Origin of the sequence: Actinopolyspora lacussalsi, assembly GCA_030803735.1 — a bacterium.
GTDB classification, from domain to species: domain Bacteria; phylum Actinomycetota; class Actinomycetes; order Mycobacteriales; family Pseudonocardiaceae; genus Actinopolyspora; species Actinopolyspora lacussalsi.
This window is the reverse complement of sequence record JAURUC010000001.1, coordinates 2,187,501-2,244,312: the sequence shown is the minus strand read 5'-3', so window position 1 is coordinate 2,244,312 and position 56,812 is coordinate 2,187,501. Positions and strand designations below refer to the sequence as shown.

Here is a 56,812-nt window from a genome sequence, read left to right as displayed (position 1 = left end):
CGAGGTCCGCAAGCTCGACGAGAAGTGATATTCGACCTAACGACACCCCGTGCGGGTGTGTCACGGTAATCCCGCTCGACGGGGAGCCCCGGCCGGTCGGCCCACCGACCGGTCCGGGGCTCTTGTTGTTCGGAACCGGTTTCCGAACCCCGTAGGGTGGATCCCGGAGTCGAATATCGAGGGAGTGCCGTCAGTCGTGACCACGTCAAATCCCACCACCGTGCTGATGACCGTGACAGGCCGCGACAAGCCCGGGGTGACCTCGGTGTTGTTCGCCGCGCTGACCAGGCACGGAGTGGATGTGCTCGATGTCGAGCAGGTCGTGATCCGCGGGCGACTGGTTCTCGGTGTGCTCGTGGCGACCGAATACGATCCCGAGCAGTTGCAGGAATCCGTCGAACAGGCCATGGCCACTGTCGGCATGGTCGTCGAGGTCGAGATCGACGCCGAGGACGGCGAGGCCGACAAGCTCGGCTCCACCCACGTCGTCACCGTGCTCGGCCAGCCGGTCTCGGCGCGCAGCTTCTCCGAGGTGGCTCGCAAGCTCGCCGAGGTCGATGTCAACATCGATTCCATCCAGCGGGTGGCGGACTATCCGGTGACCGGGCTGCAGCTGCACGTCACCGCGGCCGAGACCGGCGAGCGAACCGACGAGATGCTCACCTCCGAGATGACCGACCTCTCCGCGGGGATCGGTGTCGACGTCGCTGTGGAGCGTACCGGGCTGGCCCGGCGCGCCAAGCGACTCGTGGTCTTCGACGTCGACTCCACGCTGGTGCAGGGTGAGGTCATCGAGATGCTCGCCGCGAAGGCGGGCCGCGAGGAGGAGGTCCGCAAGGTCACCGAGCAGGCCATGCGCGGCGAAGTGGACTTCTCCGAGTCGCTGCGTCGCAGGGTGGCTGTGCTGGAGGGGCTGCCCGCGTCGGTACTCGACGAGGTCGGCCGGGAACTGCAGCTGACCCCCGGCGCCCGCACCACCGTGCGTACCCTGCGGCGGCTCGGCTACCACACCGGTGTGGTCTCCGGCGGTTTCACCAGGATCATCGACCACCTGGTCGACGATCTGGGGCTGGACTTCAGTGCTGCCAACGACCTGGAAGTGGTGGACGGTAAACTCACCGGACGTGTCGTCGGCGAGATCGTCGACCGGGGCGGCAAGGCCAGCGCGCTGAAGCGGTTCGCGGAGTCCTACGACGTTCCGCTGTCGCAGTGCGTGGCGGTCGGTGACGGCGCCAACGACATGGACATGCTCGCCACGGCGGGGCTGGGTGTCGCGTTCAACGCCAAGCCCGCGCTGCGTGAGGTCGCCGACACCGCGCTGTCGCACCCGTTCCTCGATGCCGTGCTGTTCGTGCTCGGTGTCACCAGGGCCGAGGTCGAGGCCGCCGATGCCGAGGACGGATTCGTCGCGCGGGTTCCGTTGGAAACGTGAGGTGTACGACTCGATGCTGTCCAGCCGGGCGTGGCCCGTACGTCTGCCGCGGATTCTGCTCGGCGCGCTGGCGGTGATCGCCGTCGGCAGACAGTTCGTCGCGGACCTGGCGTTGCCGGACTTCTCGCCGGTGAACTTCTTCAGCTACTTCACCATCCTGAGCAACATCGCGGCGGGAGCACTGCTGATTCGTCTCGGGGCGGCTCCCGGCCGTGACGGCCGCGCCGTTCTCGAGTGGTTGCGCGGGGGCATGACCGTCTACATGGCCACGACGGGAACCGTCTTCGCGTTGCTGCTCGACGGCGGCGACTCGCTGCCCTGGGTGAACACCGTTATGCACCACGTCATGCCGGTGGTGATGTTCGTGGACTGGCTGTTGGTCCGGCCCCGCGCCCGGATCCGCTACACGAGCGCGTTCGCCTGGCTGGCCTTTCCGCTGGTCTACGTCGTCTACTCGTTGGTGCGCGGTGCGGTGACGGGGTGGTTCCCCTATCCCTTCCTGCGTCCCGGCACGACGGGAGGCGTCGATGGGGTCGCGCTGTACCTGGTGGTCATGACGATCTGCATCGCCCTGGCCGCGATGCTGGTCGCCTGGCTGGGCAACATCCGGGTGCGGGAGCCGGAACCGGTCGAACTGCCGGAGGGACAATCGGTTCCGTGAGTGAGTACGCCGCGGTGCTTCGGCCGCTGACCGACCGCTACGCCTCCTGGCTGTCGATGCCCGCTCGTGCCACGGCCGACACCTCCGAGGAGGATCCCGACAACGTCGTGCTGATGCCGGTGGTGCTGCGCATCGAGCGCGACACGCCGCCGGGCCGCACCGCGCTGCTCGAGGCCTCGGCCGCGGCCGCCGTGGCGGTGTGCCTCGATCAGCGCAGCGAGCAGGGCGGGCCGTGGCACGAGGCCGTCTCCGGCTGGGTCGACGGGCGCATCCGCAAGGTCACCCGCCGAGCCCGCGGTTCCCACTGGCGAGCCGTGTCGGAACTACCCGGTATCACGGTCGATGTCGCGGGGGCCGAGGCGCGTGCGTTGCTGCCCGCCCGAGTGGCCGACATGCCGCGGGAACTGACCCGGTTGCAGATCTCCGGAAGCGACCTTCCCGCGGACGAACCGGGACCCGCCGGGGACGGGAGCCCGGTGCTGTGGTTGAACCCGCACGTCGACATGACGGCGGGGAAGGCGGCCGCCCAGGTCGGCCACGCCACCATGATCCTGGCCGCGTTGCTGCACGGGGACGCGGGCCGTCCCGACGCCGTCGGCGAGCACGCCGCGAGCGAACTGCGCCGCTGGCACGAAGCCGGTTTCCCCTGTGCCGTCCGCACCCCGGACACCGACACCTGGCTGCGACTGCTGCCCGGCGACGAGCCCGCCGCCGCCTGGCGGGATCGCGGGGTGGCCGCCGTGCGGGACGCCGGATTCACCGAGATCGACCCCGGCACCGTGACCGTGCTGGCCCAGTGGCCACGCTGACACCCCTCCCGGAACACACGCGCGGACCGGGGCCGTTCGGCTAGTGGAAACTACCGAGTGGGTCGGGACCGGTCGCTCCGTGAGGCGTAGGCGCGTCCCGCGCACCCGTCCCCCTCGGAACGGTCGTCGGGCGGATGGACCTCCTGCTCCTCCGCCTCCCGCACTCCGGGCTCGTCCCCGACCCCACGAGCGGCCAGGGCCTCCCCGAGCTCGTCGGCGTGCCGCAGCGTGCGGATCAGGAAGGGAACGGCGAACGCCGCGACCGAACGGTTCGCGCCGCGCGCCCGCTGGGCCTCACGGGTCTGCCGCGCGATCACCGACAGCGCTCCCACGGCCTGGATGGTCAGCCCCACCAGCAGTCCCAACATCTCCGGGCGCACCCCAACCCGGCGCAGCGGGGACGCCGCTCGCTCGATCGCCGCCACCAGGTCGTCGACCCTCGTGGTGAGCGTGAACAGATTGGCCGCCCCGATGGCCACCAGCAATCGCAGACACACCACCACCGCGCTCTCCACCCCCAGCAGCCACCACTGCAACGCGAAGACGACGCCCAGCAGCACCAGTACCGTGCGCATGGTGCGCAGCACCAGAGCGGGGCGGATCCGTGCCACGGCGTACCCGGCGCAGACCACCCCGGTGAAACCGGCGAGCTGCCACGGGCGGTCGAACACCACGACCAGGGCCGCGAACACCAGCAACCCGAGGAACTTCCATCCCGCGGGCACTCGGTGCAGCGGGCTTCGGCCGGGCTGGTAGAGCCCGATCACATGGCTCATGCCACCAGCTCCCGGTAGTACCGCAGCGCCGTTCGGGGCTCGTCGTCGGCGACCACACGTCCTCCGTCGAGCACCACCACCCGGTCGAAATCGTCGAGAAGTTCCAGGTCATGGGTCACCAGTACGATCTGCTGTTCGAGACCGCGCAGCCGTTCGACGAACCGGCGCTTGTTGCGCAGGTCCAGCAACGTGGTGGGCTCGTCGCAGACCAGCACGTCGGGTTCCAGCACCAGCATCGCGCACAGCGCGAGCAGCTGTTTCTGCCCACCGGAGAGCTGCTGGGCCGGATGGTCGGCATAACCCGCCAGGCCGTGCTCGGCCAGCGCCTCGGCCGCCCTGCGCTCCCGCTCCGCCTTGGAGAGCCCCTTCCCACGCAGCGAGAAGGCGACGTCCTCACCCGCCGTGGGCATGACTATCTGCGAATCCGGGTTGGTGAACACGAACCCCACCCGGCCGCGTACACGGTTGCCCGCCTTCGCGGGATCCGACCCGTCCACCAGAACCCGCCCACTGCTCGGCAGCACCAGCCCGTTGATCGTCCGGGCGAGGGTGGACTTGCCCGACCCGTTGGCCCCGATGAAGGCCACCCTGCGCTCGTCCAGCCGCAACCGGACGTCGTCGAGCACCGTGTGCTCGCCGTAGGAATGACCGACCCCGTCGAACTCGATCAACCGATCCTCCGCATCCCCGGATCGCCCCGCGACCCGCTACTCAACGAACCAGTTCCCACATCGTGGCGATCCCCAGACCGCCACCGGAGGACAGCGCGGCCATGCCCGACGATTCTCCGTGGTGCAGCATCCGGTGGAACAGCCGCACCACCAGCACCGCACCGGAGGCCGCCCAGGGGTGGCCGAGCGCGATCGCACCGCCCTCCGGACTCACCAGCCGCTCGTCCAGCCCCACGGCGTCCAGGCACGCCAGCACCTGCCCCGCGAACGCCTCGGTGAACTCCACCACCTCCGGAATGCGCCGCTGCCGCCGCAGCACGGCGTCCATAGCGGGAACCGCCGCTGTGCCCAGCCGGTTCGGGTCGGTGCCCACTACCTCCGCGTCCAGCAGCCGCAACCCCGGCAGCCCGCGCTCACGCCGCAGGCGCTCGCTGGTCACCGCCACCATCGCGGCTCCGTCGGCGATGCCGCAGGAGTTCGCGGCCGTGGCCGTGCCGCCGCTGGTGAAGGCCGATGGGAAGCGGGCGAGTCGTCGGACGTCGAACCCGGTACGCGGTCGCTCGTCGTGCCGAACGCCGGTTACACCGACCAGCTCGGCGTCGAACCGCCCGGCCTCCCGCGCCGCCGAGGCACGCCGATGGCTGCGCACGGCGAACTCGTCCTGCCGCTGCCGCGTGACACCCGCCTCGGCCGCGACCAGATCGGCCGCGGGCCCCATATCGGGATCGCCGACGTCCGGCGGCGCGAACGGCGCCCGGGTGTAGAACCGGGGAGGATCGGTGGCGTCGCGCGCTCGCCAGGCACGCCAGGGTGCGGTCGAGGCGCTCTCCGCGCCGCCCGCCAGGTAGTGCTCTCCGACGCCGGCCGAAACCAGCCGGGCGGCGGTCACGATCGTGCTCAACCCGGAGGCGCACTGCCGGTCCACCGTCATCCCGGGGGTCTCCGGACCGAGCCCGGCGCGCAGCGCGGCCACGCGTGCCGGGTTGCCGCCGGGACCGCGGGTGTTTCCCAGCAGGACCTCGTCGACCCGCTCGAACCCGGCGTCGTCGAACACCGCCGAGGTGATCGCTCCCGCCAGCCGGTCGAGTTCGACGTCGCGCAGCGAGCCACCAGCGGTACCGATCGGACTGCGGCGCGCGGCGACCACAACCGGGGCCAGCGGATCGGGGCCAGCAGCGCTCATCGCGGCACCTCGGGGCGTAGCTCCCCGGACGCCAACCACTCACGCACCGTGCCGCGCGCGGGTTTCCCGGTGTGGGTGCGCGGCAGCTCGTCCACCGAGAGCCAGCGTCGGGGCCGCTGTGCGCTGCCGAGCGATTCCCGCGCCAGTCGACGCAGCTCGGCGAAGTCCACAGCGTCCGCCGACTCGGGTTCGAGCACGGCGGTGACCAGCGAACCGAAGCGGGGATGCGGAGTGGGGGCCACCACCACGTCGAACACCCCGGGCGCGGTGCGCAACACGTTCTCCACCTCCTCCGCGGTGACGAGCCTGCCGCCGGTTTCGATCGTCGTCGATCCCCTGCCCAGCACCCGGAAACCGTCCCGGTGCGATCCCGTCGCGAGATCCCCCACGGTGTGGAAACCCGGTTCGACGGCGCGCAGCACGCCCGACTCCAGGCAGCCGCTGAAGCTCAACGGGGAGCGAACCCACAGCGTGCCGGGATCGGTGCCGTCGCCGGTCGTATCGGTCGAATCGCCGATCCGCACCTCGACGTGCTCGACCGGGTGCAGCAACCCGTCCGCGCCGCGCAGCGCCACCACGGAGTGCTCGGCCGAGCCGTAGTACTCCACGAGTTCGCAGTCGGGCAGCAGCTCGCCCAGCCGTCGCCGGAGCCCCTCGTCGGGTTTCGCCCCGCCGCACACGAACCTCCGCACCCGGCACGCGGCGAGCAGCCGCGGCTCGCGTTCCAGCACCGCCAGCAGCGCGGCCAGCATCGAGGGCACCAGGTGCACGGCGGTGGCCCTGGTGCAGGCCTCGGCGGTCTCCTCGACGGACCAGCGCCGTGACAGTTCCACCTCACAGCCGAGGTGCATCGCGTGCAGTGCGCCGAACAGGAACAGCGAGGAACTCGGCGGGCCGGGGAGCAGCACCGTGTCCCCTCCGGTGATCCCGACGTCGAAAGCCTCGAAGCTGTACCACCAGGAACGCCGGGTGCGTGCCAGCACTCGCGCACGGCCGGTGCTGCCCGAGGTGGTGGGCAGGTAGAACAGGCTCGCGTCGTCGCCGTGCGGCAGGACCGTCCCGGTCGGCTCGGGGAGGGGGCCGCCCGCGACCACGTCCGGTGCTGCCTCGCGCAGCACACCGGCCCGTTCGGTGCCACTCCACCCCGGATCGGCCAGCAGCGTGGCCGATCCCAGCAGATCGGCGCCCAGCAGCCGGGCCAGCCCGACCGTCGGGTCCCGATCGGCTTCGACGAGCACGCGGCTGTTCGGCCCGGCGCCCGCCGCCGCCAGCTCGGTCGCGGCCGCGTGGGCGTCGCGGACCAGTTCCGTGCCCGTGAGCTGTCCTTCCGGGGAGCGAACGGTGCGCGGGGTGCCACCCGCGAGGATCGGTGGCAGGGCCGGGCCGGGGTTCGACTCCGAGCTGTCGGAACCGTGCCGCGGCGGTGGTGGTGTCGGGGGCAGTGGCGGTCTCGGGGACGTCATCGGGCCGCGCGTCCCCGGCGCGGTGTGGCGTTCGGGAAGGCGCGGTGCACGGCGACGGCCACCAGCGACACCAGCACGACCTTGGCGAGATCACCCGGGATGTAGCCGAGCATGGCGATGCCGGCCGCACGGAAGTCACCCATGACAGCGGCCATGACCGGCAGCCCGACCAGGTAATCCACGGTGATGCCCGCCAGATTGGCCAGCAGCAGCACCGGCAGCGTGGGTCTGCGGACGAGGAACACGATCAGTCCCACCACGAGCGCCGAGAGGATCCAGCCGAACAGGAAGCCCGCGCTCGGGCCGACGAAGGGCGCGATCCCGCCGCGCCCGCCGGACAGCAGCGGCAGCCCGAGTGCCACCAGCCCCAGGAACAGCGCCACCGAGGCCGCGCCGCGGCGAGCGCCCAGCAGGCTGCCGCACAGCAGCGGCCCCGTGTTCTGCAGCACGATCGGCACCGCCGAGCCCGCGAGGTAGATGCCGGGGAAGGTGCCCAGCACGGCGGTGAACGCGGCGAACACCACGATCCGGGCCAGATCGGCCGCGGGCCGGCCGCGTTGTTCGGAGACGGGGTTCGGGGAGGCGGACCGCGAGGGGGCGGAGTCGGACACGCTGCTCTCCTGTGCGAACGCTCGGGAAACGGCTCACTCGAACCGGGGCAGCCGGCCCCGCTCGTTCCGGTGAGGCTTCCGCCGATCGGCTGACGGAAGCGGGCGCAAACCTAACCGGCACCGGTCCGATTACAGAAAAGATCGCCTCGCGTTGTGGGGTTCCCACAACGGGGCGGTGTGGATTCCGCGCGAAATCGACGGTCGCCGTTGTGACGCGGAACACAAGTGTTCCTGCCGTGTCGGTCCCGTCTGGTTTACGAAGTCCCACAGGGGAAATCCGGGGGGTGTCCCGAAAAGTGCCCGGCTACCCGGCTGTGGGGCGCGCCCCGGCCGTGGGTAGGTGGGACGTGATCCGAAAGGTGGCGCCGTGCTTTCGATGTTGCGCAGATACGGAATGGACTCGGACAAGATGTTCGGTGCGGGGATGGCCTCGATACTCCTCGCGATCACCTCCTGGGGGGCCTCACGCGGGCTGCGAGGGGAGAACCTGGCGCGAGCGGACAGGTGGGGAATCTTCATCGGGGAGTGGGCCCCCACGTTCTTCGCGCTCGGTGCGGCCATGCGGCTGGAGGAGTACACGCACCCGGAGGTGCCCGAGCAGTCCGAACGCCAGCACGAACGCGACAGGAGCTTTTCCGAGGTCGGCAGGTGAACGAGCCCGGTGGCGGAGTTCGGACGCCGGACTCCGCCACGGGAGAGCGCGGGTACGGGCTCGTCGCCCAACGAGCCCCTGATCAGCCCGCGGCCTCGTCCAGGCGCCGAAGTGCCCCGCGCACCACCTCGGGGCTCTCGGTGTCCCAGAACGGCGGCAGCGAGGCGCGCAGGAACCCGCCGTAGCGTGCCGTGCTCAACCGGGGATCCAGTATCGCGATGACCCCGCGGTCGGCCGCCGAGCGCAGCAGTCTGCCCGCACCCTGCGCGAGCAGCAGCGCGGCGTGCGTTCCCGCCACCGTGATGAAACCGTTGCCCCCGCGCGCCGAGATCGCCTGCTGCCGAGCCGAGGCGAGCGGATCGTCCGGCCGGGGGAACGGAATGCGGTCCATCACCACCAGCTGCAACGACTGGCCGGGAACGTCCACGCCCTGCCACAGCGACAACGTGCCGAACAGGCTGGTCGCCGGATCCGCGGCGAACGAGCCGACGAGCTGCGAGGTGCTGTCCTCCCCTTGGCACAGCACCGGAGTGGACAGTCGTTCCCGCAGCTGTTCACTGGCCTGCCGAGCGGCGCGCATCGACGAGAACAGTCCCAGGGTGCGCCCACCGGCCGCGGTCACCAGCTCCGTGAGCTCGTCCAGATAGGCATCCGGGAGCCCGTCACGCCCGGGTTTCGGCAGGTGCCGTGCCACGTAGAGGATGCCGCTGCGCGGGTAGTCGAACGGTGAGCCCACGTCGAGCCCCACCCAACTCGGTTCCGAGTCGTCCGAGGGCGGCTCCTGCGCGGTCGCGGTGTCGGTCGCCGGTTTCGCCTCCCGCTGCGGCGGCAGACCCCACTGCGAGGCCAACGTGTCGAACGAACCCCCCAGCGCCAGCGTGGCCGAGGTCAGCACCGTGGTGCGCTGCCCGAACAGCCGCTCCCGCAGCAGCCCGCCCACACCCAGCGGTGCCACCTGCAACGAGGGTGGCCGGTTGTTCTCCGCGCTGATCCAGATCACGTCGCGTCGATCCTGCTCCGGCTCCTCGAACCCGTCCAACAGCCGGATCGTCGTGTCCTGGATCTCCTGGGTCGGTGCCAGCGCCAGCTTGCGTGCGCTGCCCGATTCCACGTCCTCGCGCTGTTCGGGCCCCAGCGCGTTCACGCAGGCCGACGCCGCGTCGCGGATCCCGGACAGCGCGGCGGACAGTTGGCGGGACGGTTCGCCCACCCGACCGGGCTCGAGCTCGCCCAGTACGAATTCGAGTCCCTCACCGGCCTCGTTGAGCCGATCCGCGATCTCCTCCTCCACGGCGCGACCGCACTTGCGGGCCGCCTGCTTGATCGCGTTGCCCGACAGCTCGCCACCCGCCGCGGTGGTCACCCGGTCGACCAGCTCGTGCGCCTCGTCCACGACCACCATGTCGTGCTCCGGCAGCACCGGGCGGTCGTCGAGCGCGTCGATGGCCAGCAGCGCGTGGTTGGTGACCACGATGTCGGCGCGTCCGGCCTCGTCGCGCGCCTGCTCGGCGAAGCAGTCCGAGCCCACCGGGCAGCGGTGCGCGCCGAGACATTCGTTGCCGGTGACCGAGACCTGCCGCCAGGCCCGTTCCGAGACGCCGGGCACGAGTTCGTCGCGATCCCCGGTCTCGGTGTCCGAGGCCCAGTCGTGCACCCGTCGTACCTCGCGCTCCAACGAGGACGCGGCGAAGGCGTCGAAGAGTGCCCCCTCGTCCGGCTCGTCGGGGGCGTTGCCGTGTATCCGGTTCAGGCACAGGTAGTTGCGCCTGCCCTTGAGGATCGCGAACGTGGGCCTTCGCCCCAGTGAGTCCGCGAGCGCGTCCGCCAGCCGGGGCAGGTCACGATCCACCAGCTGACGCTGCAGCGCGATCGTCGCGGTGGAGACCACCACGGTGGTGTGCGCGGTGACGGCGTGCCGGATGGCGGGAACCAGATAGGCGAGCGACTTTCCCGTGCCGGTGCCCGCCTGTACCGCGAGGTGCTCGCCGGACTCGATCGCGTTGCCGACCGCCTCGGCCATCGCGGTCTGGCCGTCCCGCTCGCTGCCGCCGACGGCCGCCACCGCGACGGAGAGCAATGTGGACAGATCGGCGGGTTCGGCGTCGGTCCGGATCCCGGCAGCAGCCGTCCCCGCGCCTTTCGCCGTTCCACCGCTTTTCCCCGTGCCGGAGCCTTTTCCGGCCTGTCGCTCCGCACCGCTCGAGGTCGGTCCGGTCCCGTCCGCGCCCGAACCGCTCGTGAGGTCTCGCCGCGGTGCTTCATCGGCCGATCCCGCGGTGCGGGTGTCGGAAGTCGGTTCCGAGCTCCTCGTCAACTCCGGGGGCAACTCCTCGGTGCCGTCGGGCTCGAAAACGTCGGGAACGGACCAGTTCGGAACGGATGCTGGCACGTTCACCGACGTTACCGCAGCGCGTCACGGGCATCGCAGCCCTCCGCCCGCGCTGGACCTTCGTTCGGTGTCCGTCCACGGGGCGCTACCGACGATCGCCGTTCGGCCGGGGCCCGAGTCGTGCCCGAGTTCCGCCCCGGGACCCGGGCACTACCCGCCGCGAACCACGGGCTCCCCCGTCAGCTCGACCCCGGCCTCGCGAAGCTGCCGCAGTGCCTCGTGCACGGTCCCCGCCGCGACCCCGGCCGTCAGGTCCAACATCACCCGGGTGTCGAACCCGGCGCCGACCGAGTCCAGCGCGGTGGCACGCACGCAGTGGTCGGTGGCCAGCCCGACCACGTCGACCTCCCGCACGTCCCGCGCGGCCAGCCAGTCCGCCAGGCCGTTGCCCTCGAAACCGGAGTAGCCGTGGCTGTACTGCCCCTTCGAGAACACCGCGCCGATCGGAGCCACGTCCAGTTCGGGGTGGAACGCGGCCCCCGGAGTCGCCGCCACGCAGTGCACCGGCCAGGAGGTCACGAAGTCGGGCTCGTCCGAAAAGTGCTCGCCCGGGTCGATGTGGTAGTCCCGAGTCGCCACCACGTGATCGTGGTCCGACTCCGCCAGCAGCCGGGAGATCGCGGCCGCCGTTTCCGCGCCGCCCTCGACCGCCAGCGCGCCGCCCTCGCAGAAGTCGTTCTGCACGTCGACGACGATCAACGCCTTGGCCATTTCCCGTACCTCCAACACCACGTCACATCAACAGCCCTGTCGCACCGCTCGTTCGGGGGCGCTCACCCCGGACGGGTCAGAAATTCTCGAACACCGTGGGAATCGCGGGTTCGCCCGCCGAGAGCTTGAGTCCTTCCCAGGGCAGGCTCACCAGCGCGTGCCGCAGTCGTTGCCTATTGTCCTCCAGCCCCGGGAGGTTCTCGACCCGCTCACCCCCGCGGACCAACGGCAGCTGCACGAAGCGGTCGTGCGGCCCGGCCTCCGGGGGCTCGATGCCGGGGCCGTTGCGGTGCACCACCTCCTCCAGCGCCGTACCGGTGGGCTTGTGCCTGCGCAGCGCGTTCTTGCTCCCGCCGCGCGACTCCTTGTGCGAGCTGCGCTTGACCACCGGGCGACCGTCCACCTCGGCCAGTTTGTAGACCATCCCGCAGGTGGGATGGCCGGAACCGGTCACCAGCGAGGTGCCGACCCCGTAGACGTCCACCGGTTCGGCACGCAACGAGGCGATGGCGAACTCGTCGAGGTCGCCGGACACCACGATCCGTGTTCCGGTGGCCCCCAGCGAATCGAGCTGCTCCCTGGCCTGCCTGGCCAGCGCCCCCACGTCCCCGGAGTCGATGCGTACCGCGCCGAGGTCCGTCCCTGCCACCTCCACCGCGGTGTCGATCCCCTCGGTGATGTCGTAGGTGTCCACCAGCAGGGTGGTGTCCGCCCCCAGTGCGGCGACCTGTGACTCGAACGCGGCGCGCTCGCTGTCGTGCAGCATCGTGAACGAGTGCGCCGAGGTGCCCGCCGTCGGAATCCCGTACCTGGCTCCGGCCAGCAGGTTCGACGTCGCGGTGAACCCGGCCAGGTAAGCGGCCCGCGCCGAGGCGACCGCCGACTCCTCGTGCGTGCGCCGGGACCCCATCTCGATGATGCGTCTGCCGTTGGCGGCCGAGGCCATGCGCGTGGCCGCCGCCACGACCGCACTGTCGTGGTTGAGGATCGACAGGACCACGGTCTCCAACAGCACCGCCTCGGCGAAGGTCCCGCGGACCGTCAACAGCGGTGATCCGGGGAAGTAGAGCTCACCCTCCGGATAGCCGTCGATGTCACCGGTGAACCGGAAGTTCGCCAGCCATTCCAGGGTGCGCCGGTCACAGACCCGGTCGCGTTCCAGGGCCTCCAGCACTCCTTCGTCGAACCGGAAGTTCTCCACCGCGTCGAGCAGCCGCCCCATCCCGCCGACCACCCCGTAGCGGCGGCCGTCCGGCAGGCGCCTGGTGAACACCTCGAACACGCAGTGGCGGTGTGCGGTGCCGTCGCGCAGGGCGCTGCTGAGCATGGTCAGTTCGTAGTGGTCGGTGCGCAGCGCTGTACCGGCTGGATCGGTCATGTCCGCGAGATTACGTGCCGGCCGGAACCGCGCGGGCGGCAGTCGCCCGTCGGCATCGTGTGAGAATGGACGTATGACCACGCCCGCCGAAGTCGAAAGTGCGCAGGCCGAACCGGAGGAGGCCGCGAGCGAGGAACGGCCCTGGGTGGCCGTCGTGTGGAACGATCCGGTCAACCTCATGTCCTACGTGACCTACGTACTCCAGAAGATCTTCGGCTACAGCAAGGAGCACGCCACCAAGCTCATGCTGGATGTGCACAACAAGGGCCGGGCCGTGGTCTCATCCGGCTCCAAGGAAAAGGTGGAGGGCGACGTGGCGAAACTGCACGCCGCGGGGCTCTGGGCCACCATGCAGCACGACTCGTGAACGGGCAGCGAATCCAGTGCAGGATTGGACACGCGACAACGACAGGCTGGTGACCGAGTTCGAACCGAACGAGGCCGCGGTGATCCGGGGGCTCGTCGGTGAGATCAAGGACATGCTCACCGCCCGCGCCGACCAGGCGCCGCAGGACGAACTCGCCGAGCTGACCGGGATGCGTGCCGGGCCGAGCACACCCCCGGAGGAAGGTGTCCTCGCCAGGCTGCTGCCCGACTTCATCCGACCGGACCGGGACAGCTTCGAGCCGGAGGCCGAAAGCTCCGACACCGCCGGTGCGCTGCGCTCGCTGCACGAGCCCGAGCTGATCGAGCACAAGAGCGGGGTGGCCGCCACCGTGCTCGACACCTGCCCTGAGCGCGGCGGCAGGGTGTCGCTGACCGAGGACCAGGCCGACAGCTGGCTCTCGGCGCTCAACGACGTCCGGTTGGCTCTCGGTACCGCGCTCGGGGTCTCCGAGGAGGTCCCCGAGGATCCGCCCGAGGACCAGCTGCAACGCGAGCACTACTACGTCTACCAGTGGCTTACCTGGGTGCAGGAGAGCCTCATTCAGGCACTCAGTTCCTGAGCGGTCGAGCCGGTCTGCTCGGGCTCCGGCTCGGTACCGCCCGGCCGAGTCGGAGCTTCCCCGGAACGGATATCGGGCGGTGCCGCGTGTCGTGACGCGTGGAGACCCGCCGTTCGCGGGGATGCTCGCGTTCGATCCCTTCGGTCGTCGAGGATGACGCACATGGTCGATTCGCTTCCCGGCGCGGGACCCAACAACGCGATCACCGACATAGCGGGCGTCACGGTCGGTCACCAGCGACGGTTGGACGAACGGTGGGCCACCGGCAGCACTGTGGTGCTCACGCCTGCCGGAGCCGCCGGTGCCGTGGACGTTCGCGGCGCCGGTCCGGGTACCCGGGAGACCGACGTGCTGGCTCCCGAGAACCTGGTGCGGCGGGTGCACGGGATCGTGCTCGGCGGCGGCAGTGCCTACGGGCTCTCGGCCGCCGACGGTGTGATGCGATGGCTGGCCGAACGCGGCCACGGCGTACCCGTCGGTCCCACCCCGCACGAGGTCGTGCCCGTGGTGCCCGCCGCGGTGCTGTTCGATCTGCCCATGAGCGACTGGGGCAGACGTCCCGACGCCACCTTCGGCTACGCCGCGTGCGAAGCGCGGACCACCGGCCATCCGGGTGCCGGGAACGTCGGTGCGGGCACTGGCGCTGTCGCGGGGGCGATCAAGGGTGGTCTCGGGACGGCGAGTTCGGTACTGGCGGACGGGACCAGGGTCGGTGCGCTGGTGGCGGTCAATTCCTCGGGGAGCGTGATAGACCCGGCGACCGGTCTGCCGTGGGCCGTCGACAGCGGCCTCGAAGGAGAGTTCGACCTGCCGCGGCCCTCGCCGGAAACCGTCAGCTCAGCGGCGCGGCGTACCGCCCGGTCCGACCGCGCGGGCAACGAGATCACTCCGCTCAACACCACGATCGGGGTCGTGGCCACCGACGCCGGTTTCGCCAAGTCCGATTGCCGCAGGATCGCGGTCGCGGCGCAGGACGGGCTGGCCAGGGCGATACGTCCGGCTCACGGCATGACCGACGGGGACACGGTGTTCGCGCTGGCCACCGGCGAGCGCACCACCCCCGCGGCGGGTGAGTCCCAGTGGTTGGCGGCGTTGGACGAGGTGTGCACGGCGGCGGCGCACGTGATGGCCCGGGCGATCGTGCACGCCGTTCTCGCGGCGGGATCGGTGGGTGCCGTGCCCTGTTACACGCGTCTCTACCATCCCGAACGGGAATGAATCATGGTCGAATGTCGTTTCGACCGATGAACGACCGATCACCGGGTTCACATTATGGGACCACGGTGAATCACCCCGTAGGATGGTGGCTGTGCTGGTGATCCGACGCGACCTCGTGGATGCGATGGTTGCGCATGCTCGACGGGACCACCCGGATGAGGCGTGTGGTGTTGTGGCGGGGCCCGAGGGGTCGGACCGCCCGGAACGAATGATCGAGATGATCAACGCCGAACGTTCGCCGACGTTCTACAGGTTCGACTCCACCGAGCAACTGCAGGTCTGGCGAGCGATGGACGCCGCCGACGAGGAGCCGGTGGTCATCTACCACTCGCACACCGCGACCGAGGCGTACCCCTCGCGGACCGATGTTTCGTACGCCTCGGAACCCAACGCGCACTACGTGCTCGTGTCCACCAGGGACCCGCACGAATACGAGCTGCGCTCCTACCGCATCGTCGACGGCGTCGTCACCGAGGAGCCGGTGGAGGTCGTCGAGTCCTACATGTTCGCCCACACCGGCGGCGACGACATCCCCGACCTAGGCTGAGTCCCCGCGTCGTGCGGTCACGCACGGTGCGGCTGTCGGGTGGATTTGCGAAATTTCGTGTAGTAGGAGGTTGCGCCATGGCAGTCAACGTTTCGATCCCGACGATCCTGCGTAGTCACACCGACGGGCAGAAGTCGGTGCAGGCCGACGGAGGCACCGTCGCGGAGGTGATCAACGATCTGGACTCGCGGCACAGCGGTCTGAAGGATCGGCTGGTCAAGGACGGTGGACTGCACCGCTTCGTCAACGTCTACGTCAACGACGAGGACATCCGGTTCGTGGGTGGTCTGGAGGCCACCGTCAGCGACGGTGACAGCCTGACGATCCTGCCGGCCGTCGCCGGTGGCATGCGCTGAAGCATTCACCTCTCGGGGAGGAGGTAGACGTGGCTCGCTACGACTCGTTGCTCGACACCCTGGGCGACACCCCGTTGGTGGGGCTTCCCGCTCTCTCGCCCGCACCCGACGTGCGGCTGTGGGCGAAGCTGGAGGACCGCAACCCGACGGGATCCGTCAAGGACAGGCCCGCACTGGCGATGATCGAGGCCGCGGAGAAGGAAGGCACCCTCACCCAGGGTTGCACCATTCTCGAGCCCACATCCGGCAATACCGGCATCTCGCTGGCCATGGCCGCTTCGCTGAAGGGTTACGGGCTGGTGTGCGTCATGCCGGAGAACACCTCCGAGGAACGCAGGCAGATCCTGCAGGCCTACGGAGCACGGATCGTCTCCTCCCCGGCCGAAGGTGGTTCCAACCAGGCCGTCGCCGTGGCGAAACAACTCGCGGAGCAGAACCCGGACTGGGTGATGCTCTACCAGTACGGCAACTCGGCCAACGCCGAGGCCCACTACCGGGGGACCGGTCCCGAGATCCTGCGTGACCTGCCCGGCGTGACCCACTTCGTGGCCGGGCTGGGTACCACGGGAACGCTGGTGGGCGTCGGCCGTTATCTGCACGAACAGAACCCCGGGACCCAGGTCGTCGCCGCCGAGCCGCGCTACGGCGAGCTGGTTTACGGACTTCGCAACCTGGACGAGGGATTCGTCCCCGAGCTCTACGACGCCGACGTGCTCAACCGGCGGTTCTCCGTCGGTTCCTACGACGCGCTGCGCCGTACCCGGCAGCTACTGGAGTCCGAGGGGATCTTCGCGGGGATCTCCACCGGTGCGGTGCTGCACGCGGCGTTGACCGTGGGCGAGCGAGCCGCCGCGACGGGGGAGTCCGCCGAGATCGTCTTCCTGGTCGCCGACGCGGGCTGGAAGTACCTCTCCACCGGTGCCTACAGCGGCACCCTGGACGAGGCGGCGCAGCGGCTGGACGGCCAGCTCTGGGCCTGATCGAAGTTTTCCTGCCAGGCCGCGTGGGTGGTCGTTTCGGCGCGGGGGCGCCGAAACGACGGGTTCTCTCGATCGGTTTCAACGGATGAACGCCACGGGTGATGCGGTTCCCGAGCTGGTGGGGCCGCTTCGGCTCGGCGTAGGCTCGGCGGTGTGAGTTCATCGCCCGGAGGACCGAGCCGAGCACCCAAACCACGCGTGATACCGCGGCGCCCAGCCCGCGCGGCGCTGATCATGCTGGGCATCGTCGCCCTGCTGTACCTGCTGGAGCTGATCGATCAGCTGTTCTTCCAGACCGGTGTCATGAGTCGGCGCGTCACCGGCCTGGACACGAACGGCATCCAGCCCCGTGAGCTCGACGGCCTGGACGGGATCGTCTGGTCGCCGTTCCTGCACCTCGGATTCGAGCACCTGGTGTTGAACACCGTTCCGCTGCTGGTGCTCGGCTGGCTGTGCATGGCGGGCGGAACGCGTCAGTTCGTCGCGGTGACCGTGGTGGTGCTGCTGGTCGGCGGGTTGGGCACCTGGCTGACCGGGCAGGACGGAACCACCCACCTCGGTGCCTCCGGCATCGCCTTCGGTTGGCTGCTCTTCCTGCTCGTGCGGGGGTTCTTCAACCGCAGCGCGGGCCAGATCCTCGTGGCGGTGGTGTTGTTCTTCTACTGGGGCGGCATGTTGTGGGGAGTGCTCCCCGGCGGACAGCCGAACGTCTCCTGGCAGGCGCACCTGTTCGGCGCGCTGGGCGGTGTGCTGGCGGCCTGGCTGGTCCGGCGCGGTGACCGGACGCACCCGGCACGGGGCGTGCGACGCGACGATCCGACGGGCGGACTCGGATCGTGACCCAAGCACCGATCGGGATCTTCGACTCCGGCGTGGGCGGTCTGACCGTCGCCCGCGCGATCATGGACCGGCTGCCCGACGAGCGGCTGCGCTACGTGGGCGACACCGCCAACGCCCCCTACGGTCCCCTACCGCTCCGCCGGGTGCGGGAGCACGCGTTGTCGGTGGCCGACTCCCTCGTCGAAGAGGGCGTGAAGATGCTGGTCATCGCCTGCAACACCGCCTCGTCGGCCTGTCTGCGCGATGCGAGGGAGCGCTACGACGTACCGGTCGTGGAGGTGGTGCTGCCCGCCGCACGACAGGCCGCCGCCACCACCCGAAACGGCAGGGTGGGCGTGATCGGCACCAGCGCCACCGTCAGGTCCCGTGCCTACGAGGACGCCTTCGCCGCCGTTCCGGACGTGACGCCGTACCCGGTCGCCTGCCCGCGGTTGGTGAACTTCGTGGAGCGGGGAACCACCTCGGGGCGTCAGATCCTGGGACTGCTGCAGAGCTACCTGGAGCCGCTGCAGCGGGTCGACGTCGACACCCTCGTCCTCGGCTGCACCCACTATCCGCTGCTGAGCGGGGTGCTGCGGATCGTGTTGGGGGAGCAGGTGACGCTGGTCTCCAGCGCCGAGGAGAGCGCCCGGGAGGTCGCACGTGTACTGACCGAGCGTGACTCGCTGGCCCGACCGGCCGATCCCACCGCGACACCCGATCACGAGTTCCGGGCGACCGGATCACCCGAGCCGTTCGCCAAACTCGCCAGGCGTTTTCTCGGGCCTTCCGTCACATCCGATGTTGTGTTGCCTCCGGACGTGTCACGCTCGACCGCGTGAAGCTGACGATTCTCGGATGCTCCGGCAGCATTCCCGGACCCGACGCGCCCGCCTCGGGGTATCTGGTGGAGTCCGGCGACACCAGGATTCTGCTCGACCTGGGTAACGGCACGCTCGGCACGTTGCAGCGCTTCGTCGATCCGTTCACGCCGGATGCCTTGCTGCTGTCACACCTGCACCCGGACCACTGCGCCGACTTCGGGGCGCTGACCGTGCTGCGCCGCTACCACCCCGCGCCGCCGTACGATCCGGTCGAGCGGAAGCTGACCGTCCACGCCCCGGCGGAGGCCCCGGAGCGACTCGCCGCGCTGTACGCGCCGAACGCCGCCGAACGAGCCGGTGCCGATCTCTCCGACGTCTTCGACTTCGCACCGATGCCCGAGACGCCGCTGCGGTTGGGGCCGTTCGAGATCACCGCCTTCCCCGTGCACCACGTGTGCCCCAGCTGGGGGTTCCGGATCGCGGCCGAGGGGCGTGTGCTGGCCTACACCGCCGACACGGGCCCGTGCGAGGAGCTCACCGAGCTGGCCCGCGACGCCGATGTGCTGCTGGCCGAGGCGTCCTGGCCGGACTCGCCCGATCGTCCCGACGGCCTGCACCTTTCCGGCAAGCAGGCCGCCGAGCTGGCCGACGGCGCCTCGGCGCGGCGGCTGCTGCTCACCCACCTGCAGCCCTGGTGCGACGCCGCCGCGATCCTGGCCGAGGCGCGCGAGCACACCGCCGTTCCCACCGAGCTGGTCACCACCGCCGCCCGGTACACGGTCTGAACGCGTGCGGCGGAGCCCGTCGAGTCGGTCCTCACCGGTGGGTCGGCACCTGGTGTCGCCACGGTTCCGGCGGGCGGTCGGGAGTCCCGGCACCGGAGTCGTCCCAGGTGCCCACCTTGGGCCCATCGGGTGAGTGGAATACTGCGGGCGCCAGTGTTCGTGACCGTTCCGAGTGGAGGATCTCCGTGCCGATCACCGCCGTGTGGCCGATCGAGTCGCCCGAGGACGCCAACAGCGGCGACGGGGTCACGCTGACCGAACCCGACGAGGTCGACGGGCTGCTCGCCAGGTTGGCGGAGCCGAACGCGGGGGTCGCCACGGTCTGGCACGAGTCCCGCGAGCTGGCCGACGAGGACGAGGGGATGCCCGACCACGACGTGTGCGTGGCGGTGCGGGACGGTCACGGCTACCTGAGCTACATCGACGTGGAGCACGACCTCGCCGTTCCGGAGGGCGATCCCGCCGCACCGGCGCTGCACGGTGGTGACGTCGAGTTCCCCGAGGGGAGCGGGGTGTCGTTGGACACGCTGGCCGAAGCGCTGCGGGAGTTCCTGCGCACCGCGCGGCGACCCGAGGCCGTGACCTGGCGCGCCCTCGAGGAGTGAGGTGCCTCCTCCGAGCGGCCCACGCCGTCCGCGATCGCCGGGTGAGAACCCGCTGTTCCTTCGAGCGGAACCGCCGCCTTCCGGGGGACACGGGAGGACGTTCTAGGGTGGGTGCGTGGCAAGAGCTGATGGCAGGAGCGACGAAGCGCTCCGGGACGTACGTATCACCCGCGGGTATCAGGACTGGCCTGCCGGATCGGTGCTGGTCGAATTCGGACGTACGCGGGTGCTGTGTGCGGCCAGCGTGCAGGAGGGTGTGCCGCGCTGGCGTGCCGGTTCGGGTCTCGGTTGGGTGACGGCGGAGTACGCGATGCTTCCCTCGGCCACCAACACGCGCGGGGTGCGCGAGTCGGTCAAGGGCAAGATCGGGGGACGTACCCACGAGATCAGCAGGCTGGTGGGGCGATCGCTGCGCAGCTGCATAGACATGAGCGCGCTCGGTGAGAACACCATCACACTGGACTGCGACGTCATCCAGGCCGACGGCGGTACCCGCACCGCCGCGATCACCGGTGCCTACGTCGCGCTGGCCGACTCCGTCACCTGGTTGCGCGCCGCCAAACGCCTCTCCGACCCCAAGCCGCTCTCCTGCGCGGTTTCGGCGGTCAGCGTCGGTGTGGTCGACGGGAAGGTACGGCTGGACCTGCCCTACGAGGAGGACTCCCGCGCCGAGGTCGACATGAACGTCGTCGCCACCGACCACGGAACCTTCGTGGAGGTGCAGGGAACCGGCGAGGGCGCCACGTTCCCCAAGTCCACTCTGGACAAGATGCTGGACATGGCGCTGGCGGGCTCGACACGGCTGTGCGAGCTGCAGGCCGAGGCGCTGGCCGAGCCGTATCCGGGCAAACTGCCGGGGAGTGCCGCATGAGCGAGCTGCTGCTCGCCACCCGCAACGCCGCGAAGTTGGCCGAGCTGCGGCGGATTCTCGACGACGCCGGGGTGGCCGGGCTGCACGTGATCGGTCTCGACGACGTGCCCGAGTTCCCGGAGGCCCCCGAGACCGGGGCCACCTTCGAGGCCAACGCGGTGGCCAAGGCGGTCGACGCGGCGCGCGCCACCGGGCTTCCCGCCGTGGCCGACGACTCCGGTCTGGCGGTGGACGCGCTCAACGGGATGCCCGGTGTGCTCTCGGCGCGCTGGGCCGGTGGGCACGGGGACGATCGGGCCAATCTGGATCTGGTGCTGGCCCAGCTCGGCGACGTGCCGGACGAGCGCCGTGGTGCGGCGTTCGTCGCGGCGGCCGCGTTGGTGACGCCGGAGGGTTCGGAGACCGTGGTGCGCGGCACCTGGCCCGGTCACCTGATCCGCGAACCGCGCGGTTCCAACGGCTTCGGTTACGACCCGATCTTCGTGCCGGAGGGGGAGAGCCGCACCTCGGCCGAGCTCTCCGCCGCGGAGAAGGACGCGGACTCGCACCGGGGCAGGGCGCTGCGCGAGCTGCTGCCGTACCTGCGGCAGCTAGCGAGCTAAGTTGATTCTTTCAATTTCCACACCCGATCCGAGCTCATTCAGCCCACCAGCGTGCTGATCCTCACTGAGAACTATTCGCATCCTGTGCCCCGCGAAGGGGCGCAGGTCTAGTTCTTCCGGCCCCTCAGCAAGCAGCAATCTTGAAAGATTATTAAGTTTTGCCAACGGCCTCAGATCGATAGATTCCGGAAGTTCGAACAGAGAGAGAGATTCCAGGTTATCGAGTTGAGTAAAAATTTCAAGATCAGCTAATTGGGAGCAGCCAGAGAGCGAGAGTTGGTGTAATAATTTGTGTTTGCTGATGGGGGTATAGTCATGCACGCCGTGCAATGGCTGTAAAACTAAAAAAAACAAAGAAGAAATATTTTCAAGAAAAGATATATCGCCAATCGGGTCTCTTTGTAAAAGTCCAAGCCTCTTCAGATTGGCAGCCTCCCCTAGCTGCCTTAGATTGCTTAATTCTAAGGGGTTTTGCGTGTCAAAAAAAGTGATAGATTGTAACTCCTCTTTGTTTTCAAGTGATTCGAGGTTTGGATTTTTTACGGAAAAGAAAGAAATTGAATTCAAGTGTGGTATCGATGATAAATCAAAGTTTTCCTTGAAGCTTGGATCTACTGTCAGATGTGTGCTTTTCAGGTTCTTTATATTTTTTAGGTATTTTGCCTGCTCGGGAGTTTTGCAAAATACTATTCCAGACGAAAGTGGTGCTTCTTTTAGTACTCTGTTAACGTACTCTCCTGGGGCAAAGTAGTCCCATGAAAATGTCAGCTCCTCTTGTGTTTTTCCTCTAGGGTCGGTCGAGTAGAGGCTGAGTATCTCTAGAGCTTTGGGTCCATTGACTAATCGAGCTGTCACCACACAGGCTTGTGCCTGCGCCTCGGTTAGTGACTCCAGTGATCGTGGTAAATAGTCCAGTACCGTCTCACCTACGGTTGCCAGTGAGGCAGCTTCCTCGGATTTACGTGGGGGTACAAGCTCACGGATGTTCGCATCTAGGCGCTCACTGGTTTTTGGTGACAGTTCGTGCAGGGATTCGCGGCAGCTAGCTGCTACCAATCGCAGCTTGCGTTTGTTTCGGTTCTCCGATTGCTCGGCTTTATCTAGGATTCCCTCGACGAGTTCGGCGCTGTCTTTACGGTTCAATAGTCCCGCAGCCATGATAACTGTTTCGCGCCATTGGTCCTTGTGTGCTCGTTCGATCAGCATCCCTGTATCCTGCTCCTCGGCGGCTTCGGCTGCCGCCAAGTATTCTTGGAACGTCCGGTGTACGAAATCTACCCTGCCATCTACTGGCTCGCGAATGATACCGCTTCGATTGAGTAAATGATCAAGTACTAACTCTGATCTGGAGACTACATTAGGCATAAAGCCGATCTTGCGTTTGATCCGGTCAAGCGCGTTTTCCTTACGGATTTCTGACCAGCCATTGAGGCTGAGCCGGAATGCCAGGTCTCGTAGTATAGTACGTTTATCCCGATATCCTAGCTCCACGTCACGACTGGACGGAATATCGCGATCGGTCTCCCGCCGGTCGAGTAGCATTTCCAGTGCCGCTTCGTATAGGCTGTTCCGATCACGTGGTAGGTTGCTACCGCGATCCAGATTCAGCGCACACAGCATTGCGCACATCAGCGGATTGCGTGTGAAGTTCCGCAGGTGTGCCCGTGCATCCAATTTACTCAACAGCGCACGGTGTTGCTTGTCTATCTCCTCGGAACTCCACGGCAGTCCGCCATAACTTTCGTACGCTTTCCCCGAATCCAGTAGTGCGTCGTGCCAGCGTCGCATGAAAACCCGCACATCTGCGGGTGACATGCTCTCCAGATTCACCGAGCCGAATCCCTCTTCACGTAGCCATCTGGCATTAGCAGCGGCCGGACGAGAAGTGACCACTACCCTCATCTCGGGATAAGCATTGAGCATACTGCGAAGCCATTTTCGTACCTGTGGCCGTTTGTTCTCGGAGAGTTCGTCTACCCCGTCAATTAGCAGTAGTGCCCTACCAGCGAGCATTTGTCGGTGTACCCATCCGGTGGGGACTGGCCCGGTCATGGGAGTACTCTGGCCGTTCAGCAGCTCTTCCGGTGCTGGCAGATCGCTTCCAGCGTAACCACGCAACTTGATAAGGAAGGGAACTGTACCGTTCCACTCGGACAGTTCTCCGGCGAATCCTTTGCGTGCGGCCGTGACCGCCAACCAGCGCAGTAGGGTGCTTTTACCTGAGCCAGCCTCGCCACGTACCAGAGTGAGGTGTGAACGTCCCAGGGCGGACTCAACCCGCACGGATGAGGGCGCTGCTTCGCCACGGTCCAGGAACCAGCCTATATCCACCCGTGGTGTACTGGACTTTTTGCGTGACTGTTCTTCCTGTTGGTTTACTGTTAGGCTCAGATAAGCTACTGAAAGTGTAGTGCTGGGCTGGAACTGCCGCACACTGACTCCGATCAGCTCCAACTTTTCGTGTTCCTTGGCCACGAGTTCCAGATAGCGCTGGTGAAAGCGCTCATCGTGATCAGTGCCCTCCGGAGCATCCAGACTGGTCACCGGTATCCGGTCGAGCACTTCATCCAGTTTGCCGATGATCTCGGTTGTCCGTCGCAGTGTTTCTTCCTGGGCGCGTGGCTGGAATTCCGGTAGTTCCCATATCAATCGTACGAGCTGGAAACAGGTATGGGAGAGTACTAGGTCGAAAAGTTCGACCCCATCCGTGCCGAGATCAGCGCGACGCTTCTCGGTTGGTACTCGCTCGCGCACTCTTCTGGCCAGGTAGTCGGGATCGAGATCCATTTCGAAGAGCGCTGCGTCGGACAGGTCGGTTTCGGCCAGCGCGTCGCCGACCGCTTGCAAGGAGGCCAATCGGTCATTTTCAGGCATTCTTTCGAATTCGCGCTCCGTCAGCGCCTGGAGTCGTTCACCCGCGTTGTCCGCTAGATCCCCCAGCTTGCGCTCCAGATCGTTTCGTCTGCGTTTGCCGATACCATCAAACCGGAGCGCGAGCAACTCGCTTAGTTCGGCCTCACGACGTACCTCGTTCTTGCGGATTCGTAGCCAGCGTCGGACCATCAGACGCCCCAGCATGCTGCCTACCCGTAATGCTGCGCCCTCGATCGCGGACAACAGTGATCACTCCGTCGAAACTCGACTTCGGTACTCCTGAAGATTGTCACTCTTGAGAGTTAACTGATTACCTGCGGGTGTAATACAGGTTTTGGGGCTACGTGCGGGAGGTGAGTGTTCCCAGTACGGGGCTCGCCTGATCACCAGGGAGAGCCGACCTCGAGTTGTCCTAGTAGTTGGATGGGCCGACAGGCTGTCCCGAGGCGCCGTACTCGCCCAGGAGCTTGCGGGACGGCGGGAAGAGCTGCTTTCCCGCGGCGGCGTTGGACACACTCATGAGTGTCGTAACCAGCGTGACCGTACCGGCCACCGTCAGCAGCGGGATCGGTTCGTCGGTCGCCGTCATCGCCATCGCGATACCGAACCCGGTGAGCACGGCGAAAACGATCGTGAACACCGTGAACACCACTGTCAGGTTGCGGATCCGGCGTGCCAGGGTGAGGTTGACGTGTCCAGTGGACACGCAGCTCCTGCCGAAGGCGAGGCCCACACCGGACACGAGCAGTCCCAGCACGCAGGCGCCTCCGGTGTAGACGACGAAGGTCAGTTCCGCCGACAGGACGACAAACATCCCCGCGAATGCCACTGCCGCCAGCACCGACACGAGGCCGATCCGCAGCGAAGTGCCACGAATCCGGCTCTCCAGCCCCGGTGGAATCCGGATGAATCGCAGGTAGGGAAACGGGTCACCGTAACTCACGAGTCGACCTCCAACAGGGCGACGATCCTCCGTTCCACATGCGAAGGACAGTAGCAGTCGGGCAGGCTCAGCAAGATCCGTTCGAACGGATCACGCGGCGAGATGCGAACGGCCCAGGAGTGCCGAGTGTCTCCCCGTGCTGAGGAGGGCGGGGCGGAACGGCTAGGTTTCCGGCGTGCTTCCCGAATGGCTCGAACTGTCGTCGCTGGTGCTCGTCGGTTTCCTCTCCGGCGGTGTCAACGCCGTGGCGGGCGGCGGATCCCTGCTGGTCTTTCCCGCACTGCTCGGAACCGGGCTGTCCCCGCTGGCCGCCAACGTGACCAACGCGGTGGCGCAGGGGCCGGGTTTCATCGGTGCGGCGCTCGGCCAGCGGCGTGATCTGGCTCGCAACGGCAGCAGGCTGCTGCCGACCTCGATCGCGGCAGTGCTCGGCTCGGTGGGCGGTTGCGCCCTGCTGCTCACCCTGCCCGGATCGGTGTTCGACGCGGTGGTCCCGGCGCTGGTGGGGCTGTCGGCGGTACTCATGGCGTTCCAGAACCGCATCCGCGCCTGGCTGGGAAACCCCGATCAGCACGGCCCCGATCGGACGGTGCTGCTAACCGCCGGGATCCTGCTCGCCTCGGTCTACGGTGGTTACTTCGGCGGCGCCCGCAGCGTGATCCTGGTGGTCGTCCTGGTGCTGACGGCCAATGCCGAGCTCAGGATCCTCAACGCGGCCAAGAACTGGCTGAGCCTGCTCGGCAGCCTCGTCACGCTGGTGATCTACGCACTGCTCGCACCGGTGGACTGGGCCGCGGTACTGACACTGATCCCCAGCACACTGCTGGGCGGCTATCTGGGCGGGAAGGTCGCGCGGCGGCTTCCCCCCACCCTGTTGCGGTGGCTCGTGGTCGTCATCGCGGCCGCCGTGGCCGTCTATCTCGCGGTGGACCGGTCATGAGTGCTGTCGATTCCCGTGCTGCGCGCTCGGCGGCAGCGCCGTGGGCGCGGCGATTTCGCGAGAAATCGACGCTGTTCGGTTCGGGGAGACTGCCCGGATCGGGGAGACTGCTCGAATCCGGCGTGTGTCGGGCCCGCGCCGGGAACGGGCCCCACCTCGTCGGTTCGACCGAGTCGCTTCCGACGGGGTCACGGTTCTACGCGGTCCTCCTCGTGTCCGGCCGCCCGCAGCGGTCCGGCACGCCGGGATCGCCGCACCGTGAGGTCCCCTGTCAGACTCCGATCTCGCGCCGCAGTCGGTCGACGTGCCCGGTGGCCTTGACGTTGTACAACGCCTGCGCCACCTTGCCCTCCGGATCGACCACGAACGTCGAGCGGATCACGCCCTGCACGGTCTTGCCGTAGTTCTGCTTCTCGCCGTAGGCGCCCCACTCGGTCATGACCTCGTGGTCCGGGTCGGAGAGCAGCGGGAAGGTCAGTCCTTCGGCGTCGCGGAACTCGGCCAGCTTGGCCGGTTTGTCGGGCGAGATCCCCAGCACCGCGAATCCGGCGCCTTCCAGCTCGGCGAGGCTGTCCCTGAAGTCGCAGGCCTCCTTGGTGCACCCCGGGGTACCGGCGGCCGGGTAGAAGTACACGACCACCGATTTCCCGCGGTAATCGGAGAGCGTCACGGAGTTGTCATCGGCATCGGACAGGGTGAAGTCGGGGGCGGCATCGCCCGTCGAGAGTTTCGCTGTCATGCCCCGACGCTAGCCGATGCCGTCCGGCTACGGACGCGGTGTCGTTGTGGAGGAGACCGCCGGCGACGTCGATTCCGCCGTCGGTTGTTCGGAACGGAACACATCGGCGTTGGCCATGATGGCGCCGAACCAGAGTCCGGCGACCGCCGAAGCGGTCACCGCGATAGCGGACAGGGTGTAACCGCGGACGTTCACCACTTTCCTTTCCCGTGATCATCTTGCTGGGTCGCCGATGAGATCGCACGAGAGGTGGACACCGTTACTTGTGTCCCTCGAATGGGTGAGTGCGCGGTGTGGGAGCCCGGGTGCCGGTGCTCTCGAGTTGCGTCCGGCCAACCGGACGGTGAGGCTCGCTGAGTGGAGCCCGTACCGCGGTGCCGCCGGTCGTGGGACACCCGTCGGGCGCTGTTATCCCCGTAGGTCTCGTTGGAGCAGCCATGCCGACAGTGGCCGATCAGTTCGTCGAGGTGCTCGTCGAGGCCGGTGTCCGACGGATCTACGGCATCGTGGGAGACAGCCTCAACCCGATCGTCGACGCGGTGCGACGCACCGACGGCATCGAGTGGGTCCACGTGCGCCACGAGGAGAGCGCCGCGTTCGCCGCGGCTGCCGAAGCGCAGCTCACCGGCGGATTGGCGGCCTGCGCGGGCAGCTGCGGTCCCGGCAACCTGCACCTGATCAACGGGCTGTTCGACGCGCATCGCAGCGGCGCCCCCGTGCTGGCTCTCGCCTCGCAGATCCCCTCGGCCCAGATCGGCACCGGTTTCTTCCAGGAAACCCACCCGGAACGGATGTTCAACGAGTGCAGCCATCTCTGCGAGGTGCTCTCCCAGCCGGAGCAGATGCCCAGGCTGCTGCGCAGCGCGTTGCAGACGGCGGCGGGCAGCCGGGGTGTCTCGGTGCTGGTGCTGCCCGGTGACGTGGCGCAGCGCACGGCGGTCAACCCGGTCCGCCAGGGAACCGTGCACTGCCAACCGCCGACCGTGGTCCCGCCCGAGTCCCAGCTACGCGAGCTGGCCCGTGCGCTCAACTCGGCGGAGCGGGTCATGCTCTTCTGCGGTGCAGGAACACGCCACGCGCACGACGAGGTGATGCGACTGGCCGAGACGGTCAAATCACCGGTGGGGCACGCGCTGCGCGGCAAGGAGTGGATCCAGTACGACAACCCGTACGACGTCGGGATGAGCGGGCTGCTCGGTTACGGGGCCTGCCACGAGGCCATGCACCGTGCCGACCTCGTGGTGCTGCTCGGAACCGACTTCCCCTACGACGACTTCCTGCCGCAGGCCAACACCGTGCAGGTCGACATCGAACCCGCGCACCTCGCCCGCCGCACCGTGCTGGACGTCGCCGTCCAGGGCGACGTCGCCGAGACCATCCGGGCGGTGCTGCCGCACCTCGACACCAAGACCGACAGGTCCTTCCTGGACCAGATGCTGCGCGAACACGCCGACACGCTGGAACGCGTGGTGGACGCCTACACCAGGGACGTCGACAAGCGGGTTCCCATCCACCCCGAGTACGTCACCGACGTGCTCGACGACCTCGCGGACGAGGACGCGGTGTTCACAGTGGACACCGGTATGTGCAACGTCTGGTCCGCCCGCTACGTCACCCCAAACGGCCGACGCAGGATGCTCGGTTCGTTCATCCACGGCTCGATGGCCAACGCGCTGCCGCACGCGATCGGGGCGCAACTGGCCGACGGGGACCGGCAGGTCGTCGCCATGTCCGGTGACGGCGGGCTGTCCATGTTGCTCGGAGAACTGCTGACCCTGCGTACGCGGCAGCTGCCCGTGAAAGTGGTGCTGTTCAACAACTCCTCGCTGGGCATGGTGAAGCTGGAGATGCTCGTGGACGGTATGCCCGACTTCGGCACCGACCACGATCCGGTGGACTTCGCCGCGTTGGTCAGCGCGCTCGGGATGTACTCCGTGCGAGTGCGGCGTCCCGAGGAGGTCCGGGTGGCGCTGCGGGACGCGCTGTCGCACCCGGGGCCCGCCGTGGTCGACGTGGTCACCGACCCCAACGCGCTGTCCATCCCGCCGCACATCACGGGCAGCCAGGTCAAGGGATTCGCGCTCGCCGTGAGCAGGACGGTGCTGGCCGGTGGAGTCGGAAAGATGGTCCGCCTGGCACGCAGCAACCTGCGCAACATCCCGAAACCCTGAGCGGATGTCACCCGTTCGGCCGGTCGGTCATCCCGCCGGATGATGCTGCCGGACTCCTCCGTTCGGAACCGCGTCGCCGAGTCGTTCGTGCAACAGTGTGGTGACGCTGCGAGGTCGGACGGAGCAGACTGGGGACATGACAGTGAGTCCGACGGTGCGGCGTCGCAGGTTGGCGGCCGAACTCCGCAGGCTGCGTGCCGCACGTGAAGTCACTCAGCAGCAGGCCGCGTGGTATCTCGGCTGTACTCAGGCGAAGATAGGTCGTTTCGAAACCGCCAAGCGCACCCCTACGGCGAGGGACGTCACCGCGTTGCTGGAGTTCTATGGTGTCGACGGAGCCGCACGGCAACGATTGCTCGAACTGACACGGGACGCCCGCACGCGTGGCTGGTGGCAGTCCTACAGCGACGTCCTGCCCGAGTGGTATGAGAACTACATCGGGTTGGAGGCCGAGGCCGAGGCGATCGAGACGTACGAGCCCGATGCCGTGCCGGGGCTGCTGCAGACCGAGGAGTACGCCCACGCCATAACCGAGGCGACCCTCATCGACGCCGAAGAGTACGACATCCGGCGGAGGGCCGAGCTGCGGCTGCGGCGACAGCAACGACTCACCGGCGACGAACCGCTCCGGTTCTGGGCGGTGATCGGTGAGGCCGCGTTGCGCAGGAGGGCGGGTGGGGCACGAGTACTGCGCGAACAGCTCGAACACCTGTTGCGCATGGCAGAGCAAGAGCACATCACGTTGCAGATCATGCCGCTGGATACCGACGCGCATCCCGCCCAGGTGGGACCGTTCGTGATACTGCGCTACGCCGGTGACGCCGATCCCGATGTGGTGTACGTGGAGACACACGTTGGTGGGTGGTCCCTCGAAAGAGAGAACGAACTGTCGAACTATCAAGCCATGATGGATCATTTACGTGCACACGCCGCCGATCCGGAGGAATCGTCGCGCGTGATTCAGGCACGAATAGGGGAGTTGTAGATGAGCGAACTCTTGTCATGGCGCAGCAGCAGTCGGACTCAGGGGCAGGGGCAGTGTGTCGAGGTCGGTTTCGCGAACACCGCCGTGTGGGTGCGTGACAGCAAGAATCCGCCCGCGGGACAGCTCTCGGTGGGCATGCGGCAGTGGGTCTCGTTCCTGAGCATGCTCAAGGGTGAGTCCTGCCGGAACTGATCCCGTCCCGGTGAGGGATGATTCCCGCCCGGTGCGGCACGGTGTGGCGGTGTCCGTTCCGAGCTCGCCGGTAACCGCGGTTTTGTCCCGGGGTTCGTGTCGCGCGGGTGGGGTTCCGCGGCGTTTCGCGCGAAGAATCGCGCGTCGGCGGATGACGTGTCTTTCCGTGATTTCCGATCCGTCGGTACGGGTGAGTAATCTTCGTATTAGGGGGTCGTTTCGTTCCCGCTCTCGGAGGGGGAATCGTTCGGCGGGGTCGTGGACTCCCTGGCGGATTCCGAATTCTTTTCCAGAAAGGGTTCGAGCAGGCCCGGCACGCAGCGTTCGGCGAATGCCAGTCCCTGCTCCGCTCCCGCGTCGGGAACGTAGTAACAGCCGTCCCCCGCCGCGGTGGTGGCACCCACGGTGAGCAGACCGGTAAGTCGTTGCACCGGCGACTGGCTGATGCGCCACCCGATGATCCCCTCGCGCTGCAGCAGCACGGTGCGCTTGACTCCGGTGCCGTAGCGCGTGACGAGGTACTCGTCGCTGTGACCGTGTCCCAGATTGCGGTAGGCGTCCCAGGCGAAAGCGGCCGCCGGGAAACCCGCCAACAGCGGCACCGACCAACTCCACCACGGGATCAACTCGGTGCGTGTCGCGGCCACCGCGAGCGCGACCGAGACCGCGACCACGGGAAGCAGTGCTCGTGTCAGTCGCCGTCGCAGCGCGGTACGCGGGTGTGCACACAGCGGACTCCCGCCGTCGAGCGAATCGGAGCGTTCCAGCACCCCTGCGGCGGTTCGCTCGGCGACCCCGCGCGGCGCGGGGGGAAGCAGCGCCTTGTTGTCCGATCGTCCCGACGTGGCGCCCTGTCCCAACCCGGTGGCTACGGCGGTGAGCCTGCTGCCACCGGCCCACCGCAGCAGCAGCGGCTCGGCCAGCTCCACCCCGCGCAGCCTGCGCCGTTCCAGCGAGACGGCGCGGGTCGTCAGCAGTCCCCGCCTCGTCCGGAGCGTGGTGTCGCTCTCCCTGGTGAGACGGAATCCCCACCACATCTCGACGGACAGTGCCAGCGCCCCCAGCAGGCCACCGAGCAGCACCGTCACCACGGCCGAGACGACCACCAACCACACGGGGACGTGGCTCCACACCGACATCGCCTTGTCGGAGAACCAATCGGTCGCGGTGTCGGAGGCCCAGAGCGCGCGGAACACGTCGCTGAGGGTGCTCATCGCAGAGCCGACCGCGGCCCAGGTGACCAGCAGCAGTGAAGCGGTCAGGGTGCTGTAGAGGTACCAGCTCGGGCGCATCCGAGCCAGTTCCGCGCCGGTCTCCCCCTCGACGGTCCCGGACCGGCCGGGTCCGAAGGGCTCGGTTCCGGATCCGCCGCTCCCGCTCCCGCTCCCGCTCGTCGGGCCGGTTCGGGGCCGCAGCAACAGCTCACGCAGCTGCTCCGCCCTGGCCGTGGGCAGCGCGTCCAGTTTGACGTCGCTGTCGCTTATGGACTGCCTGCCGGTGCCGATCTTGACCACCGAGATCCCCAGCATCCGGTGCACCACGGGTGCGGTCAGATCGACACTGCGAATGCGTTCGCGCGGGACGGAACTGAAACTCCGCGAGATGTTGCCCTGCCGCAGCTCGAACCGTTCGTCCGTGACCCGGAACCGGGTGAAGTACCAGTGCAGCCAGGATCCCAGCGTGGTGAGCAGGACGACGGTCAGCCAGATACCCGCCGTGCCCAACGCGCGCAAGGAGCTGTCGCGGGAAAGCGCCATCACCCCCACCACCGGAAACATCGGCGCGATGACCAGCACTGTCGAGGCGAGAATCGCTTTCGGATCGAGTCGTTGCCAGGCCTCGAACGAATCCGGTGCCCCCGGTCGGGTGCCGGTGGGGGATTCGCCACCGGGCTGCTCGCCATTGGGCTGCTCGCCACCGGGCTGCTCGCCACCGGGCTGCTCGCCATTGGGCTGCTCGCCATTGGGCTGCTCGCCATTGGGCTGCTCGGTAGCGGAGTATTCGGCGGATGGTTCACTCAAGTGGCATCACCCGGAGTGGCCTGCGTGGTTCTGGTGAGCCGCTCCGCGAGCTCCGCGGCCACGTCCCGCTCCAGGCCGTCGATGCTCAGCGGTCCAGCAGCGGAAGCGGTGGTGACGGTGACGCTGGAGAGCCCGAGCGCGCGTTGCAGCGGTCCCCGCGCGGTGTCCACGGTCTGGATCCGCGACATCGGGGCCACCCGCCATTCCCTGCTCACCCAGCCCGCGGCGGTGTACACGGCCGAATCGGTGGTTTCCCAGCGGTGCACGCGGTAGCGCCACCAGGGCATCACCGCGACGTAGCCGATCCCGAGCACCCCGCACACGATCAGGGCGAGCACCAACCACTCGCGGACCGCGGGCAGCCACCAGGCCGCTCCGCCGAGTGCCAGCAGGAGCACCGCCACTCGGGAGACGGCCTGGCAGCTCCACCAGAGCACGGCCCGGCGGGCGACCCGGTGTCGCGGTGGCCGCAGCCGCACACCGCCCTCGGTGCCGCCGACGTCGATCATCGCCACCTCCGTGCAGCTCGTGGTCCCCCTCATTCTGGCAGGGGAGTTTCCCGCCGTGGTGGGGTGACCGTTCCGACACGGTGCTCGGAAGCGAGACGTCTCGGTCGACATCGGCGACACCCGCGGCGAATCAGCCGTTCGAGGTCGGTACGGACTCCAGGAACGCGGCGAGCTCGCGCACCGCCGAGGGGTTGCGCGGTCCCTCCACCAGAGCCGCGTAGGGCAGGTCGATGAACCGTTCCTGCCGCACTGCCTCCAGCTGCGAAAGCGCGGGATGGGCGCGGAGGAAGTCGGTCTTGTCCCGTACGCTCTTGTTCCCGTAGTCGTTGATCAGGATTACGTCCGGATCGGCGCGCAGCACGGTTTCCCAGCTCACCGAGACCCAGCTGTCGTCGAGATCGGCGAAGACGTTCCTGCCGCCCGCCTTGTTGATGATCTGATCGGCCGCCCCGCCGTTACCGGAGGTGAAGGGCTCGCTCTGCCCCGAGTCGTAGAGGAACACCGTGGGGCGCTCCCCTTCGGCCGTGTCGGGGTTGGCCCGCTCGATGGTGCTCTTGTACTCGGAGACGAGTCTCTCGGCCCGTTCCGTAACGCCGAACAGCTCGCCGAGATCGCGGAGGTCGGTGTAGAGCGCCTCCAGCGGGGGCATGATGCCCCGCTTGTCGGTCTCACCCGCCCGGCAGGACTCGCTGAGCACGTAGGACTCGATTCCCTCGGACCTCAGCCGTTTCGGGGTGAGGCGTTCCGACTCGCCGAATCCGTAGTTCCACCCGGCGAAGACCATGTCCGCGTCCGCCTCGCGGATCTGTTCCATTCCCATTTCCTCGGACAGGTGCGGGACCCGCTCGAACTGCTGTTTCCACGGGGAGCTCGCCGCGCCACGCCGCTGTCCGTCGGACAGGAAGTACCCGGCCATCCGGTCCTCCAGCCCGAGCGCGAACATGATCTCGGTGATCGCGATGTCGTTGGTGACCACCTTCTCCGGCGGGGTTTCGTAAGTGTGCTCCCGCTCGCAGTTGGTCAGCGTCACCGGGAACCGTTCCGGCACGTCCCCGGAGGACTCCGATGCCACTTCCGCCCCGCAGCCGCCGAGCAGCAACGCGCTCGTGAACAGCAACGCCGTCCCCCGAACCGTCGACGTTCGGTATTTGCCCATCCTTGGTGTCCCCTCGAATCGTTGTCGGGTCGAATCGCTCAGGCATCAGTGGTTTCGGCGGGCGCGAAGAGCAGCTGCGGAACTCTCGTCTCCGGGTGTTCGACCACGTGCACCCGGACTCCGAAAACCGCGCCGACGGTTTCGGGGGTCAGTACTTCACCGGGAGGCCCACCAGCCACGACACGTCCCCGTTGCAGCACGTGGACGTGGTCGCACCAGGCAGCCGCCAGGTTCAGGTCGTGCAGCGCCGTCAGTGTCGTGATGCCCAGCCGACGCACCAGCGAGAGCACCTCCAGCTGGTGGCGAATGTCGAGATGATTGGTGGGCTCGTCCAGCACCAGCAGTTCCGGCCGCTGAACCAGTGCCCGCGCGATGAGCACCCGCTGCTTCTCCCCGCCCGAAAGTGAGAGGACGCCTCGCTCCGCCAGGTGCAGGCAGTCCACCGCGCGCAGTGCTTCGATCGGTCCGTAACCGTTCGGTTCCAGGGTGGACTCGCGGTGCGGGGTTCGTCCCATCTCGACGACCTCGGTGACGGTGAAGTCGAATTCGGACCGCGACTCCTGGGGCAGCGCAGCGGTCAGTCGAGCACTCTCGCGCAACGACATGGCGACCAGGTTCCGGCCACCGAGTCGAATGCTGCCCCGATCCGGGCGCATCGTCCGGTAGACACAGCGCAGCGTGCTGGACTTGCCGCTGCCGTTGGGACCGACCAGGCCGACGAGCCCACCCGAGGGCACCCGCAGGTTCACGTCCTCGACGATCCGCTTGCCCGCGGCGGAAACGGCCACCTCTCGCAGCTCCAGATCCATCAGCGGCCTCCCAACGTGGCGCCGCGGCGGCGCAGCAACAGCAGGAAGCAGGGCACACCGATCGCCGCCGTGATCACACCGAGCGGCAGCTGCTCCGGAGCGGCGACGGTTCGTGCCAGCACATCCGTCCACACCAGGAACACCGCGCCCGCCAACGGGGCCAGCGGCAGTACTCGCCGGTGGTCGGCGCCGACGAGCAGCCGGACCAGGTGCGGCAACATCAGGCCGACGAAGCCGACCGCGCCGCTGACCGCGACCAGCACCCCGGTGACGGCCGCGGCGAGTACGAACAGCTCGCGGCGGAACTTCGCGGGATCGACTCCCAGCGTCGTGGCCGTCTCGTCACCCATCGCCAGCGCGTTGAGCCGGTTGCCGGAAAGCAGCAGGTAGCCGATTCCACAGCAGACGACCACCGCGGCCACGGGCAGCGAACGCCACGTAACACCGCCGAGGCTGCCCAGCAGCCAGAACATCACGGACTTGGCCGCGTTGCCGTTCGGCGACTGGAAGATCAGCAGGGTGGTGACGGCGGAGAAACCGTAGGACATCGCAGTGCCGGTCAGGATCAGCCGCAGCGGGGTCAGCCCGTCCGCGGTACGGGCGATCAGATACACCAGCGCCGTCGCTCCCAACGCACCGAGGAACGCCGCGGTGGAAAGTGCGTACAGTCCGAGAGCCCCCAGGATTCCGTAGAGCGCGACGGCGCTGGCGCCCACCGAGGCGCCCGAGGAGATGCCGAGCACGAACGGGTCCGCCAGCGCGTTGCGCACCATCGCCTGGGTCGCCACTCCGACGGTGCTCAGCCCGGCACCGACAACCGCGGCGAGCAGCACGCGGGGAAGCCGGACGTCCCAGATGATGTAGTAGAGCCCCGAGTCCTCGGCCGGAACGACTCCACCGCGCAGCGCCTGGTACAGCAGCTCGACGGTCTTGCCGAACGGGATACCGGTCGGCCCCAGGGCCACGCCGCAGATAACCGAGACCAACAGTGCGGCACCGAACAGCGTGCACAACAGCGGTAGCCGGGCTCGTCCGGGGCGGTTTTCCGACTTCGTCCGTTCGGATCCATCCTCGGGGAAGTTGTCGTCTGCACTGTCGTTCGGCCGTGTCGTCGAGTCCGAAGCGGCTCGCTCGACGGTGCTCGTGTCGTTCATCGCCGGTGCGCACCCGTCGGAACCGGTTCGCGGTTCCGCGACAGGGGAAGAGCGCGTGGTCGCATCGGAGGTGAAGCTTTGTCGCACAACGGGAGGTGCCTTTCGTTCGCGGTCGAGGACCGCGCGGGGGCACCACGCGCACGGGGTCACCGCCTCTTGGCGGCTGTGCCGGTGCTCCCTCCCGCGATCCTCGACGGTCGTGGAGCTTCGCCCACCGCGGCGCGTACCGCGGGGCTCTCATCGGCAGCGACGGGTTCTCGGGCTTGCTCGAACGAGCTCACCGTTGCGGGTCAGCGCCGGATTCGCACCGGACTTCCCCCGACCACTGCCGGTTTAGTTGTCCGGACAATCCTCGGTGGAGAGATCAGCTGTGTCCACGTGTTGTGTGAGTGCCCACAAACCGGGGAACGCTCCGGGAAGCGTCACCGGACCGGTCGCGGGCGGAAGAGAAGCACAGCGGAACCGCGCGAGAGTGAGGCCGGCGGGACTCGAACCCGCACTGGCTAGGACCTAAACCTAGTGCCTCTGCCAATTGGGCTACGGCCCCTCACGGGTCAGGATACCGATCCACACCGCCACGTGACGGGCAGGTCCCGTCCGACCGTTCCGCGACACGGGCAGCTCCACCACCCGTTGGTGCTGTGGTGTGATCTACGGTGTGCACAGCCAGAGTGCCCGAGCCGGGAGCCCCGCTCCCCGGGCGCGCGTACGCTCACCCGATGCCGAGACCCCGGCGAGTACGAGGAGGACAGGTGGCCCGCGATCCCGACGCCATCCAGCGCGACATCGAAAAGGCTCGTGAGGCGCTCGCAGCTTCGCTGGACGAGCTGGAAACCAAGGCCAACCCCACTCGCGCCGTCGAGGTGGGCAAAGCCACCGTGCGGGAGAAACTGGAGGACCCCCGGATCCGCTACGCGTTGATCGGTGCGGGCGCGCTGACGGCGGTTCTGGTGCTGCGCAAATTGCTGCGCTGAAGCTCCCTGCCGAGGCAAGCCGGCCGCGGTCCGACCGGCTTGCGGGCACGGGGGGACCGGCGGTTCGACGTCGCGAGGCGCCGGTACCCGAACGGGCGGCTCGTTCCGCGAGGAAGACTAAGGACTCCGGCGCAGCAGTGGCAGCAGTGCCTCGCGCAGCAGTCGCTCCACGAAGGGCTGGTCCAGTGGTTCCCCGGTCAGCATCAACCGGTGGATCAACGCGGCCCCGGCGAGCTCCACCACGGTGTCCACCGGGGCGTGCTCGCTCGTCTCACCCCGTTCCACGCCGCGGTCGATGATGCTGCGCAGCACGTCGCGCTGCGGCAGCAGGAAGGAGTCCCGGAAGGCGGCGGCGAGCTCCGGCTCGTGCGGCAGCTCGCCGACGAGTGCCTGCGCGCCCTTGCCGACCGGGCCGCTGAGGAACTCCGCGAACGCGCTGAGGAACTCGCGCAGATCGTTTTCCATCGAGCCGTTGTCCGGTTGCGGAATGTTCCGTCGCGCCAGCTGGGTGCAGGTGTCGATGACCAGTTCGAGTTTGGACTCCCAGCGGCGGTAGATGGTGGCTTTGCCCGCCCGCGCCTGAGCTGCCACCGCGTCCATGGTCAACGCGCGGTAGCCGACCTCGGCCAGCACCTCGAGGGCGGCGTCGCGCAGCGCGGCGTCGCGGGTGGCGTCACGCGGTCTGCCCCGCGCCGGGGTGGCTCCCGCGTCCTGGGCGCGGCTGCCACCCACGGGATGCTCGGCTTCCCAATCGTGGTCGATCGGTGTGTTCACGGGCCGTCATCCTAGTAGTAGGGCTTCGCCGGCCCGGCTCGCCGCCGTGGTGCACCGAGAACACCGGCCGGGTGACGCCGATGAGCCTCGTTCGGTCCGAGCCCGACCATTCAGCCGGGATAGCCACCGGGATGCTGCTGCGCCGCCGCGGCGGCCGCCTGCTGGGCGGCCGCGCGGGTGGCCTCATCGGACAGTCCGTGCCGGGCCTGTAAGTAGGCGATGCTGAAGGCGAAACCGTCGCCGTCCAGTAAGTGGATGACCACGCGTCCGGCCGAATTGGGCGCCAGCTGCTCGATCAGCTGGTCCGCCTGGACCCTTGCCGCGATCAGTCCCGGCGCACGCGCGCTGCGCGATTCCCAGTCGGAAGAGACGTGCACCACCCAATCGTCCCCGTCGGGCAGGTAATTGGCTGTGATGTGCCCTTGAGCCATGATGCCTCCGCGTCCAGCATGCTCAATCATCGCCGTGAACTCGCGCGTTCCGGCCGAAGGGCGGCCGCATTGGGCGTGGATCGGCACGGTCACTCACGCGTGGTCATTGACTCTACGGGTTATCCCCCGTTCAGGTCTTCCGGGCGGTCGATATCGAAAGCCTCGGCGACGTCCTCACAAGCCACGAGCGCTACTTCGTGGGATCGCAGGTAGTCCCGCGCTCCTCGGTCTCCCCGAGCGGCGTCGCGTACTCCGTCCCAGTGCAGCCTGCCCAACAGCACCGGATGGCCGCGCTCGCCGCGGTAACTCGCGGCCGCGAGCGCGTCCGGAGCGGCGTATTCCGACACCCGCCGCGCAGCGAATTCGGTAATTCCCGGCATGTCCACCGGAAGAATGAGAGCGCTCGTCACATCGGAATAGTGCTCCGAATCGCGCAGTGTCGCCAGTCCCGTACGCAACGACGAGCCCATTCCGCCGCGCCAGTCCGGATTGGTCACCGGCACCGAGCCGGCGAGCTCGGCGGTTTCCGTGATCCGCTCGGCCGCGGCGCCGAGCACCACGAGCACCGGTTCGCACCCCGCCGCGCGCAGGACGGACACGGCCCGCTCCACCAGCAGCGAGCCGTGATGGCGAACCAGAGCCTTGGGCATGCCGAACCTGCGGCCCTCGCCCGCCGCCAGCACCACGCCAGCCACCCGTTCAGGCAACGTGGATCGGTCCGCTGGTGTGCGTCAACGGGTGCGCACTGCCGTGGTTTCGCAGTGCCACGATCTCCGCCGCGATGGCGACCGCCGTTTCCTCGGGAGTCCGCCCACCGAGGTCGAGCCCGATGGGAGCGCGCAGTCGTGCCAGCTCCGATGCGGTCAGTCCCGCCGCGCGCAACCGATCCACGCGATCGGCATGGGTGCGACGTGAGCCGAGCGCACCGACATAGCCCGCGGGACCACGCAGCGCCTCCCGGAGCACCGGTACGTCGAACTTCGCGTCGTGGGTGAGCACGCAGACAACGCTACGTCGATCCGTGGCGATCTCGGCCAGGTACTCGTGCGGCCAGCGCACCACCACCTCGTCCGCCTCCGGGAACCGTCGCCGCGTGGCGAACACCGGACGGGCGTCGCACACCGTCACGTGATAGCCGAGGAACTTGCCCATCCGTGCCAGCGCGGCGGCGTGGTCGATGGCACCGAACACCAGCATGCGCGGTGGGGTGTTCCACGACTCGACGAACACGGGGTGCTCGTGCCCACCGGGAACGCACAACTGTCCGATTCCGGAGGTGTTCCGGTCGAGCATCGCCCGGGCCTCGGCCACCACGGTCTCGTCCAGCTCGGCGTCACCGGTGCCGCCCACGTGCTCGTCGACTCCCACCGCCAGTGTCCGCCCGGTGTCGAGCACCCGCGCCACCGCGACGGGCAGACCACGTCGGGCCGAGCGCAGCGCCCAGGACAGTGCCGCGCCCGTGCCGCCCGTTCCCGTCGCTGCCGAGTCGAATCCCGTGCCGGGGTCGCGTCCCGTGCCGGGCTCGACCGGATGCAGGTATACGTCCAGCTGTCCGCCGCAGGTGAGCCCCACCGCGAACGGGTCGTCCGGATCCGGGTCGAACGAGGTCCGCACCGGTTCACCGTCGGCCAGCGCTTCGAGGGCCAGCGAGTGCACCGCCCCCTCCACGCAGCCGCCCGAGAGGCTGCCCAGCACCGTCCCGTCGGCGTGCACGGCGGCGGTCGCGCCCACATCGCGGGGCGCGCTGCCGCGCACTCCCACGATCGAGGCGATCGCGAACCGTTCACCCGCTTCCAACCATCGCAGCAGTTCGTCGCCGATCTCGCGCATACCAGCCACCTCTCAAGCGGATCGAAAGCGGGCGAACCCGGGGCGAAGGACCTCGTCGAACCCTCCGGCCGTGCCGACCTCACTCACACCGACTCGGTCACACCGGCCTCGCCCGGCGGCGAGTTCACGCGAAATCGCCGCCGGCGGGGACCGGGGAACCCCGGCGCGTGCGCGGCTCCTCGTGAATGCTCAGGAGACGCCGAACACGGCCTTTACCCCCTCGATCCCGAAATAGATCGCGAAGATCAGCGACAGCACGCTGAGCAGCCAGCCGATCTCCTTGGCACGTCCCTTGCAGATCTTGATCGCGCAGTAGGAGATCAGTCCCGCACCCACGCCGTTGGTGATCGAGTAGGTGAACGGGATGATCGCCACGGTCAGAAACACCGGGATCACGAAGTCCTCGTCGTGCCACGGAATGTTGCGCACCTGCGCCATCATCATCCCGCCGACCAGGACCAGGGCGGGAGCCGCCGCCTGCGCCGGAACCACCGCGGCCAGCGGGGTGAACAGCATGGTGGCCGCGAACAGCACGCCGGTCACCACGCTGGCCAGACCGGTACGGGCTCCCTCCGCCACTCCGGCCGCCGACTCCAGGAAGACCGTGTTCGGGGAGGAACCGGTGACACCGCCGCCCACCGCGCCGATGCCGTCGACCAGCAGGATGCGGCCCATCCCCTGAACCTTGCCCTCCGAGCTGGTCAGCCCGGCCTCACTGCTGACGCTGGTGATGGTGCCCATCGCGTCGAAGAAGCCCGACAGCACCAGTGTGAACAGGAACACCACGGCGGCGATCACGCCCGCGTTCACGAACCCGCCGAACAGGTCGATGTTGCCGAACAACCCGAAGTCGGGAGTGGCCACCAGGCTCGACGGCAGGTCGGGCGTGGTACGCCCCCACTGCTCGGCTGGCACGTTGAACACGGCGTTGACCAGGACCGACAGCAGCGTTCCGGTCACGATGCTGATCAGGATCGCACCGGGCACCTTCCGGGCGACCAGCACCACCATCAGCAGCAGGGTCAGGCAGAACAGCCCCAGCGGCCAACCGACCAGGTGCCCGCTCGGTCCCAGCTGTACCGGGACATCGGTGTTGGCCGCATCGGGCTGCCTGGTGACGAACCCGGCGCTGACCAGCCCCACCAGCGCGATGTAGAGACCGATACCCACCGTCAGCGCGGTCTTGAGCGCCGGCGGAATCGAGTTGATGATCCGTTCCCGTACCCCGCTGATCGCCATCAGCACGATGCACACACCTTCGAGCACCACCAGCCCCATGGCCTGTGCCCAGGTCATCTCCGGCGCGACCGTGAAGGCCACCACCGGTATCACACCGAGTCCGGCCGCCATCGCCAGCGGCGCGTTGCCGACCACACCCATCAGGACGGTCATCAGCCCGGCACACAGCGCCGTGGCGGTGGTGAGCTCGGTGTTACTCAGACTCGCACCCGTGATGTCCTCGGAGGAACCGAGAATCAGCGGGTTGAGCAGGACGATGTAGGACATCGCCACGAATGTCGTGATCCCGCCCCGCACCTCGCGGGACATACTGGAACCGCGCCGGGTGATCCGGAAGTACCGGTCGATCGGTGAGCGCGGCTCGGGCTCGGGGGCCGGATCCGTGTCCGTCGAATCCGGTCTCAGCTGGGTCATGCGTCCTCCCATGCCGGTGGGCGCCCCCGGCCCGTGCCTTCGGCGACGGCTTTCGGGCCGGACTGGTCCTCGGGCCGTGAACAGCACTGTGTCCGGCCCGATCAGGGGCGTTTGATGAGTTACGAATGTTTCGAGCACGGCGGTTGACGCCTTGCTGCGGGGGGCTGGAACGCGCACCGTGGCGCACTCCTCGCTCCGTACCCACGACAGCGGTCGCGACCCGGTCGTCGCGAACCGCCGCCGCCGTGAAACGGCACCGACAGCGTAAACGGAGCCGTCAGTACTCGACGCGGTCGGCCTTGTTCTGCCAGGCGTCGAAGGGTTCGGTCCGGTTCGCGGTGTCGAGGCGCCGTACCGGCGTCGGCCACACCGCGTCGGGATCGGAGAACAGTTCGTAGAAGGCCCGGTCGTCGAAGCCCGCGACCGCGGCGTCGTGGCGGTCGGCCGCGAAGCCGATCCGGTCCACCCTGCTCCACAGCGCGGAGGCCAGGCACATCGGGCACGGCTCGCACGAGGAGATCAGCACGCAGCCGTCCAGCCGGAAGCTGTTCAGGTTGCGACAGGCGTTGCGGATGGCGGTGACCTCGGCGTGGGCGGTGGGATCGAGATCGGTGGTCACCATGTTCGTGCCGGTCGCGACGATCTCCTCACCACGACCGATCACGGCACCGAACGGACCGCCGCCGTTCGCCACGCTGTCGGTGGCCAGCCGGATCGCTTCCCGCATCCACTCCTCGGCTCGTGACGGGAGTGCGTCCACGGTCTGCTGTGCGGACAAGACTGTTCCTTTCCTGGTGCGGACGGTTGGGGCGGACCCGAGTGGGTTCCGGCGCGGCGCGCGGAGCACGACTCGTTCGGAGGCGTCGCGCAGGTCTCCGCCCGGGTCCGCGGTAGCGGCGTCCCGAGCGGGCCCGTGGTTCGCCGGAGCCCGCTCGGGCGGCGACTCAGCCGATGATGTGCTCGGGACCGACCGGCACGTGGGTGAGCTCCTTACCGGTGGCGGCACGGATCGCGGCCACGATCGCCGGGGTGGAGGAGATCGTGGGTGGTTCCCCGACGCCCCGCACGCCGTACGGGGCGTTCGGATCGCCCCGCTCGATGACGTCGACGTTCATCGGCGGCATGTCGAGGATGGTCGGGATCAGGTAGTCGGTGAACGAGGGATTGCGGATCTTGCCCTCGCCGACCTGGATCTCCTCCATGACCGCGAGACCGAGTCCCTGCGCCGAGCCGCCCTGGATCTGCCCCACCACCGACTCGGGGTTGATCGCCTTGCCGACGTCCTGCGAGCAGTCCAACTGCACCACTTTGACCAGTCCCAGTTCCGTGTCCACGTCGACCACGGCACGGTGGGCCGAGAAGGCGTGCTGCACCTGCGCGCGCTCGCTGTGTCCCTGCTCGTCGAGCGGGAACGTCTCGCGGTGGTGGTACTCCCTGGTCTCCTCGACGACCTCGGAGCCGAGAACCTCGGCGATGTCGGCCAGCACACCCGAACTCGCCGAAACGACCTTCCCACCGGCCAGCGACAACTCCGATGGCGGCTCGCCGTACCGCTCCGCGGTGAGCGCCAGCAGCCGTTCCCGCACGGCCCGGCACGCCGCCTGCACCGCACCACCGGTCACGTAGGTCTGCCGGGATGCGGAGCTGGAACCGGCCGGTCCCACGCTGGTGTCGTTCGGGTGGATGTTCACCCGTTCCACACCCAGCTCGCTGCGGGTGATCTGCTGCTGCACCGTGACCACGCCCTGGCCGACCTCGGCAGCGGCGGTGTGCACCATCGCGAGCGGCTCACCGGCCACGACCTGCAACCGCACCCGGGCGGTGGAGAAGTCGTCGGCACCCTCCGCGTAGCAGATGTTCTTGATGCACACGCCGTAGCCCACACCGCGCACCACCCCTTCGCCGTGGGTGGTGTTGGAGGCCCCACCGGGCAGGTCACGGATGTCGGGCGCGGTGTCGGGCTGCTGCGCCTCCGGCAACGGCAGGTCACGCACCCGGCGCAGCAGCTCCGCCACCGGTGCCGGGTAGTCCAGCACCTGACCGGTCGGGGTGGTGTCGCCCCGGCTGATCGCGTTGCGGACGCGCAGTTCCACCGGATCCATGCCGAGCTTCGCCGCGAGCCGGTCCATCTGCGACTCGTAGGCGAAGGCCGGCTGCACGGCTCCCAACCCGCGCATCGCACCGCAGGGCGGGTTGTTGGTGTACATGCCCCAGCCCTGGATCGACACGTTGGCCACGTCGTAGGGCCCGACCCCCAGCGTGGTGCCGTTGCCCACCACCACCGGGGTCTTGGAGGCGTAGGCACCCCCGTCGAAGTAGAGCTGGGCGCGGACGTACACCAGATCGCCGTCCTCGGTGGCCCCGTGCTCGTAGTACATCCTCGCCGGGTGGCGATGCACGTGGCCGAAGAAGGACTCCTCCCGGTCGTAGACGATCTTGACCGGTCTGCCGGTGCGCAGCGCGAGCATGCAGACGTGCACCTGCATGGACAGGTCCTCCCTGCCGCCGAACGCGCCTCCCACACCGGACATGGTCATCCGCACCAGCTCCGGGTCCAGGTCCAGCGCCGCCGCAGTCTGCTTGCGGTCACTGTGCAGGTCCTGCGTCGCCAGGTACAGGTCCACCCCGCCGTCCTCGGCGGGGATGGCCAGCCCGGATTCGGGACCGAGGAACGCCTGGTCCTGCATACCGACGGTGTAGGTGCCCGAGACCACGACATCGGCCGTCGCGTCGGGATCTCCCTTGACGATCGGCTGGTACCGCACCGTGTTGCCGCCGGGGTGCACCTTCGGCACCGACTCGTCCCGGGCCGCCAGCTCGGCGTCGACCACCGGTTCCAGCACCTCGTAGTCGACCTCGACCAGATCCAGCGCACGCCGTGCGGTCTCCGGGTGATCCGCCGCCACCAGCGCCACCGCCTCACCGCGGTACCGCACCGCGTCCTCGGCGAGCACCGGCTGGTCGATGTCCTTGAGACCGTAGAGATTCCGCCCCGGCACGTCCGCCGCGGTCAGCACCGTGTGAACGCCCGGTGCGCGCAGCGCCGGACCGATGTCGATGGAGCGGATCCGTGCCGAGGGGTGCGGGCTGCGCAGGGTGGCTCCCCAGAGCATGTTCTCCGCCCACAGGTCCGAGGAGTAGGCGAAGTCCCCGCGCACCTTCAGCGTCCCGTCCGGACGCAGCGGTGACTCGCCGACCCCTCCCGCGATGGCGTCGTCGAGGTCCTGGGGGCGATGTGCCGGTGCGTGTGTATTGCTCATCGGGCCACCTCTTCCGGAGTGTGTCGTGCCGACCGGTCTCGACGTGCGGCTGTCACGGAGCGTGGGACAGCCGGGCGGGGAACCCGCGGAGGTGTCGAACTCATCCGACCCCCTTGGCGGCGATGCCCGAACAGCTCCGGCGCAGCTCCGCTGTGAGGTCGCGCTCCGACTCCCGCGTCAACCGGGAGTCGGCGACGACGGTCTCGCCGCCGCACAGCAACCCGCGCAGCTTCGGCAGCGGTCCGAGCGCCAGCGCGGCGACCGGATCGCCGATTCCCGCGTGGCCCAGGCCGTCGAGGTCCCACAGCGCGATGTCGGCGAGCTTGCCGGGCTCCAGCGAACCCAACTCGTCCTCCCGGCCCAGACAACGCGCTCCACCACGGGTTCCCATCCACAGCGCGTCACGAACCGACAATGCGTCCGGTCCGTACCGCGCCCTGCCGAGCAGCAGCGCCTGACGCAGTTCGTCACCGAGCCGCCCCGACTCGTTGGAGGCCACCCCGTCGATACCGAGACCGACCGGGGCGTTGTGGTCCAGCAGGGGACGCACCGGAGCGGTTCCGGCCCCGAGCCGTCCGTTCGAGCTCGGACAGTGCGCCACCCCGGTTCCGGTGTCACCCAACCGCGCGATGTCGCGCTCGGAGAGGTGCACGCCGTGCGCCAGCCAGACGTCCTCACCCAGCCAACCGAGCCGCTCGGCGTACTCGACCGGATCGCAGCCGAATTCCCGATCGCAGCGTTCGAGCTCGTCGATCGTCTCCGCGAGGTGGGTGTGCAGCCGCACCCCGTGTCGCCGGGCCAGTTCGGCGGACGAGCGCATCAGTTCGCCGCTGACCGAGAACGGGGAGCAGGGGCCCACGGCCACCCGCACCCGGGAGTCGAAGGCCGGGTCGTGGAACCGTCGGATCGCGTCCTCGGTTCCGCGCAACGCCGACTCGGTGTCCTCGACCGCCGAGTCCGGGGGCAGTCCCCCGGCGGACTGCCCCCGGTCCATCGAGCCGCGCACCGCGTGCAGCCGCACGCCGATGCGTTCGGCTCCGGACACCACGCCGCCGAGCACATCCCCACCCGTGTCGGGAAACACGTAGTGGTGATCGGCGACAGTGGTGCATCCCGACAACGCCGTCCAGCCCAGCCCCGCCGCGGCGGCGGAGCCGGTCAGCTCCTCGTCGATGCCCGCCCATACGGGGTAGAGCTCGGTGAGCCAGCCGAACAGCGTCGCGTCGACCGCGTAACCGCGTGTCGCCCACTGGTAGAGATGGTGATGCGTGTTGACCAGGCCAGGGGTGACCAGGCAACCGCTGCCGTCCACGCGGCGCACCGCTCCCGGCTGCGGCGGGGCCGCACCGGGCCCCACGGTGCTGATGCGGCCGTCCTCGATCACCACGTGGCCCTCGGCGTACTCGGTTCCCGTGGCCGATGTGTTCGGGTCCGGTGCGTCGACGGTGACCACGGCCGCACCCTCGATCACGGTGCGGCTCGGTTGTCGTCGCGCGTCGCTGCCACTCGTTCCGGTGCTGCCACTCGTTCCCGGGCCGTGGTTCATTCCCGGTCACCTCCGGTGGAGTCGGAGATGCCCGTGCCCGCGTTCCGCTCCGCAGCGGTGCGTACCGCGGCCATGATCTTCTCGTAACCGGTGCACCGGCACAGGTTCCCGGCCAGTGCCTCCCGGATCTCCGCGTCGGAGGGATCGGGCACCCGGTTGACCAGGTCGTCCGCCGCGACCAGCAGTCCGGGGGTGCAGAAGCCGCACTGCACCGCACCCTCGTCGATGAAGGCCCGCTGCACGGGGGCCAGCTCCTCCTCGTCGGCGAGACCCTCCACGGTCCCCACCTCGCGGTCCTGCGCCTGGCCCGCCGCCACCAGGCAGGCACAGACCGGAACCCGGTCGAGGTAGACCGTGCAGGAGCCGCACTCGCCCTGTTCGCAGGCGTTCTTGGAACCCGGGAGCCCGAGCCGTTCCCGCAGTACGTACAGCAGGCTCTCGCCTTCCCACACGTCGTCGGCGGTCATGTCGCGGCCGTTGACGTTCAGATTCAGGCGCATCGTTGCCTCCCGGAGAATTCGGTGTCGCCGCGGTACTCGTCCCATGCCCAGGACAGCGTGCGGCGCGCGAGCACGCGCAACGCGTGTGTGCGGTAGCCGGCCGTACCTCTTACGTCGTCGATCGGTGCCGCCGCGTGGGCCACCAGCTCGCCGAACCGCTCGGTGATCGAGTCGGGCAGCGGGCGCGGGTCGTCCCACTGGTCGGCGTCGGTCAGCGCCGCGGCCAGGAACGCCTCGGCCTCGGTCGCGGGGCGCGGGGTGGGGGCCGCCGAGCCCAGTCCGGTACCGACACCGCGCCGGTCCGGCCACAGCGCGACCGCGAAGGTGCACACGGCGATGACCATCGCGTTACGAGTACCGATCTTGGAGAACTGCTGCGGACCCGTGCTCACCGGCACGTGTACTGCCGCGACCAGCTCGTCCGGGGCCATGTCGGTGCGTTTCACCCCGGTGAAGAACTCGCCGATCGGGATCGTTCTGCTGCCGCGCACCGATTCCAGCTCGATCTCCGCGTTCGACGCCAGCAGCGGGGGATGTCCGTCGCCCGCCGGGGACGCCGACGCGAGGTTCCCGCCGAGCGTTCCCCGGTTCCGGATCTGCGGCGATCCCACGGTTCGGGCGGCCATGGCGAGCCCGGGCAGACTGGTACCCAGCTCGTCGATCAGTCGAGAGTAGGGCACGCCCGCGCCGATGCGCACCGACGCCACGCCGTCCCGCTCGGTTCGCGACCACTCCCGGAGCTGTTCGATGCGAGTCAGGTCGAGCAGCGTCTCCGGGCGCCGGTGGTCGAAGTTCAGTTCCACCATGACGTCGGTGCCGCCCGCGACGGGAGTCGCATCGGGGTGGTTGGCCTTTGCTTCGAGCGCTTCGCTCCAGCAGGCCGGTCGTAGGAAATCCACTGTGTTTCTCCAGATCACAACCTGAGATAGGCCGTTGGGATGTGAGTAAGTACACAGCCTGTCCACCCGAATTGACTAGCGGTGGAAAACATGAATCGAACCGCTGGTGAACGAGTGGTTTTCGTGCTTTCCTACAACCAACGGCCCGGTACGGGCTTGGCCTCCGAGTGCGTCGTCCGTGGGCAACGTAGCCGAGCACCGGCGCGGAGCGTGGAATTTCCCGTAATGATCGTGTTTCGGCGTGTGCCGCCCCTTGCAGCCGCCACCGCGGGCATGCCTAGGATCACCGGGTTCCGAACCGCCGCACGGCCGACTCGGACGAACGGACCGGTCCGGGGCGGAGCCTCCGGCGGATAACGGCGATTCCAGGAATTAGGTGCGTGCGTGCTTCTCGGTGATCTGTTGGACGATTCCCGGCTGGGGTTGACCCTGCTCACGGGAGGCGACCGGCTGGACCGGGGGGTGCGCGGGGTGTACGTCACCGACCTCATCGACCCCAGGCGTTACCTGCAGGGCGGTGAGCTGGTGCTCAGCGGTCTGGTGTGGCATCGGCACTCCACCGACTCCGAGGAGTTCGCGGCCGCGCTGTCCGACGCCGGAGTAGCGGCCCTGGTGGCCGGTACGGCACGGCTGGGAAGAGCACCGGCGGATCTCGTACGTGCCTGCGCCCGGCACGGTGTGCCGTTGTTCGAGCTCTCGGTCAACGTCAGTTTCAACACGCTTTTCGAACACGTGCTCGGCGCCGTCCGCAACGAACGGACTTCCGGCCGGGATCTGGTCACCGACGTGGCCGCGGGTGCCGATCTCCCGAGGGTGCTCGCCGCCGCCGCGTCCAAGCTGGGGAGCGACTGCTGGGTTTGTTCGGCGGTGGGGGCGACCGTGGCCGAACACGGCGAGTTGCCCGTCCCCGACCGCCGCACGCTCGTCCGCGAGTTCCTGCGCGCCGAGCGGCTTCCCAGAACGGTGGCCACCGAGCGGGGGGACGCCTATGTGCTCTGGCCGGTCAGTTCCGGAACCGAGTCACGTGCCGCCAGGTGGTTCCTCGTACTGCCCGCCGAGGAAGAGCAGCGGGACACGACGCGGGAGTCGGTGACCAACGAGCTCGCCACGGCGGTGGCGCTGCTGCGCAGCAGGCTCGACGAGGGACGCCAGGTCTCCGGTGGCCCGGTCGGCACCGCGCTGCGCGCGTTGCTGGAGGGCTCGGCCGGTTCCAGGGAGGTGGCGGGCAGGCTCGCCGAGGCGGGGTTGTCCGGTGAAGGAACGCTGTGCGTGGTGGCGTTGTCCATGAACGGGAGCTCGGAAGCCGCCGCGGACGTGCTGCGGGAGATCGCCGCCGCCACCGGTCTGCCCTCGGTCACCGCACCCGTGGAGACCGGTGCGCTGGCGGTGTTCGGTGAGCGGGCCGGTGGTCCGGTCGAACTGGCCGGGCTGGCCGGGTGGCTACGCGGCACGCTCGCCGACCTCGAACACGGTCCCACCTGGTTGGGGGTCAGCGTGGGAGTAAGCGACCTGGCCGATCCGAGCGGGTTGCGCGGTGCCGTCGAGGAGGCCCGCTACACCCGGCGACTCGCCGAACAGCGCCACGGCCGCTGCGGTATCGCCACCGCGGCCGATCTGGTCTCCCAGCAGGTTCTGCTCTCGGCGGTGCCCGACGAACTGCGACATTCCTACCGGCAGCGGTTGTTGGGGGGACTGCTCGCCTACGATCGCGACCACCAGTCGGACCTGGTCCACACGCTGCGGACGTTCCTGGAGTGCTCCGGATCCTGGTCGCGCTGTGCCCAGCGGTTGCACGTTCACGTGAACACGCTTCGTTACCGCATCCGGCGGGTGGAGGAGATAACCGGCCGTGATCTCGGGGATTTCCCCACCAGAGTGGACTTCTACCTGGCACTGCAGATCAACGGTTGATCGGTTCCGCCGAGCGGGCCGCGCGCGAGGGGCGGTGAGTTCCCGGCCCTCCCTCGGCGGGGTGAGCGAGGGCGGTCGTTGATGTGTCCGAAATCACCTTCGCGATGTCGATCGATGGCGCAAGAGTTCCGTTCCGGACCGTGATCCGAAGGGTCTTCGGACCGCCCAATGGGAACCACGATCCAATTGACGGGACACTGCCGAGTGAGTGAAACATCTCGGCTCCGGTGAACGATTCGCTGGATGGCCACGGGCCGTGTCAGTAGTCACAATCGGTTCCGCTGTCCGGGGGAAGCCTTGGGTGTGATTGGAAAATGCGCCGCCATCAGCGGTACCGTTTCTGGTCGGTGCAGGGCATTCCCCGCGGTTCGGTCCTCCTTGGGCCCCGTAACGGATCGGCCTGGCCGGATTGGTGTGTTCCACGCGACGGCCCGCCAACGGCCGAGAAACGGAGGTTTCGGGATTGACCGACCTGTCCGGCAGCCACGCTGTGACGGACCGCCCCGGTGGCGGCACCACTGTCGGGACGACCGTGAACGGGGCGTCCGCGGCCTCCGCCGCGGAGTCGGAACGTATCCGCCGCTTCCTCGACGAGGCGTGCCCCAGCACCCCGTGCCTGGCCGTGGACCTCGCCGTGGTGCGGAATCGTTTCTCGCGGCTGAGCGCGGAACTGCCCGGGGCGCGCATCTGCTACGCGGTCAAGGCCAATCCCGATCCCCGTGTCGTCGCCGAACTGGTCGGACTGGGGGCCTCCTTCGACGTCGCCAGCCCCGGAGAGATCGAGCTGTGCCTGCGCCAGGGTGCTCCGGCCCGGGCGATCTCCTACGGCAACACCATAAAAAAGCCCGCTGACATCGCTCTCGCGCATCAACGCGGAGTCCGGCTGTTCGCCACCGACAGCACGCCCGACCTGGAGAACATAGCCGCCTCGGCGCCCGGAGCAGGCGTGTTCTGCCGAATCGCGGTGGACAACACCGGTTCCCGGACACCCTTCGGGCGCAAGTTCGGCTGTTCACCCGCTACCGCGGTCCGGTTGCTGCGACGTGCACGTGAGCTGGGGCTCGTGCCGTACGGGGTGTCGTTCCACATCGGCTCGCAACAGCTCTCCTCCGAAGCCTGGGAACACGGGATCGCCGCCGCGGCCGAGGTGCTGCACGACCCCGACATGCCCGCCGACGCGGTTCGCATGGTCAACCTGGGCGGGGGGCTGCCCGCCACGTACACCCAGCCGACCCCGGAATTGTCCGAGTACACCGCCGTGATCGAGGACGCGCTGCGGCGCCACTTCGGCACCGTCCGCCCCGAGGTGCTGCTCGAACCCGGTCGCCACCTCGTGGGGGACGCGGGTGTGCTGCGCAGCGAGGTCGTGCTGGTCTCCGAGGACTCCGCGGGGCAGGGACGCTGGGTCTACCTGGACGCGGGACGCTACAACGGCCTGGCGGAAACCGAGGGTGAGGCGATCACCTACCGGCTGCGCACCAGCCGGGACGGGGACCCGCTCGCCCCGGTGGTCCTGGCCGGACCCACCTGCGACGGCGACGACGTGCTGTATCAGCACACCCGCTACGAACTTCCGAGCACACTGCGCGGTGGGGATACGGTCGACCTGCTCAGTGCCGGTGCCTACACCGCGAGTTACTCCTCGGTCTGTTTCAACGGATTCGAACCACTCACCACTTGTTGCTTCGACAGTGCCGAGACCACCGAACGAGCGTGACCGGCCGAGACGCGGTGCGGGGCTCGTTCGGGAAGTTTCCCAGTAGGAATCTGCGAAATGTTGGGAGGTCGATAGATGTCAATTGATGCCGGAACCCTGCAGCCTGTTGGTCTGTTCACCGGTCAGCACGTCCTCGCCGAACTCGAGGGCGTGGCCGCTGAGCTGCTCGACGACGAACAGTTCCTGACAGACGCGCTCAACAGCGCACTGGACCGTTCCCAGGCCACGGTGTGTGACGTGATCTCGAAACGATTCGATCCGCAGGGTGTGACGGTGCTCGCGCTCCTGTCGGAATCCCACGCTTCGTTGCACTCCTATCCGGAAAACGGTTCGATCTTCATCGATGTGTTCACTTGCGGAAACAGGGCGCAGCCGGAGCGCGCGGTGGATCTGCTCGCCGAGTCGCTGGGCCCGACGAATGTGAACTGCCGGACGATCCGGCGTGGTCATGAGTACGAAACAGGCCTCACGTGAACAGCGTGTGTTCGGCCGAGCTCATCCGAAGGAGCGGGAGTTGATCGAGCTCGACGGCAAGCAGTGGATCCAGGAGCCGCTGGGTGACGACATGCGGCGACTCTGGCGCGTCGACGAGGTGTTGTGGGAAGGCGACACCGCTTATCAGCACGTGGTGATCGGCCGTACCGGCCAGGGCGTCGCGTTGTTCTGCGACGACGATCGGCAGAGCACCGAGTTCTCGCAGCTGGTCTACCACGAGGCGATGATGGTGCCCGGCTTTCTGCTCGCGGAACAGCTTGAACGGGTGCTGATCGTCGGCTCCAGCGAGGGTGTGGCCAGCCGGATGGCCGTCAAGGCGGGCGCCGCGCGAGTGGACCACGTGGATATCGACAGTGAGTGCGTGCGCGTCTGTGCCGAGCACCTTCCGTACGGATACACCGCCGCCGAGCTCGCGGACCTGGAAGCGGGCAACGGTCCCATAAAGCTGCACTACACCGACGGGTGGAGTTTTCTCGACCAGGCCATCGGTGCGGGAGAACGCTACGACCTGGTGATCGTGGACCTCCCCGACGAACGGGCGGACGAGACCGACAGTCAGCACAACCGCCTGTACGGCGAGGAGTTCATCCGAAGGTGTCATGCCGTGCTGGCACCCGGAGGTGTGGTCGGTTTCCAGGCCGGGACACCGACGGTCTGGCGCAACACCACGCTCGTCCGGGCCTACAACCGATTCCGCACGGTGTTCGACACCGTCACCTACTTCGGTTCCGACGAGCACGAGTGGGCATTCCTGTTCGGCCGTGTCGAACAGCTGGACGATCCGGTCAACGTCATGCTCGACGCGATGCCGAAGAGCCAGTACGAACCGGCCACGATCGACGACGCGAGTCTGATCGGCCTGACGGTCCCGCCGTACTCGGTGCGCCACCAGGAGTGACGACTCGCGACACCGGCCGTGGAACGGGGCTCCGCGTCCGCGGTGGCGGGGCCCGCACACGGCCGGTGTCCGTCGAACGCCGCCACACCGGCTGCTGATCACCGGCGGCGCGGCCGGACGCGTCGGGATATCGGTCCGGCCCGTGGAGCCGGTTCGATCCCGATGCCGGTTCAACCCAGGTACGGGTGTTGCCCCGTACCGCTGCCCGCGTCCTCGTACTTGTTGAACCACTGGTCGAACGCGAGTCCTCTGGTGCGCAACCGTTGTTCGACGGCTTCTCCGGTTACCGGCTCCTCCGAGGCATCGGACCGCTCGGCAGTGATCGTCTCCACCGCGAACAGTTCCTCGTAGGCATTGTCGGGACACGCGTGAGCCGAGAACGACTCGAACAGCGGTGCGCTCTCATCCCAGCTCATCAGCTCCGTGGCCTCCAGCACCACGCGAGCCTCGTTGATGAACAGCCGCAGTGCCAACGCCTCCGCCACACAGCGCGGTGGTTGCCAGCGAGTGCCCGTCAGTCGGGTGGCCACGGCCGCGGAGCACAACAGCAGTGAGCGCGTGAAACGCGCGTCGTAGTTGTGCTGGTAGCACGGCGGAAGCTCCTCCAGTACCAGCAGCCCCACCGCGCCGTCCGCCGTGGCGTCGTTGACCGTAAGCGCCAGCTCGTCGTAGAAGAGCTCGTCGGTCACGACACTGACCGCGTGAATCAGCGCGCCTGCCGCGAGGTTCGCCCGTTGCTCGTTGACCCCGCTCGCGTCGAAGGCGTTCGGCGCGAAGGCGCGCAGCCGGTCCGAGAGCTCGTGCAGCCGAATCCGCCAGTTCTCCGTCTCCGGCGATTCCGCGCCCGGGGAACGCGCTTCAGCCGTGGCGGCGGATCCGGTTCGCCAGGAGTCCGACTCCGGGAGGTCGGCCTGGTCGAACGCGTCCTCGACCTCGGCCTGCAACCGCTCATCGGCCTCGCTGAACTCACTACCGGGATGCTGTTCCGCCGCCGCGAGGCTCTCGTTGAACTCGTCCTCGGTGATCTTCACTTCGGAGTGCGTGAGCGTCCAGTGCTCCAGCACCTGGCTGTCCAGCAGGATTTCCCGCAGCACGTTGGCGGCGGCGTTCTCCGCGGCCGACAGTGAGGGAGCATCAACCGCGAGCATCACGGTCGACCCGTCCGGACCGACCTCGATCCGGTAGTCCAGCACGTCGATGTCTTCCTCCTCGGGGCCCGCCACCCCTTCGACTCGACCGAGCTGGTGATCGAGTACCGACACCACCCCCTCCTGTTGTAGTGGGTCGAGTTTCGAGATGTCCACCGGAGGCCGTAGCCCCGCGGTCACTACATAGTCCACCGCGTCTCGTCCTCTTTCCGACTCGTTGCCGGGCATGGTACGTCCCGGCAACCGGCGGGTCGTGTACGACGCGCCAGCGCCCCTCGCCGCTCCGTTCAACCGGCGGGACGGTCATTATGGCCCCGTGACGATGGTGACGGTATTCGGTAGTTGCAACATGGATCTGGTCGCCTACGTGGCGACACCACCACGCAGGGGAGAGACGGTGCACGGTCGTGCGTTCAGCACCGTCCCCGGCGGCAAGGGGGCCAACCAGGCGATAGCCGCCGCGAGAGCCGCCGCGAACACCCGGTTTCTCGGTGCGGTCGGTGACGACGGGTTCGGCAGTCGGATCCGTGCCGAGCTGGGCGACTCGGGAGTCGACACGGCGGGGCTGCGGACGGTGGAGGGACACAGCGGTACCGCGCACATCGTGGTCGACGACGACGGTGGAAACTCGATCATCGTCGTGGGAGGTGCCAACGACACGGTTGATCGACTGCACGACGGTGACGCGGAGGCGATCGCCGACTCCGACTGTCTGCTGTTGCAGTTGGAGACCCCGCTGCGGGGAGCTTCGGAGGCCGCCGAGGTGGCCGCCCGCAACGGAGTGCGCGTGATCCTGACACCCGCCCCGGCGGAGCCGGTGCCGGAGTCGCTGTTGTCGAACGTGGACCTGTTGGTGCCGAACGAGCACGAAGCAGCCGTTCTCACCGGTGAGTCGGATCCGGAACGAGCCCTGCCCGCGTTGCTGGAGAGCGTTCCGGAGGTCGTGGTGACCCTGGGAGCCCAGGGGGTGTGCTACGGAAATCGAGCGGGCGAGCGCGTCAGGATGCCCGCGTTCTCGGTGCGGGCGGTGGACACCACGGCTGCGGGGGACACCTTCGTCGGTGTGCTGGCGGCGGCGTTGGCCAGCGGCACGGATATCACCCGGGCATTGCGGCGTGGCTCCGCGGCAGCGGCGTTGTCGATACAACGAAAGGGCGCGAGCGGATCGATGCCGGTGGAGGACGATATTCACGAATTTTTGGAGCGGGCCACCGATTGAACGAAAAACGATCACATTTGGCGTGCTTTCGTGCACGCAATGTTTTCGGCGGCCGGCCTCCCCGGCGGGCGGGGACCACTCGTGTCACCCCGCCCGCCCGGGCACTACAGCCGGATCACTGTGCTTTGTCGTAGGCCTCGACGATCTCCGCGGGAATCCGGCCACGATCGGAAACCTGCATACCCTGTTGGCGTGCCCATTCCCGAATGGCCTGATTCCGTTCGCGGTCGGCGGCTTTCGGTGCTTGTGAACCGCTGTTCGACTGGCGAGTTTTCCCGGCCTTGTTCGCCTTGCCGCTGCGCTTGCGGCCACCGACGCGACGGGCACTGGAAAGATAGGGAGCCAGCGCGTCGCGGAGTTCGGCAGCGTTTTCGGACGACAGGTCAATCGTGTAGTTCACACCATCCAGCGCGAACTCGACGGTCGACTCCGCTTCGGAACCGTCGACGTCGTCGACCAGTTGAACCGTTACCTTCTGCGCCACTGCTAACCCTCGATTCCGGATCGTTTTCGTCGGTCATCCACAGCTTACGACGAAGCGCGACAGTACAATAAACTAGCGTTGCTCTATTGTCGTGAACGGCCGATACGTGATGTTGTAGTGAGCTTCGCGTCACTGTTCGCGTTGTAGTGCTCTTCCTGGGTCAGCACAACACGGAGTACCGCGTTGCCCGCGTGAGGGGTTCCAGTACTATTGGTTTTTAGGAACCGACTACATGGGCGTGGGTGGTTTACGAGCGCGCATGAGGTTGTTCTATCGTGAGGAGGAGACAACGGCCCGACCGCGTGCTATAACGTAAGTGTCGGTCGGAGGTGTCTTACCGGCAAGTGTCGCGGAGCGAGACGGGGCACGTTCCCGAAACAGGTGATCATGGCCGAGCGGATTCAGGTCGAACTCGTCGACGACATCGACGGGTCCGAAGCGCAGCAGACAGTTACTTTCGCCATGGATGGCGTGAGCTATGAAATCGACCTGAGTGAACAGAATGCGCGAAACCTGCGTGAGCTGTTCGGGCCGTACATCAGGCAGGCACGCACGGCGCAGCAGCAGCAGAACAACAACCGGCGGCAGAGCCGAAAGCAGGAGCGGGAGGACCGGAAGACCCGGCAGGCCAACCGCAAGCTGACCGAGGAGATCCGCGGTGCGGCTCGACGCAGTCACGAGCGCTACCAGCAGGATCGCCAGGAGCAAGCGGCGGATCGGGCCGAATCGACGTCGCAGAGCGGGCAGTTCGACCAGAGCGGCCGGCTCGATCAGGAGACGTTGCTGGAACACCCGCTGTCCTTCGCGTCGGATGATTCCGGTCAGGTCGCCGGCGGACAAGCACCGGCGGAAGACGTCGAGGACACCGAGGACAGCCGTTTCCCCGCTGTTTCACTTCCGCAGTTCTCTTCCGCGAACGAGTGAGGCGGGCACGCTCGTTCGAGTAGTTCCGTACTAGTAGTGCATCGTGCTGGTGCGCTGCCTGGTCCTGTCGTGCCCGTGCGGCCGTGGCACTCGCTCGCCGATGCCGCTCGACTACCGGCGACGAAACGACCTCTCCACCCGGCGGTGCCGCCGCGGGCTCCTCGCGGCGGTCTTCTCGTGACGGGCCCCCGTGCGGCGGGGCTCGCTCGGCCGCCTCGACTCGCCGCCGGTGTGAACACGCCAGTCGACTCACACGGTGAGTGGAAACGGTTCGGCGTGACAGGGCACCGTTCGGGCCGTCTCCGGACGGCCCGAACGGTGCGGTGATGTCCGATCAGTCCTCCGCGCGATGGCGGCGACCGGTAC

At 68.1% G+C, this 56,812-nt stretch carries 57 protein-coding genes, 1 tRNA gene and 1 riboswitch (1 of these 59 running past the window's edge); of the genes, 28 read left to right on the top strand and 30 right to left on the bottom strand.

The genetic code is table 11. The features are described 5' to 3' along the window. From ctaD to J2S53_RS09890, 4 genes are all read left to right on the top strand, one after another. Positions 1-28, top strand: partial view of an aa3-type cytochrome oxidase subunit I gene (ctaD, locus tag J2S53_RS09905; protein WP_456240726.1) — the 3' portion only. The gene continues 1,739 nt to the left of window position 1, outside the view; 28 of the gene's 1,767 nt are visible here — the last part of the coding sequence; its start codon lies off the left edge, out of view; it ends in the stop codon at positions 26-28. Between the two features lie 168 nt (positions 29-196). Then, a complete protein-coding gene (serB, locus tag J2S53_RS09900) occupies positions 197-1,432 on the top strand; it encodes a phosphoserine phosphatase SerB (protein ID WP_456240725.1) in 1,236 nt (411 codons plus the stop codon). 13 nt (positions 1,433-1,445) lie between these two features. Beyond that, a complete protein-coding gene (locus J2S53_RS09895; protein WP_456240724.1) occupies positions 1,446-2,093 on the top strand; it encodes a Pr6Pr family membrane protein in 648 nt (215 codons plus the stop codon). A gap of 56 nt (positions 2,094-2,149) precedes the next feature. Further along, the gene (locus J2S53_RS09890; RefSeq protein WP_456242762.1) at positions 2,150-2,902 is read left to right on the top strand and encodes a peptidyl-tRNA hydrolase; all 753 of its coding nucleotides are present in this window, start codon (positions 2,150-2,152) and stop codon (positions 2,900-2,902) included. A 50-nt stretch (positions 2,903-2,952) separates the two neighbouring features. Here J2S53_RS09890 and J2S53_RS09885 read toward each other — a convergent pair whose 3' ends face one another. The 5 genes from J2S53_RS09885 to J2S53_RS09865 are packed head-to-tail and all read right to left on the bottom strand — an operon-like array spanning position 2,953 to position 7,531. Beyond that, positions 2,953-3,678 carry an energy-coupling factor transporter transmembrane component T family protein gene (locus J2S53_RS09885; RefSeq protein WP_456240723.1) on the bottom strand — a complete coding sequence of 242 codons (726 nt, stop codon included), beginning with the start codon at positions 3,676-3,678 and terminating at the stop codon, positions 2,953-2,955. Next, a complete protein-coding gene (locus tag J2S53_RS09880) occupies positions 3,675-4,349 on the bottom strand; it encodes an energy-coupling factor ABC transporter ATP-binding protein (RefSeq protein ID WP_456240722.1) in 675 nt (224 codons plus the stop codon). Before J2S53_RS09880 ends, J2S53_RS09885 begins: the two co-directional genes overlap by 4 nt. A gap of 40 nt (positions 4,350-4,389) precedes the next feature. Continuing rightward, positions 4,390-5,532, bottom strand: coding sequence for a thiolase family protein (locus J2S53_RS09875; RefSeq protein WP_456240721.1), 1,143 nt, complete (start codon positions 5,530-5,532; stop codon positions 4,390-4,392). Beyond that, positions 5,529-6,995, bottom strand: coding sequence for a class I adenylate-forming enzyme family protein (locus J2S53_RS09870; protein WP_456240720.1), 1,467 nt, complete (start codon positions 6,993-6,995; stop codon positions 5,529-5,531). Before J2S53_RS09870 ends, J2S53_RS09875 begins: the two co-directional genes overlap by 4 nt. Continuing rightward, entirely contained in the window at positions 6,992-7,531 is a 540-nt protein-coding gene (locus J2S53_RS09865) for a biotin transporter BioY (protein WP_456242761.1), read from the bottom strand. Before J2S53_RS09865 ends, J2S53_RS09870 begins: the two co-directional genes overlap by 4 nt. A 451-nt stretch (positions 7,532-7,982) precedes the next feature. On the opposite strand from J2S53_RS09865, the gene J2S53_RS09860 reads away from it, so the two are divergent. Then, the gene (locus J2S53_RS09860; protein WP_245780207.1) at positions 7,983-8,258 is read left to right on the top strand and encodes a hypothetical protein; all 276 of its coding nucleotides are present in this window, start codon (positions 7,983-7,985) and stop codon (positions 8,256-8,258) included. An 82-nt stretch (positions 8,259-8,340) separates the two neighbouring features. On the opposite strand, the gene J2S53_RS09855 is transcribed toward J2S53_RS09860, so the two are convergent. The 3 genes from J2S53_RS09855 to J2S53_RS09845 all read right to left on the bottom strand — a co-directional run bounded on the left by J2S53_RS09855 (position 8,341) and on the right by J2S53_RS09845 (position 12,736). Then, positions 8,341-10,647 carry an ATP-dependent DNA helicase gene (locus tag J2S53_RS09855; RefSeq protein WP_456240719.1) on the bottom strand — a complete coding sequence of 769 codons (2,307 nt, stop codon included), beginning with the start codon at positions 10,645-10,647 and terminating at the stop codon, positions 8,341-8,343. Between the two features lie 150 nt (positions 10,648-10,797). Further along, the gene (locus J2S53_RS09850) at positions 10,798-11,358 is read right to left on the bottom strand and encodes a nicotinamidase (RefSeq protein WP_456242760.1); all 561 of its coding nucleotides are present in this window, start codon (positions 11,356-11,358) and stop codon (positions 10,798-10,800) included. Between the two features lie 76 nt (positions 11,359-11,434). Continuing rightward, entirely contained in the window at positions 11,435-12,736 is a 1,302-nt protein-coding gene (locus J2S53_RS09845; RefSeq protein ID WP_456240718.1) for a nicotinate phosphoribosyltransferase, read from the bottom strand. A gap of 73 nt (positions 12,737-12,809) precedes the next feature. Here J2S53_RS09845 and clpS point away from each other — a divergent pair, with 73 nt between their 5' ends. The 12 genes from clpS to rdgB all read left to right on the top strand — a co-directional run bounded on the left by clpS (position 12,810) and on the right by rdgB (position 21,290). Further along, positions 12,810-13,103 (top strand): ATP-dependent Clp protease adapter ClpS, encoded by a 294-nt coding sequence (gene clpS / locus J2S53_RS09840; RefSeq protein ID WP_092929481.1) that lies wholly within the window; start codon positions 12,810-12,812, stop codon positions 13,101-13,103. Positions 13,104-13,119: 16 nt separating this feature from the next. Then, on the top strand, positions 13,120-13,683 hold the full coding sequence (locus tag J2S53_RS09835; protein WP_092929482.1) for a DUF2017 domain-containing protein: 564 nt from the start codon (positions 13,120-13,122) through the stop codon (positions 13,681-13,683). 162 nt (positions 13,684-13,845) lie between these two features. Next, on the top strand, positions 13,846-14,901 hold the full coding sequence (locus tag J2S53_RS09830) for a P1 family peptidase (RefSeq protein ID WP_092978797.1): 1,056 nt from the start codon (positions 13,846-13,848) through the stop codon (positions 14,899-14,901). Between the two features lie 91 nt (positions 14,902-14,992). Further along, positions 14,993-15,448: a Mov34/MPN/PAD-1 family protein gene (locus J2S53_RS09825; RefSeq protein ID WP_092632748.1), complete on the top strand. Its 456-nt coding sequence runs from the start codon at positions 14,993-14,995 to the stop codon at positions 15,446-15,448. 77 nt (positions 15,449-15,525) lie between these two features. After that, positions 15,526-15,804: a MoaD/ThiS family protein gene (locus J2S53_RS09820; RefSeq protein ID WP_456240717.1), complete on the top strand. Its 279-nt coding sequence runs from the start codon at positions 15,526-15,528 to the stop codon at positions 15,802-15,804. A gap of 29 nt (positions 15,805-15,833) precedes the next feature. Next, positions 15,834-16,784, top strand: coding sequence for a PLP-dependent cysteine synthase family protein (locus tag J2S53_RS09815; RefSeq protein WP_456240716.1), 951 nt, complete (start codon positions 15,834-15,836; stop codon positions 16,782-16,784). Positions 16,785-16,982: 198 nt separating this feature from the next. Then, positions 16,983-17,624, top strand: a complete 642-nt coding sequence (locus tag J2S53_RS09810; protein WP_130469563.1) for a rhomboid family intramembrane serine protease — start codon at positions 16,983-16,985, stop codon at positions 17,622-17,624. Continuing rightward, positions 17,621-18,445 (top strand): glutamate racemase, encoded by an 825-nt coding sequence (gene murI / locus J2S53_RS09805; protein WP_092978811.1) that lies wholly within the window; start codon positions 17,621-17,623, stop codon positions 18,443-18,445. Before J2S53_RS09810 ends, murI begins: the two co-directional genes overlap by 4 nt. Further along, positions 18,442-19,212, top strand: coding sequence for an MBL fold metallo-hydrolase (locus tag J2S53_RS09800; protein ID WP_456240715.1), 771 nt, complete (start codon positions 18,442-18,444; stop codon positions 19,210-19,212). Before murI ends, J2S53_RS09800 begins: the two co-directional genes overlap by 4 nt. Positions 19,213-19,397: 185 nt before the next feature. Further along, positions 19,398-19,817, top strand: a complete 420-nt coding sequence (locus tag J2S53_RS09795) for an Imm1 family immunity protein (protein WP_456240714.1) — start codon at positions 19,398-19,400, stop codon at positions 19,815-19,817. Between the two features lie 115 nt (positions 19,818-19,932). Continuing rightward, positions 19,933-20,688 (top strand): ribonuclease PH, encoded by a 756-nt coding sequence (rph, locus tag J2S53_RS09790; RefSeq protein ID WP_092978817.1) that lies wholly within the window; start codon positions 19,933-19,935, stop codon positions 20,686-20,688. After that, the gene (gene rdgB / locus J2S53_RS09785; protein WP_456240713.1) at positions 20,685-21,290 is read left to right on the top strand and encodes an RdgB/HAM1 family non-canonical purine NTP pyrophosphatase; all 606 of its coding nucleotides are present in this window, start codon (positions 20,685-20,687) and stop codon (positions 21,288-21,290) included. Before rph ends, rdgB begins: the two co-directional genes overlap by 4 nt. Here rdgB and J2S53_RS09780 read toward each other — a convergent pair. Both J2S53_RS09780 and J2S53_RS09775 read right to left on the bottom strand, forming a co-directional pair. After that, positions 21,279-24,407, bottom strand: coding sequence for an NACHT N-terminal Helical domain 1-containing protein (locus tag J2S53_RS09780; protein WP_456240712.1), 3,129 nt, complete (start codon positions 24,405-24,407; stop codon positions 21,279-21,281). The two genes, rdgB and J2S53_RS09780, sit on opposite strands and share 12 nt — an antisense overlap. 169 nt (positions 24,408-24,576) lie before the next feature. Next, positions 24,577-25,107 (bottom strand): hypothetical protein, encoded by a 531-nt coding sequence (locus tag J2S53_RS09775; protein ID WP_456240711.1) that lies wholly within the window; start codon positions 25,105-25,107, stop codon positions 24,577-24,579. Positions 25,108-25,282: 175 nt separating this feature from the next. Between J2S53_RS09775 and J2S53_RS09770 the strand changes: the two genes are divergently transcribed. Next, positions 25,283-26,047, top strand: a complete 765-nt coding sequence (locus J2S53_RS09770; RefSeq protein ID WP_456240710.1) for a sulfite exporter TauE/SafE family protein — start codon at positions 25,283-25,285, stop codon at positions 26,045-26,047. A gap of 271 nt (positions 26,048-26,318) precedes the next feature. Here J2S53_RS09770 and bcp read toward each other — a convergent pair whose 3' ends face one another. Then, entirely contained in the window at positions 26,319-26,786 is a 468-nt protein-coding gene (gene bcp / locus J2S53_RS09765) for a thioredoxin-dependent thiol peroxidase (RefSeq protein ID WP_092929506.1), read from the bottom strand. A gap of 27 nt (positions 26,787-26,813) precedes the next feature. Beyond that, a complete protein-coding gene (locus tag J2S53_RS09760) occupies positions 26,814-26,981 on the bottom strand; it encodes a hypothetical protein (protein ID WP_165400668.1) in 168 nt (55 codons plus the stop codon). Between the two features lie 242 nt (positions 26,982-27,223). Here J2S53_RS09760 and J2S53_RS09755 point away from each other — a divergent pair, with 242 nt between their 5' ends. The 3 genes from J2S53_RS09755 (at position 27,224) to J2S53_RS09745 (ending at position 30,134) form a co-directional block, all read left to right on the top strand. Then, positions 27,224-28,957, top strand: coding sequence for a pyruvate dehydrogenase (locus J2S53_RS09755; RefSeq protein WP_456240709.1), 1,734 nt, complete (start codon positions 27,224-27,226; stop codon positions 28,955-28,957). Positions 28,958-29,093: 136 nt separating this feature from the next. Continuing rightward, positions 29,094-29,942, top strand: coding sequence for a helix-turn-helix domain-containing protein (locus tag J2S53_RS09750; RefSeq protein WP_456240708.1), 849 nt, complete (start codon positions 29,094-29,096; stop codon positions 29,940-29,942). Then, complete coding sequence (locus J2S53_RS09745) at positions 29,943-30,134, top strand: DUF397 domain-containing protein (protein ID WP_092978829.1); 192 nt, start codon at positions 29,943-29,945, stop codon at positions 30,132-30,134. A gap of 206 nt (positions 30,135-30,340) precedes the next feature. On the opposite strand, the gene J2S53_RS09740 is transcribed toward J2S53_RS09745, so the two are convergent. The 6 genes from J2S53_RS09740 to J2S53_RS09715 all read right to left on the bottom strand — a co-directional run bounded on the left by J2S53_RS09740 (position 30,341) and on the right by J2S53_RS09715 (position 36,330). Further along, positions 30,341-32,155: a PH domain-containing protein gene (locus J2S53_RS09740; protein WP_456240707.1), complete on the bottom strand. Its 1,815-nt coding sequence runs from the start codon at positions 32,153-32,155 to the stop codon at positions 30,341-30,343. Continuing rightward, positions 32,152-32,664: a PH domain-containing protein gene (locus tag J2S53_RS09735; RefSeq protein ID WP_456240706.1), complete on the bottom strand. Its 513-nt coding sequence runs from the start codon at positions 32,662-32,664 to the stop codon at positions 32,152-32,154. Before J2S53_RS09735 ends, J2S53_RS09740 begins: the two co-directional genes overlap by 4 nt. Before the next feature lie 130 nt (positions 32,665-32,794). Further along, positions 32,795-33,820: an ABC transporter substrate-binding protein gene (locus J2S53_RS09730; protein ID WP_456240705.1), complete on the bottom strand. Its 1,026-nt coding sequence runs from the start codon at positions 33,818-33,820 to the stop codon at positions 32,795-32,797. A 38-nt stretch (positions 33,821-33,858) separates the two neighbouring features. Then, the gene (locus J2S53_RS09725) at positions 33,859-34,629 is read right to left on the bottom strand and encodes an ABC transporter ATP-binding protein (protein WP_456240704.1); all 771 of its coding nucleotides are present in this window, start codon (positions 34,627-34,629) and stop codon (positions 33,859-33,861) included. Further along, positions 34,629-35,783: a FecCD family ABC transporter permease gene (locus J2S53_RS09720; protein WP_456240703.1), complete on the bottom strand. Its 1,155-nt coding sequence runs from the start codon at positions 35,781-35,783 to the stop codon at positions 34,629-34,631. Before J2S53_RS09720 ends, J2S53_RS09725 begins: the two co-directional genes overlap by 1 nt. Positions 35,784-36,014: 231 nt before the next feature. Continuing rightward, positions 36,015-36,125, bottom strand: a riboswitch (cobalamin riboswitch). Between the two features lie 131 nt (positions 36,126-36,256). Next, positions 36,257-36,330 (bottom strand) — tRNA-Leu (locus J2S53_RS09715). Between the two features lie 205 nt (positions 36,331-36,535). On the opposite strand from J2S53_RS09715, the gene J2S53_RS09710 reads away from it, so the two are divergent. After that, entirely contained in the window at positions 36,536-36,757 is a 222-nt protein-coding gene (locus tag J2S53_RS09710; RefSeq protein ID WP_043578384.1) for a DUF3618 domain-containing protein, read from the top strand. A 117-nt stretch (positions 36,758-36,874) separates the two neighbouring features. On the opposite strand, the gene J2S53_RS09705 is transcribed toward J2S53_RS09710, so the two are convergent. The 10 genes from J2S53_RS09705 to J2S53_RS09660 all read right to left on the bottom strand — a co-directional run bounded on the left by J2S53_RS09705 (position 36,875) and on the right by J2S53_RS09660 (position 47,650). After that, positions 36,875-37,489: a TetR/AcrR family transcriptional regulator gene (locus J2S53_RS09705; protein ID WP_456242759.1), complete on the bottom strand. Its 615-nt coding sequence runs from the start codon at positions 37,487-37,489 to the stop codon at positions 36,875-36,877. A gap of 152 nt (positions 37,490-37,641) precedes the next feature. Further along, entirely contained in the window at positions 37,642-37,962 is a 321-nt protein-coding gene (locus tag J2S53_RS09700) for a hypothetical protein (protein ID WP_092978844.1), read from the bottom strand. A gap of 119 nt (positions 37,963-38,081) precedes the next feature. Continuing rightward, positions 38,082-38,657: a nucleotidyltransferase family protein gene (locus J2S53_RS09695; protein ID WP_456240702.1), complete on the bottom strand. Its 576-nt coding sequence runs from the start codon at positions 38,655-38,657 to the stop codon at positions 38,082-38,084. A 4-nt stretch (positions 38,658-38,661) separates the two neighbouring features. Continuing rightward, a complete protein-coding gene (locus tag J2S53_RS09690) occupies positions 38,662-39,792 on the bottom strand; it encodes an XdhC family protein (RefSeq protein WP_456240701.1) in 1,131 nt (376 codons plus the stop codon). A gap of 189 nt (positions 39,793-39,981) precedes the next feature. Beyond that, a complete protein-coding gene (locus tag J2S53_RS09685; protein WP_456240700.1) occupies positions 39,982-41,445 on the bottom strand; it encodes an NCS2 family permease in 1,464 nt (487 codons plus the stop codon). 277 nt (positions 41,446-41,722) lie between these two features. Then, the gene (locus J2S53_RS09680; protein ID WP_456240699.1) at positions 41,723-42,223 is read right to left on the bottom strand and encodes a nucleoside deaminase; all 501 of its coding nucleotides are present in this window, start codon (positions 42,221-42,223) and stop codon (positions 41,723-41,725) included. Positions 42,224-42,389: 166 nt separating this feature from the next. Then, a complete protein-coding gene (gene pucD / locus J2S53_RS09675; RefSeq protein WP_456240698.1) occupies positions 42,390-44,705 on the bottom strand; it encodes a xanthine dehydrogenase subunit D in 2,316 nt (771 codons plus the stop codon). 100 nt (positions 44,706-44,805) lie between these two features. Further along, entirely contained in the window at positions 44,806-46,251 is a 1,446-nt protein-coding gene (locus J2S53_RS09670; RefSeq protein ID WP_456240697.1) for an 8-oxoguanine deaminase, read from the bottom strand. Then, entirely contained in the window at positions 46,248-46,751 is a 504-nt protein-coding gene (locus J2S53_RS09665; RefSeq protein WP_456240696.1) for a (2Fe-2S)-binding protein, read from the bottom strand. Before J2S53_RS09665 ends, J2S53_RS09670 begins: the two co-directional genes overlap by 4 nt. After that, entirely contained in the window at positions 46,742-47,650 is a 909-nt protein-coding gene (locus J2S53_RS09660; protein WP_092978869.1) for an FAD binding domain-containing protein, read from the bottom strand. Before J2S53_RS09660 ends, J2S53_RS09665 begins: the two co-directional genes overlap by 10 nt. Before the next feature lie 384 nt (positions 47,651-48,034). Here J2S53_RS09660 and J2S53_RS09655 point away from each other — a divergent pair, with 384 nt between their 5' ends. From J2S53_RS09655 to J2S53_RS09640, 4 genes are all read left to right on the top strand, one after another. Further along, complete coding sequence (locus J2S53_RS09655; RefSeq protein ID WP_456240695.1) at positions 48,035-49,561, top strand: PucR family transcriptional regulator; 1,527 nt, start codon at positions 48,035-48,037, stop codon at positions 49,559-49,561. 463 nt (positions 49,562-50,024) lie between these two features. Next, entirely contained in the window at positions 50,025-51,278 is a 1,254-nt protein-coding gene (locus J2S53_RS09650; protein ID WP_456240694.1) for a type III PLP-dependent enzyme, read from the top strand. 75 nt (positions 51,279-51,353) lie between these two features. Next, positions 51,354-51,752 (top strand): adenosylmethionine decarboxylase, encoded by a 399-nt coding sequence (gene speD / locus J2S53_RS09645; protein WP_456240693.1) that lies wholly within the window; start codon positions 51,354-51,356, stop codon positions 51,750-51,752. 40 nt (positions 51,753-51,792) lie between these two features. Beyond that, entirely contained in the window at positions 51,793-52,671 is an 879-nt protein-coding gene (locus tag J2S53_RS09640; RefSeq protein ID WP_456240692.1) for a spermidine synthase, read from the top strand. Positions 52,672-52,841: 170 nt separating this feature from the next. On the opposite strand, the gene J2S53_RS09635 is transcribed toward J2S53_RS09640, so the two are convergent. Beyond that, positions 52,842-54,047 carry a hypothetical protein gene (locus tag J2S53_RS09635; protein ID WP_456240691.1) on the bottom strand — a complete coding sequence of 402 codons (1,206 nt, stop codon included), beginning with the start codon at positions 54,045-54,047 and terminating at the stop codon, positions 52,842-52,844. Positions 54,048-54,141: 94 nt separating this feature from the next. Between J2S53_RS09635 and rbsK the strand changes: the two genes are divergently transcribed. Then, positions 54,142-55,038: a ribokinase gene (gene rbsK / locus J2S53_RS09630; protein WP_456242758.1), complete on the top strand. Its 897-nt coding sequence runs from the start codon at positions 54,142-54,144 to the stop codon at positions 55,036-55,038. 115 nt (positions 55,039-55,153) lie between these two features. Here rbsK and J2S53_RS09625 read toward each other — a convergent pair whose 3' ends face one another. Further along, positions 55,154-55,522 carry a histone-like nucleoid-structuring protein Lsr2 gene (locus J2S53_RS09625; RefSeq protein ID WP_092929539.1) on the bottom strand — a complete coding sequence of 123 codons (369 nt, stop codon included), beginning with the start codon at positions 55,520-55,522 and terminating at the stop codon, positions 55,154-55,156. Between the two features lie 387 nt (positions 55,523-55,909). Between J2S53_RS09625 and J2S53_RS09620 the strand changes: the two genes are divergently transcribed. Continuing rightward, a complete protein-coding gene (locus J2S53_RS09620; protein WP_456240690.1) occupies positions 55,910-56,446 on the top strand; it encodes a histone-like nucleoid-structuring protein Lsr2 in 537 nt (178 codons plus the stop codon). Positions 56,447-56,812 lie beyond the last annotated feature (366 nt).

What these genes read in the sequence shown, in the direction of transcription:
- J2S53_RS09720 (WP_456240703.1), bottom strand. Translation starts at nt 35,783, where the DNA reads ATGAACGACACGAGCACCGTCGAGCGAGCCGCTTCGGACTCGACGACA.
- bcp (WP_092929506.1), bottom strand. Translation starts at nt 26,786, where the DNA reads ATGACAGCGAAACTCTCGACGGGCGATGCCGCCCCCGACTTCACCCTG.
- J2S53_RS09885 (WP_456240723.1), bottom strand. Translation starts at nt 3,678, where the DNA reads ATGAGCCATGTGATCGGGCTCTACCAGCCCGGCCGAAGCCCGCTGCAC.
- J2S53_RS09895 (WP_456240724.1), top strand. Translation starts at nt 1,446, where the DNA reads ATGCTGTCCAGCCGGGCGTGGCCCGTACGTCTGCCGCGGATTCTGCTC.
- speD (WP_456240693.1), top strand. Translation starts at nt 51,354, where the DNA reads ATGTCAATTGATGCCGGAACCCTGCAGCCTGTTGGTCTGTTCACCGGT.
- J2S53_RS09850 (WP_456242760.1), bottom strand. Translation starts at nt 11,358, where the DNA reads ATGGCCAAGGCGTTGATCGTCGTCGACGTGCAGAACGACTTCTGCGAG.
- J2S53_RS09845 (WP_456240718.1), bottom strand. Translation starts at nt 12,736, where the DNA reads ATGACCGATCCAGCCGGTACAGCGCTGCGCACCGACCACTACGAACTG.
- J2S53_RS09685 (WP_456240700.1), bottom strand. Translation starts at nt 41,445, where the DNA reads ATGACCCAGCTGAGACCGGATTCGACGGACACGGATCCGGCCCCCGAG.
- J2S53_RS09755 (WP_456240709.1), top strand. Translation starts at nt 27,224, where the DNA reads ATGCCGACAGTGGCCGATCAGTTCGTCGAGGTGCTCGTCGAGGCCGGT.
- J2S53_RS09730 (WP_456240705.1), bottom strand. Translation starts at nt 33,820, where the DNA reads ATGGGCAAATACCGAACGTCGACGGTTCGGGGGACGGCGTTGCTGTTC.
- J2S53_RS09670 (WP_456240697.1), bottom strand. Translation starts at nt 46,251, where the DNA reads ATGAACCACGGCCCGGGAACGAGTGGCAGCACCGGAACGAGTGGCAGC.
- J2S53_RS09860 (WP_245780207.1), top strand. Translation starts at nt 7,983, where the DNA reads ATGTTGCGCAGATACGGAATGGACTCGGACAAGATGTTCGGTGCGGGG.
- rbsK (WP_456242758.1), top strand. Translation starts at nt 54,142, where the DNA reads ATGGTGACGGTATTCGGTAGTTGCAACATGGATCTGGTCGCCTACGTG.
- J2S53_RS09690 (WP_456240701.1), bottom strand. Translation starts at nt 39,792, where the DNA reads ATGCGCGAGATCGGCGACGAACTGCTGCGATGGTTGGAAGCGGGTGAA.
- J2S53_RS09870 (WP_456240720.1), bottom strand. Translation starts at nt 6,995, where the DNA reads ATGACGTCCCCGAGACCGCCACTGCCCCCGACACCACCACCGCCGCGG.
- J2S53_RS09665 (WP_456240696.1), bottom strand. Translation starts at nt 46,751, where the DNA reads ATGCGCCTGAATCTGAACGTCAACGGCCGCGACATGACCGCCGACGAC.
- J2S53_RS09735 (WP_456240706.1), bottom strand. Translation starts at nt 32,664, where the DNA reads ATGATCGACGTCGGCGGCACCGAGGGCGGTGTGCGGCTGCGGCCACCG.
- J2S53_RS09700 (WP_092978844.1), bottom strand. Translation starts at nt 37,962, where the DNA reads ATGGCTCAAGGGCACATCACAGCCAATTACCTGCCCGACGGGGACGAT.
- J2S53_RS09875 (WP_456240721.1), bottom strand. Translation starts at nt 5,532, where the DNA reads ATGAGCGCTGCTGGCCCCGATCCGCTGGCCCCGGTTGTGGTCGCCGCG.
- clpS (WP_092929481.1), top strand. Translation starts at nt 12,810, where the DNA reads ATGACCACGCCCGCCGAAGTCGAAAGTGCGCAGGCCGAACCGGAGGAG.
- J2S53_RS09620 (WP_456240690.1), top strand. Translation starts at nt 55,910, where the DNA reads ATGGCCGAGCGGATTCAGGTCGAACTCGTCGACGACATCGACGGGTCC.
- J2S53_RS09890 (WP_456242762.1), top strand. Translation starts at nt 2,150, where the DNA reads ATGCCCGCTCGTGCCACGGCCGACACCTCCGAGGAGGATCCCGACAAC.
- rdgB (WP_456240713.1), top strand. Translation starts at nt 20,685, where the DNA reads ATGAGCGAGCTGCTGCTCGCCACCCGCAACGCCGCGAAGTTGGCCGAG.
- J2S53_RS09745 (WP_092978829.1), top strand. Translation starts at nt 29,943, where the DNA reads ATGAGCGAACTCTTGTCATGGCGCAGCAGCAGTCGGACTCAGGGGCAG.
- J2S53_RS09635 (WP_456240691.1), bottom strand. Translation starts at nt 54,047, where the DNA reads ATGCCCGGCAACGAGTCGGAAAGAGGACGAGACGCGGTGGACTATGTA.
- pucD (WP_456240698.1), bottom strand. Translation starts at nt 44,705, where the DNA reads ATGAGCAATACACACGCACCGGCACATCGCCCCCAGGACCTCGACGAC.
- J2S53_RS09830 (WP_092978797.1), top strand. Translation starts at nt 13,846, where the DNA reads ATGGTCGATTCGCTTCCCGGCGCGGGACCCAACAACGCGATCACCGAC.
- J2S53_RS09820 (WP_456240717.1), top strand. Translation starts at nt 15,526, where the DNA reads ATGGCAGTCAACGTTTCGATCCCGACGATCCTGCGTAGTCACACCGAC.
- J2S53_RS09750 (WP_456240708.1), top strand. Translation starts at nt 29,094, where the DNA reads ATGACAGTGAGTCCGACGGTGCGGCGTCGCAGGTTGGCGGCCGAACTC.
- J2S53_RS09725 (WP_456240704.1), bottom strand. Translation starts at nt 34,629, where the DNA reads ATGGATCTGGAGCTGCGAGAGGTGGCCGTTTCCGCCGCGGGCAAGCGG.